Raw genomic sequence first — 56255 nt, 5'->3', positions numbered from 1 at the left:
GAGATCCAGTGTCTCATTGCTGTCGTCGTCGAAATGTACCTGCCGGATAATGCGCAGGCGGTTCTCCTGAGAACGCTTGGCTGCAGTCACACTCAGCGGATTGGCTGGTGGGAATGCCACCATAGAACCAAAGGTCGCCGAGCGTGCATTGGTCTGCGCGTATTTAAAGCCCTCGCGCAGCGTTCCCAACAGACCACCCCGGATACGTCCGGTTTGTGCGTCCTTACGCGTTGCGGACTCTAGCCGATTGGCGACGTATTCCAGCAGTAGACGCTGCGCGTTCTCGCGGGTGGTATCCGTTGCGTCCTGCGGCACAGCCTTGGCGTAGTTCTCTGGGTACTGGGTCTCCAGCCAGTGCAGCACGTCACCCGGAAACAGGCCGAGCCGTGCATCCCAGCCAGTGTCCTTCATGCCCGGTTCATAAATCCAGCCGTTAGCTTGTAAGGATTCGCAGATAGTTTCTTCAAAGCGTTCTTCACGCATGATGTCACGTTTAGGCATGAGATTCGTCCTTGCTAGTAGGGGAGGCAGGAATATCAATCTGACCGGTCACCGCCGCCGAAATAACCGCTGTACGGCGCTCTGCAAGCAAATCCCGCAATTCTCTAATGTCCTCCAACATCGAGTCAATCTCCGCGGTCTCACGGTCGATCTCGTCTGCGATACGGCACTGTTTGGCAAGAGGCGGAACTGGAATACGGAGCTGACTCAAGATTGTAGAAGTCATACTCGGCAGCGCGGTATCTGTGGAGTATTTCTCAAAGGGAATAGTTGTCGCCCATTTGTGGAGAAATGATGGAAGAACATCTCGGCTTAAAACCGTGTAGTACATGGTGTCTACTGTCCAGAACTTGCCATTGACCAATAAGGGTTTATCTAGTGTCCCTTTTCGACCAAAGAGCACCGATGGGCCATCAAAAAGAAAAGAATTTGCTCGTTTGAACACGCCACCAGAGCCATAAACTGGATAATCCCCGGACATGTCCTCAACTCCTTTGGTGTCTTGACCATTACGGAATTGAGCCACATAACCTAATTTCTGGTAGTTGCACCCAGATTCCCGCAAATTAGAGAAGACACTTTTGGCAATGTTTCGGCATCGTTCCTCCAGTAGCTGTTCCATGTCGTCCAAGTCGGCACGCATATCGTCGATCTCGACGGTCTCACGGTCGAGATAGCCAGCAATCGCTCGCTGTGTCGGCAGATCATCAATGGGTATCTCCATTGACTTTAGAGAGCGTACATCGAAACGAGAAAAGGCCGATGAATCAGGATCCCCGCTTCCCATGCCGCCCATGTCTCTTTTGATTACTTCTGCAGAGGGCTGTGCGTGGAGAAAATATTTTATGAATTGCGGGTCGGCAACTTCATTATTTACTTTAGCGACAAAATAGTCAGGACTGACTACACCGTGGCCGGGAGCCAGCCCAAGTGCTCCTTTATAAGCGTTGAAGCGGTTAAGGACAAGATCATTTCGGGAGACGATCTTATAATTTTCCAGTGACTTCGCTTGCATTGTTCGGTTTTCCAGTTCCGAAGAGGGGATAACTCCGAATCGCTGACTTACGCTGTATTTAGTGACTGGAGAGGAGGGAGATATTCCTAATCGCTCATTGGTTTCTGTGATCGCTACTTGTAGTCGCATTACTTCCTCACCTGTCCGAACTTATCCATAAGTCGGCCCATCACTTCGGCTACGTCGGCGTCGATTTCGGCTAGGGGGCGCACGGGTTCGGGCTTATAGAACACGCGCTTAAACGGGATCTCGTAGCCGGTGACGGCCTTGTCTGCGTCCCAGGTAATCTCGGGTGCGAATGGGAGCACTTCGCGCTGCATGTGCTCGTTGATGTCTTCGGTGAGTGGGACGCGTTCGGTCATGGTGAACGACGGGTCGAGCACAGGGTTGCCCTTGCGGTCTACTGCTGGTTCCGCGTCTGGGTCGTTGACGGCAATGACTTTAGAAATGGCATCGATAAGTGTAGCGGGCATTTTAATGCCGTATTCCTTGGCTGCGGTTTTAAGGGCGTCCGGCAGCTCGTTGTAGGAGGTGCCAGCTACCGCGCGCATTACGTCGGCGTGTTCGTTAACGGCCTGCCTGTGCTCCAGAACCTCTGCGATGGTTTCGTCGGTGACTTTCACGCTAAGGCGTGCCTGCTTGGTGACTTTAACGTCTCGGAAGCCCAAGTCGTCTGGCGTGAGAACTTTGGACATATCACTATCGGCGAAGGCGCTGTAGGTTTGCAGCACTTTGTTTCGGTCGGCTTCGCGCATCTCGCGGCGCTTGTCACCTAATCCCTTATCCGGGACAGACCAGCACTCGGAGGCATCAATAAGCTGTATATAGCCCTTGCGGTGGTCTTCCTTGTTTGTGTCAAGAATCCATACGTAGGTGGAAATGCCGGTGCCGTAGAACATGTTGGTGGGCAGCTGGATAATTGCGTCCACGAGGTCATTCTCTAGTAGCCACGCGCGGATCTGATCAGGGCCTGAACCTGGACCACCTGTAAACAGTGGCGAGCCGTTGGATACCACCGCGCCGCGTCCCCCAGAACCGTTCTCGCCTGCAGGCATGAGCTTGGAAGCAACATGGGCAAGGAACAGCATCTGGCCGTCACCCTTATTGGGCAGGCCATGGCTAAAGCGGGAACCAGGTATCTTGGCCTGCTCCTTGACTGACGACAGCTGCACCGACCAGTCGGAGCCGAACGGCGGGTTGGACAGGATGTACTCGAATTGCTCGCCCTCATAGAGGTCGGTCAGCAGAGTGTCACCGTGGCGAATCGCGTCCGGCTCACCGCCTTGAATAAGGAGGTCAGCTTTGCCAATGGCGTAGCCGGTGGGCATGAGTTCTTGGCCGGCGAGGTTAACTTCAATGTCAGGATTAAGCTCTTTTAACGCACGTGCTGCAACCAGCAGCATACCGCCCGTACCAGCGGTGGGATCGTAAACGGTACGTGAAGCGCCAGAAGAGGTAAGCCCAGCGTCATCGGAAGCGAACAGAATGTCTACCATGAGACGAATCGCATCGCGCGGGGTATAGAATGCACCTGCAGCTTTGCCTTTGGTATTGAATGCGCGGTACATGACGTTCTCGAAAAGGTCACCCATCTGTGCATCGGGAAGAGCTTCGAGAGACATGTCAATAGTGGAGAAGTGCTTGACCACTGGCCACAAACGGCCTGCTTGGTCGAGTGTTCGCATTTTGACTGAAAAGTCGAACGCATCCCAGATGTCCCGGACAGATTGTGAGAATGCGCCCACATAGTCCATCAATGAGTCGTAGACGTGGTCATCAGTTTCAGCGATGCGAGTGAGGTCCAGCCGCGAAGAGTTATAGAAAGAAAGCCCAAACTGGGACTGCACTTCCCAGTCCATATAGGCCTCACTGACCCCGTCTGCGTGCAATGAGCTGACCAGCTCAAGCACCTGGTCTTTGGTCGGTGCCAGAATGCATTCGAGGCGACGGAGAACTGTTAGCGGCAGGATGTAGTCGCCGTAATCTTCGGGTTCCACGATGGACCGAAGGTACTTATCAGCGGTATTCCAGACAACAGACTGGTTGAGGTTAGCGGTGCTCAATCTGGGAGGTCTTTCTAGCAAAGCGTGGGGCAGTACCTTTGTAACCTTAGTTCTCCGAAGCAAAGAAGTGGTGGAAGCTAGGCCACAGAATACAGTGGGACGAAAGGAGGTAATGCGGCCAGCAACGAACGCGCCTGAGCTCAGGCTATTATTAGCTGTATATACTTACGGGATGTTTCTAAATTTTCTTTCGAACGTGGTAACAGGCATATTTTCCGGAATAGTTGTTGCAGTTGCGCTTTGGTTCTTTAGTTCTTTGCGGAAGCCGACTCTAGAGCTCTTTTATGTCGGCCCACAGCGCGCCGTAATCAGAAATAATCGATTCCGTGCCGTGCTACTAGCAGGAGCCTGGGAAATTGGAAATGGAGAGGGTTTCTTCCGCCCCGATGGTTTTAGAGGTGGAAATGGAAGTTTCTATATACCGCGGTATGGGGAAATAATCGTAGGAACGTCTTACTTTGCTCCAGGGCAAACTGCGGACGCCGCGTATAAGCATGTTAAGAATACGCGGAAAGTAAGTAAGCAGATATCTCTAGAAGAAGAAAATAAGGTCGACGTTTCGCAAGTAGTAGTTTTCCCAGAACAATTTCCGAAGTGGAAACTTATTACGTTAAGTTTTAAATCAGGAATGTGATGGCGAATCTCTAGTACGTAAGGCTTCTTTTGATTAGCAGCACGGCAATCAAATTAGAATGCTAGTGGGCTCGTTATTCAAGGAGATAAACTTAATGCCTTGGGTAAAGCGAATGGCGAACTTTGTGAGAGGAGACGCCAGCTCCTTAGCTTGAGCTTGCACATGCATTTTGACTGGAAGCGGAGGTAGCCTGAGAACCATGAGAAGCTTGTGGAGGCATTTCCGGCCATTCGGCGTCTCCGCCTTGATAGCCATCGTGCTCGGGTTTCTGTTTAATGATCATCACTGGGCACTGATTCTAGTGGTCACAATTTTGCTCATAGGAGTCGTTCTATCCTTGGCGGATTATGCTTCCGGGCGGCGTCGAAAAAATGAGGATGAGCGATGAATCAGAAATTGCAGTTATCGTTGGCTATCGGATTCGTCGGCGTGGTTTTGGTTATCGCAGCGCCTATTTTAATTAGCACCGGAATTGATGCTGCCGATTCTGGGCAGCAATCAGGCAATGCTGTGGTTCCATTGCTTTTAGTGGGCATCGCAACCGTACTAGTGATCCTTGCGCCGGCCCGTTCCGATCCTGTATTTGAAAAGAAAAATGTAAAAGCCGAGCGCTAGAACCGCTAGTTTTCGGGGCCACACTCCTTGCGGGAATGCAGAGGACACGACGTTAAGCGCCTCCAATCAACCTACTGGTTGATTCAAGGTTCAACCGCCCCTGCGATTCAAAGCCAGAGAAGTCAGGGCAAGATATGTATTTAGAGAACTTGGTCCCCTCGGCTATCCAGTCACGGTGATGACTAGGAAGGAGTAATGACATGAAGGCTTTGTATAGGGCAGCGATTTTCTATCTCGTCTTGGGCTTGGTCGCCGGTTTGTTTTATCGGGAGTTTACGAAGCTACAAGATTTCCCGGAAGGCGAATATACGCAGCTAAGCGTGGCTCACACTCACTTGCTGGCATTAGGCTTTATGCTGTTCCTCATTTTCTTGGCGCTGGAAAAGGTCTTCGCACTGTCGCGGTACCGCCAGCTATTCAACTCATTTTTCTGGCTGTACAACGTGGGCGTTGTGCTAACCGTCGGCATGCAAATTTCGCACGGCATATTGACGGTGCTGGGCAAGGAATCCAATGAGATGATTTCGGGTATCGCTGGTTTGGGCCACATCTTCATCACGGTGGGGCTGACGGTCTTCCTCGTGAATTTGGGCCGGGCGATCAAGGAACCAGATGAGGGCAGCACCAAAGCTTCGGTGAACGCCTAACAATTAGCTAGTACAACGCACAAGAAAACGTCACGGTACCTACTCGCTGCGATTGGATTAACCTAGCGGTCCTTTCCGTCGGACTGGGTGTCATTGTCCTTGATGGCACGATCGTCGGCGTGGCATTGCCGTGGATCATCACTGACCTGCAGTTTAACCTGACGCAGGCGCAGTGGGTCAGCAGCCTCTATGCCGTGCTACTGGCGGCGCTGCTGCTGCGACGGGCAAGATTGCGGATACCTGGGGACGCAAGCGTGCCTTCCTCGCCGGCTTCACGATATTCGTGGCTGGCAGCGTATTGGCGGGATTTTCTACCTCCGCCGCCACGCTGATCTCCGCGCGAGCCGTGCAGGCAATCGGCGCCGCGTTCATCATACCGTCCACACTTTCCACGGTTAATGCCGTATTCCGCGGCAAATACCGCGCAGCAGCCTTTGGCGTGTGGGGCGCGGTGATTTCCGGGCCTGCAGCGGTCGGGCCGCTTGCCGGTGGTGCACTGACGGAATGGGTGTCCTGGTATTCGCGATTATCGAGGGCCCTGATCTAGGCTGGTGGGAATCCCAATCCTCATTCAGCATCTTCAGCTGAACGTGGTCAGAAAACGCGCCCATCTCACCGGTACCGGTGGCGCTGGCGATTTCGGCCGTGGGCTTCGCGCTCTCAGACATGGCAATCGGTGCATCCTTCTCCGGTGCGGCAGCCCGCCGCGTCGCGGCACGGTACGGGGCGCCTGGCAACGTGCTCATCGGGCTCGGCTTGGAAGCCGTCGGCGTCCTTATCCTCGTCCCGCTTATGGGGCCGGATACGAATGGTTGGATCATCGCCGCGCAGTGGTCGCTCGTCGCCGCCACCGCGTTCCTCGCGCTGAGCTTTGTTGGTGCACTTCGGGTGCGCCGTGCTGCGGGGGAGAAGGGTGCCGCCGCAAGCGATGCCGATCTCGGTGCTCGCGTTAATCGCGTCCCGAACTGATTTTCCACCCGCGTGCTGCTTTGCGTTGCTGCCAGAAGTGACGGTAGATACCGGGGACATCGGAAAGCTCAGCGTGGGTACCAAGTTGGCTGACATGCCCGTGTTCATCCAAGACTACGATTTGATCAGCAGATTTGATTGTATCCAGCTTATGGGCGATGACGATAAAAGTAGACTTCTCCCGTAGCTCGTCCATTGCGGCAAGGATATTTGCCTCATTTTCTGCATCGAGCGCGGAAGTTGCTTCATCAAAGAGGACAATCGGCGCTTGTTTGAGCAGCGCGCGAGCAACAGATACGCGCTGGCGTTCACCACCGGACAGAAGCCGTCCTCCTTCACCAACCGGAGTGTGCCACCCTAGCCGGTTGGCAATAGACGTCACGCCTGAAAGAGCAGCTGCGCGGAAGACTTCCTCATCGGAGGCATCGGGACGACCAACGCGGATATTTGCCATCAGCGAATCATCGAAGAGATAGACGTCCTGAAAGACCATGGATAATCTGGACATTAGCTGTTCGCTTCCAAGGTCGCGGATATCTACGCCGTCAACCATCACCGCCCCGGAATCTACATCCCAGAATCGCGAAATAAGGCGCGCAATTGTGGTCTTTCCGGAGCCAGAAGGACCGACAATGGCGGTAACGGTGCCCGGTTGGGCGTGGAAGGCGACATCGACCAATACCGGCTTATCTCCGTATCCAAACGTGACATTGCGCAGCTCAACACTGCCCGAACCGTCTCCTGTGCGCGGAGTAGTGGGTTCTGGCAGGGAAGGGGCATCGGTGATGAGCTCGGTTTCTGCGAGTGCGATACGGCCGACGTCTAAACCGACGAAAGAAGAGCCCAGCTGCTCAAGCGTGCGGGTAAACCTCAAGCTGATTCCGATGATCGCAATTGTTTCTAGTGGCGATAGGGCGCCTTCAACGGCAAGATCCGCGGAGACCATAATGAGAGCCACGATGAAAATCTGCACTACTACGCCGTTGAGTAGCAAAGCTAATGTGGATACCCATAGCTCGCGTATCCGTGCTTTATGATCGATTTCTAGTGCTTGCTCAAGTGGCGCAAACCCTTGTGATTTTCCCGCCGCGCGCAAGGCCGGCTGACGGTTAGCAAATTCTACGATGCGCTGGGAGAGCTCTTTACTCGGCCCGAGTGCGCGGTTCGATGCTTTCTCACGAATCCTCGCAGCCAACTGCATCACCGCCAGCGCCACTGGTGCGATGATTAGAAAGACCAATCCCAACCGCGGATTCCAGAAACACGCTCCTACTAACAAGGTGACAAGTGCCGCGCTATCGCGGTATATCGTGCCTTGAATGTGCGCAATGGTCTCGGCCGCCGCCATAAAGCGATCTGAGACGAGGCGAGATAGGCCGCCGGTATTAGCCGGTACGAACCAGCCGAGCGGTAGCGTTGCTAATTTATCGCCCACAGTCGTGTGCGCGGTTCGGATGAAATCCAAAGCCGTGTGGTAAGAGGCCATGGTTGCGAAAAAGCGTAGCGCAAAAGCTACGAGCGCAATTGCCAAAAGCGTCCACATCCATGGTGCGATCGTCGTATCCCCATCGAGTGCCTTTGTAAGTGGCACGAGCGTGAGAACGGCGAGGCCGTCAAGCACGCCAACGATAAGCGATAGACAAGCATGCCTTTTATTGAGCTTATGGCCTACAGGACTTTGCAGCTTTTTGACACTGCGAGTGAGTAGCGGATCACGAAGACGCGAACTAGCAGGTGTGGTGGCATTAGACATGAGAATTATCCTTCACAGGCTCGAGGCGGATTATTTGGTCTGCGCCTTGGATTGACTCCGGTTTGTGGGCGATGACCAAGACGGTCTTGCCTCTAACGAGTGTGGCCAGAGCCGCTTGAATTTCTGCTTCGCAGTCAGGATCCGTTGCCGCAGTAGCTTCATCCAGGATCAAGATTGGAGCATTGGTAATAATTGCCCGGGCAATAGAAATGCGTTGCTGTTGTCCACCGGATAAAGAGGTGTCCTCACCAACAACGGTGTCGATCCCAGCCGGTAAAGCGCGAATATCAGCAGCTATGTGCGCGGCCTCTGCTGCTTGCCAGATCTCTTCATCGCGAGCTTCTGGGCGTGCAAGGCGAATGTTTTCCCGAATACTCATGCGCAGTAAATGGGGATCTTGTAAGACGAAAGCCACAGTGCGGTACAAACTGTCGAAAGTGAGATCACGGATATCCACGTTATTGATAGTGATTGTGCCCGAATCTGGATCCTGGAAACGCGCCAGCATCGTTGCTGCTGTGGATTTGCCAGACCCGGAGGGGCCAATCAATGCCGTGACAGTGCCTGCGTTTAATTGCGCAGAAAAGTCTTGGAGGACTGGTGCGTCTGGGCCGTAACTAAAGCTGACATTGTGGTACTCCACTTCCATGTCTTGACTACTGGCATCGAGGCTCTTTGAGCCTTCTTTCACGTGGGAAATTGTCATGACTTCATCAAGGCGCAACGCTGCATTGCCAGCGAGCTGGTAAGACCACATCATTTGGCCGACGGTTTGAATTGTGCCTGGGATCACCAGCGCAATTAACGTTGTTGCGATGACTTCAGCAACCGTGACATAGCCACCGGCTATTAGCAGAGAACCGACTCCTACATTGATAAGGATGAGCACGGGAACCGCCACCACGGATTCTGAAATTGCGCTAACGCGAAGAAGCGGACGTACCCACTCGTAATAGAAGTCAGCGAATTGTTTAGCAGCTTCGCGGTACCGAGCGTGGGCTTTGCCAACGGTTCCAAAAGCCTTGACGACGGAAATACCTTCGGAGAACTCCACCGCAGTCGCAGAGACCTCACCTAGATAATTATCCATTTCCGCAGTTTTTGTGCCCATATCTTTCATTGAATACGCCTGGATTGCTAGGAAAATGGGCACAGTGGCAATAGAAAGTAGGCCAAGGCGCCAATCCAAGATAAAGGCATAAACCAGAAGCGCAAGAGGCGTAAAGATCGCGGCAACTTGATCTACAGGAGCGTGGGCTGTCAGGGTGTGCAGCGTTAACGTATCGTCCTCGACAGCTTTGCGGACTTTGCCGGAATTAGTCTGGCTAAACCACGAGAGTGGTGCTTTCGCAATAGCGGTAATAATTCGGCGCCGGTTAATCCCCACCAGCTTTGCATCAGCGAAGTGGGTGATTGTAAGGGCAAGGAAATAGAAGAATAGCTGGCCCAAAAATGCAGCAAGTAGCCATTTCACAATGGACGCGACGTCATCAGTATTGCCTTCGATTAGAGCATTTCCCAGTGCCACCAACGCGACGTAGGGTGCTACGGCGAGTACCGAGGATATAAGCGCGAGAAACTGTGCGAAGTAGATGGTTGTTTGCACTGGGGCCAGTAGCTTTTTTAGAGCGACCTGGCCGGCTTTCTGTTTTGCGCGAGCCTCTTCTTCCGGTGACGCACCGTGTGATTCTGGTGCGTGGGTTCCGCTTGATTCTGTGGAACTTTGTTTTATCTCAGACATTTCTTTCTCAATTCTTGTTGATGTCAGTCATATCGATGATTCTGGTGACTGATTCTTGGATGAATTCGTGGTCATGGGTGATAACGATGACCACTGCGCCGCTTGCTGCAAGAGAGCGAAGCAGCGCAGAGATGGATTGCAGTTGGCGCCAGCCCACCCCAGAGGTAGGTTCATCGAAGATGTATACCTCTGCTTGCTCGGCTTGGGCTGAAGCTATGGCTAAACGTTGCCGTTGCCCACCGGACAGAGACTGCGGATGCCGTTGGGCCATCTCTTCCAGATCGAGGCGATGGAGAATCTCGTTGACATCGATGTGGTCCCGCTTCTTTTTTGCCAGTCCGAGCGTGACCTCTTCTTCGGTGGTAGCAGCGAATAGCTGGCGGCCAACGTCCTGCATCACCATGTACGCGGTACGTCTGCGGGCAGCCGCTCCTACGCGTTTGCTGTTCAAACGGAGACTACCGCCGCGTTTGGGAGCAGCAAGACCACAAATGATCCTGGCGAGGGTGGTTTTGCCAACCCCGTTGGGCCCGATTAAGGCGGTGACTTCGCCGCTGAAGAAAAATGCGTGGTCAATGTTGAGCACCTCATGCGTGCCATAAGAAAAACGGATATTGCTTAACTCGAGTCCGCTCCGCTGGGGATCGGCGTTTTCGGGCGTGGGTGGTACCGGCACGCTCGCGGGCAGGGGAACGTGGTGTAAGCTGCGTAGCCCCAATTGTTTGCGTTCGGGTTCGTCTAAGGCATAAAACTCTTGCGCGTGGAAACTCCGCGTTATTTTTCCCTGAGTCAAGTAAATAACTTGGTCAGCGATATCTTTTAAGAAAAAGAGGCGATGATCAGCGATAATGATCGTTGTGCCTAATTCCTTCAAGCGGTCTAGTACGCGTGCGAGAATCTTGATGCTTTCCATGGAGAGGTTGGACGTGGGTTCATCGAGAAGCACGAGACTGCCCGGGGACACAAGCGCGCATGCGCATGCCACGGTTTGTAACTGTCCACCGGATAATTCTTTGAATCGCCGGCCCCGAAGCTCGTTAATGCCTAGTAGCTCGACCGCTGATTGAATCCTAGATTCAATTTCTGCGGGATCCATACCAAGGTTTTCTAGCCCGAAGGCTAATTCCGCATTGACGCTTTCAGTGAAAAACTGCGTCCGTGGATTCTGGAATACTGAGGCGCTGAACTCGATGGCGCGGGAGAGCGGTTCTTCCGCAGGGCTAAAAGCCTGGTCATCCTTTGTAATAGTGATGGTGCCTAGTAGCTCTCCTGGATTGAAATGGGGGATGAGTCCGTTGATCAACTTGAGTACCGTGGACTTTCCCGATCCGGAATCACCGGTAATCAGTAGGCACTGTCCTGGAGAGACAGAAAAAGACACATCAGATACACCTTGAATGCCTGGCCGAGCGCCCAATGGATATGTAAAGGAAACATTGTGGGCGTTTACACTGGTTGCGATACTGCGTTCGTTCATAAGCGGACCTCCGTGGGAAGCCAGGCAGAGGCAACAACGAGGCCCAACCCAGCTATTGCAGTGGCATCGACAAGCTTGAAGGAAAGGTTGGCGGTGGTGGTTGGGCGTGTGGGTCCTCCCAATCCGCGGACAAGAGCAGAGGCAGCGAGCTCATCACCAGCGCGGACGACGGCGCCTAACAAGGGGATGATCAGCATCGCGGACGATTGTGTGGGCTGTGTGAACCAGCTTTTCGCTCCAGGTTGGAGACCCCGAAGGACCATGGCATCGCGGATGGCTTTGGCTTCTGTCACGATGATCGGCAAAACGCGCAGGAATACCGCCGGTGGAATGGTGGCCCAGCCTGGTAAACGCAGGTCCCGCAGTGCTGAGGTCAACGTGGATGGTGTGAGAGTGAGCAAGCCGAATGCGCCGATGGACATGCTGATGACAAAACGGCTTAGCCACGAAAAAATTGCCGCCGAAAAAGCGAAAAATGTGGATCCAGGAAGCTGTAATAGGCCCAAATACCCTAGATAGGATAATGCAAAAGCGCACAGGCAAATAAGACCATAGTGTGGCTTTACTGTAGCTAGTGCGATGGAGCTGAAAGCGATAGAAATCAGCAGTGTCGGTAGGTGGCCGTGGCTGAGAGCTACCGCATTGATTACTAGAACAGAAAGCAGCACGGTCCGTGGATCGATCGAAGCTCGACGAAGCACGCCCTGTTTCTGCAGGCTCACAGGAGACCAGCGCTTTCAAAGTGTTTGCGGCTGACGCGAACTCCGACCTTTCCTCCGATAAAGCCGACGATGAGCGCACAAATGGCCAGTACTCCAATGGTCCATGGCTGGAAGATATCCGACATAGCATCGGCGTATTCTTGGCCCATTTGGTCTGCGATATCGACGTAGTATGAGTCCGTATCCATAATCAGCGGGATAAAAGGCAAAGAAACCCAGGCACAGAAGACGCCATAGGCAATAGGGAAGGACTTGGCAATCCCGAGGTGGCTTTTTGTGATAATCAAATCCGCGATAAACCCAAGAATTATGCTTCCCAGCAAGGTCCAGAAGTAGTGCCCGGTGAGCATGAATGCTAATCCGTTAATACCGCCGACAAGGGTGAAAGCGCCCATTTTGGGCGTGCGGGCGGCATAAAGCGCTAGCACGATTCCATTTGCGATTGCCGCGATGAACCAGCCAATGAACATGAATTGTGGTCCTGCGAATCCAACCATCCCGGTTACAAAAGTGATTACAAAGTAAAGTGCAGCAAAGATGCCAGCGTTGATGAGATCTCTAGTGTTTAAACGTGTCGTCGACCCACTGGATGAGCTTGTATTCCGTGCGGGCGTAGAGGACTGTTGGGTCATGGTAAACCTCGATTCATGAACAGTAAGGAAAGTAAGGCTTACCTAAAACGTATAATACTGTTTATAAGGTATTTCTAGCTAGATCTGAAGATTTACCCTTAATGGGGGCGAATGCAGATAAGCGATTTTTAGGGATCATAAAATAACTATTTATTGATATGAGGGAACCAAGGTGTACCGCTTCTGCATGCTTGGACCGAATGAAATCAGACAGCAAACGGATCGTTATCGGGATTGCTGTTGACGATGAGCTCAATATGATTGGTGACAGAGGATGCTGTTTCTTCACCGAAGAAGTGAGCAATGAATGCCACCGCCATATCAATTCCTGCCGCCACACCGGATGATGTCCAGAGATTGCCGTCGTGGACCCATCGAGCTTGCTTTTTCCATTCAATTTTCTGGCCGTGCGTTCTAACCCAGTCGAACGCGTTCTTATTTGTGGTAGCGCTGTGGTTTTCTAATAAGCCTGCGGCGGCGAGTAGCGCCGACCCAGTACAAACTGAAGTGATGATGTCCGCCGAGCCTGCAAGGGCAGCTAGCTGGCGGAGGAATTCTGGATCTTGAACAAGTGAGCGTGTACCGCGTCCTCCTGGTACAAGCAGAGTATCTCCAGAGAAAGTTTCAAAACGCATTGTCGGAACTATGCGTACCCCTTGAGCGCTGCTTACCGGACTGTCATGTTTTGACAGATAGTTGACTTCAAGGCCTGGTGTATTTGCGAGTACTTCTGCGGGGCCAAAAACATCGAGTAACTCGAACCCATCAAAAAGTACGATGCCAATGTTGTGCGGACGCGTCTGGCTCATGACTAAACCGTATCAAAACCAAATTCGACGCCTTAGAGTTTTGGTGCTTGGGTCAATAAGCAGAAGTGTGGAAAAATTTACCCCTCTGATGCAGGTCAGAGGGGGTACAAATTAGTGCCCCAGAGAAGATTCGAACTTCCGACACCGGCTTTAGGAGAGCCGTGCTCTATCCCCTGAGCTACTGGGGCGGGGATGTTGCTCATGCAACTCGGATCATCATAGCAGTGGGGCGCGAGTGCGCCCCAAAAGGCTGCATGCGCGGCTATTTGTATAGGTCCGGCCAGCAGCCTTAGCTATGAGGTTTAGGCGCCTGCCAGCTCTTCCTGCTTATTGCGCACGGAGGATGCGGGCGGGTTGGTCTCGTGGGTGCCGTCGGAGTACAAGACGGTGGGGATGATGCGGTTGCCGTCGTTGACGGACTTGATCCACTCGTTGATATCGTCGGCATTATCGCCTTCTACGTCCACGAGCTCGTATGGGGTTTCGGTGCGGTCCAAGTTCTTGATGAGCTTGGCGCAAAATGGGCACCAGTCGGCGTAGAAGATGGTGACATCGGCATTGGTTTCGGGTGCTTGTACAGTCATTAGGCTGCGTCCTTTCTATCGTAAGTTAAAAAGCGGTACTTCATGGGTAGCTCGCTGGCCGGCTGCTCGGGAAGCTCTAAATGCCCCGTGTCAGAGGTGAGCCAATCCGTGCTGTAGGCCAAGCCGAACGTATCGGGGATATCAGGGGCAAAGACAGCGTCAGTGCCATAGATATCGCCGATGTTTACGCCCATGAGAGTGACCTCGATGCGGTCCACCTGGTCCAAGGCGGCGGTGTAGATTTGGCCGCCGCCGATGACCCAGGCATCAGCAAGCGCGGGCATCGTTCTGCCCACCGTAGCACCAGTTGACCACGTGCCGGGCGCGCGCGAGGAGAGCACGTAATTCTCCCGGCCGGGCAGGGGGCGGAACTTGGGGTTGAGGGACTCCCAGGTCTTGCGGCCCATGATGACCGGCGCGCCCATGGTGACGTCCTTGAAGTGCTTGAGGTCCTCCGGCACGTGCCAGGGCATCTGCGCGCCATCGCCGATGATGCCGTCCAGGGACTGCGCCCAGATCGCGCCGAGCATTAGACCGACACCTGCGCCTTGATGGCCGGGTGCGGGTCGTAGCCTTGCACCTCAAAATCGGCGAAGTCATAGGAGAAGAGGTCCTTCGCCTTATTGAGTCTCAGCTGCGGGTACTCGCGCGGCTCGCGGGAAAGCTGCTCTTGGACTTGCTCCACGTGGTTGTTGTAGATGTGGCAATCGCCGCCGGTCCAGATGAGATCGCCCACCTTGAGGCCGGCCTGCTGGGCAAACATGTGGGTCAGCGCCGCATAAGAGGCGATATTGAAGGGCACGCCCAAGAACATATCCGCCGAGCGCTGGTAGACCTGTAGCGACAGCGTGTCATTGGCCACGTAGAGCTGGAAGAGCAGGTGGCAAGGCATAAGCGCCATCTGGTCGAGCTCAGATACATTCCACGCGGAGACCAGGTTGCGGCGCGAGTCCGGGTTATTCTGGAGGGTATCGAGCGCCTGCTGGATTTGGTCGATGTGGCTCCCATCCGGGGTGGGCCAGGAGCGCCACTGCACACCGTAGACCGGGCCCAAATCGCCATTCTCATCGGCCCACTCGTTCCAAATGCGCACGTTATTATCCTGCAGGAATTTCACATTGGAATCACCGCGCAGGAACCACAGCAGCTCGCCGATGATTCCGCGGAAGTAGACCTTCTTCGTGGTCAGCAGCGGGAAGGATTCCGCCAGGTTATAGCGCAGCTGTGCGCCGAAAATGGAGCGCGTGCCGGTGCCAGTGCGATCGCCTTTGGCCGTGCCTTCTTCGAGGACGCGGCGGAGGAGATCCTCATAAGGAGTCTCAATCATAGGCACCAGTTTAGAAGCCGCCATTCTCCTCGGCAAAGGCCGCGGCGTGCTCTAGAATCTCGTCTTTCAGCTCGGGGCGGCAGATGAGCAGATCGGGGATGAATGTGTCCTCGTTATTGAAGGTAATAGGGCTGCCATCGAGGCGGGAGCAGTGCAGGCCAGCTGCCATCGCAACGCCTACCGGAGCGGCCTGGTCCCATTCGTATTGGCCGCCGGCGTGAATATAACCGTCATAATCACCAAGCAACACGTGCATGGCCTTAGCACCGGCAGAGCCTATGCCCTCGGTCTCGTAGCCCATCTTGTCTGCGATATAGCCGGCCACCTTGGGCGGGCGATTGCGGGAGATGACGAATTTCTTGGACAGAGGGCCGTCGACGGCGCGCACATCGGAAGACTTGAAGGTCACGCCGTAGTCCGGCAAGCCCACCGCGGCGTGGACTGGGGTGCCGTCCTCAATGAGCGCGATGTGTACCGCCCAGTCCTGGCGGCCGGTGGCAAATTCCTTGGTGCCGTCAAGCGGGTCCACGATCCAAACGCGCTTCTTTTTTAGCCGGGCAAGATCATCGGAGGCTTCCTCAGAGAGCACGCCATCGCCGGGCCGGTGCTGTTCTAATACGCGGGCGATCCATTCTTGGGCGGCGTCATCGCCGGCATCGCCAAGCGAAAGGCCCCGCAGCAGGCCACCATTGCGCACGCCCTTTAAAATCTCGCCGCAGCCTTGGGCGAGCGAATTGGTCAGGCGGGAATCAGAAATCTCGACGGTCATGGTGCCCACATTACAACGGGGACTAGAGTGTGGTCATGCCAGAAAACATCCTCGAGCGCTTTCGCCCCCAAGTGGCGCAGTGGTTCCAGGACGTTTTTGCCGCTCCCACCGCGGTACAAGCCCAAGCCTGGGACAAGATTTCCCGCGGGGATCACGCACTGATGGTTGCTCCCACGGGTTCTGGTAAGACACTCGCGGCGTTTTTGTGGGCGTTGAATAACCTGGTGGAGCGCGAAGGACAACTGGTCCTGCCGGTAGGAAACGCCGCAGGCTCCGCCACCGGCGTGCGGGTGCTGTATGTCTCGCCGCTGAAAGCGCTGGGCGTGGATGTGGAAAATAACCTGCGGGCGCCGCTGACCGGCATTGCGCGCACCGCGGAAAAGCTGGGGCTGGAGGCGCCGAATATTTCCGTGGGCGTGCGTTCGGGCGATACGCCCTCGGCAGAGCGCTCCCGGCAGGTGCGCAAGCCGCCGGATATCCTCATTACCACCCCGGAATCGGCATATTTGATGCTGACGTCAAAGGCGGCGGGGATTTTGAAAACCGTCGATACCGTCATCATCGATGAAATCCACGCGCTGGCCGGCACCAAGCGTGGCGCGCACCTCGCCCTGACGCTGGAGCGACTGCAAGAGATTGCGGGCGATGTTCAGCGCATTGGGCTTTCTGCCACGGTGCGCCCGCTTTCGGCCGTCTCGGATTTCTTAGGCGGCAATCGCCCGGTGGAAATTGTGGCGCCGGAGGCCCACAAGAAGTGGGACCTGGACGTGCGCGTCCCGGTAGAGGATATGTCGGATCTTCCCACGCCGGAGGCGGGCTCGACCATCGGAGAGCTCACCGTCGATGATGCCATCGGCATTACCGGCGGGCCGGAAGGCAGCGGCGACGGCGGGGAAGAAGACACCGCGCTGCCCACCGCGAACTCCATCTGGCCGTTTATTACCCAGGATCTCTACGCGGACATCATGGCGCATCGCTCCACGCTGGTCTTTGTAAATTCGCGGCGCAGCGCCGAGCGCCTGACCAGCCGGCTTAATGAGCAATACGCGCAGGAATATGACCCGGATTCGCTCTCGCCGGAAACTCGGCGCGATCCTGCCCAGCTGATGGCGCATTCGCACGTTGCGGGCAAGGCGCCGGCGGTCATCGCGCGGGCCCACCACGGTTCGGTGTCCAAGGACGAGCGCGCCATGACGGAAACGATGTTGAAGGAAGGCACGCTGAAAGCCGTGGTGGCCACGAGCTCGCTGGAGCTGGGCATCGACATGGGCGCGGTGGATTTGGTAGTGCAGGTGGAATCGCCGCCCTCGGTGGCCTCGGGCCTACAGCGGGTGGGCCGCGCCGGGCACCATGTGGGCGCGGTCTCGCACGGCGCGTTTTATCCCAAGCACCGCGCGGACCTAGTGCAGTCCACGCTAACCGTTTCGCGCATGCGCGGCGGGATGATCGAGAAGATGCATACCCCGCGCAACCCGCTGGACGTGCTCGCGCAGCAGACCGTGGCGGCGGTGGCCGCCGCGGGCGAGGAGGGCTTAAGCGCGGATGATTGGTATGACATCGTCAAGCGCAGCCATCCCTACCGCGAGCTGGCCCGCGAGGTTTATGACTCCGTCATCGATCTGGTCAGTGGCGTCTACCCGTCCACGGATTTTGCGGAGCTGAAACCCCGCGTGGTCTATGACCGCGTCTCCGGCGTGATGACCCCGCGCCCGGGGGCGCAGCGCGTGGCCGTGACCAGCGGCGGCACCATCCCGGATAGAGGAATGTTCGGCGTATTCCTCTATAGCGGCGGCGAATCCGGTAAGGCCCCGCGCCGGGTGGGCGAGCTCGATGAAGAGATGGTCTATGAATCCCGCGTGGGCGATGTCTTTACCCTGGGCGCGACCAGCTGGCGCATCGAGGAGATCACTCGCGATCAGGTTCTGGTCACGCCCGCGCCGGGGCATACCGGCCGGCTGCCATTTTGGAATGGCGATGGCGCCGGGCGCCCCTATGAGCTGGGGCTGGCCTTGGGCGAGTACCGCCGCGAGGTAAATACGGACCCGGCCATTATCGCGGATGCTGATGAGAATGCCCGCAGCAATATCTTGTCCTACCTGCGCGAACAGCAGGAAGCCACCGGCATCATTCCGGATGAAAAAACGCTCGTGCTCGAGCGCTTCAAGGATGAGTTGGGGGACTGGCGCGTGGTGCTGCACACCCCCTTCGGCCGGCCGGTCAACTCCGCCTGGGCCCTGGCGGTGGGCGCGCGCGTGGGGGAGCGCACCGGCATGGACCCGCAGGCGGTGGCCGGCGATGATGGCATCGTGCTGCGCCTGCCTGAGGGCGAGGCCGATCCCGATGGCACGATTTTTTCCTTCGACGCCGACGATATTGCCGATGTCGTGGCCGAGCAGGTGGGCAATTCCGCCCTTTTTGCCTCCCGCTTCCGCGAATGCGCGGCCCGCGCGCTGCTTTTACCCCGCCGCAATCCCGGCAAGCGCGCCCCGCTGTGGCAGCAGCGCCAGCGCGCCGAGCAGCTTTTGGACGTCGCCCGCAAGTACCCGTCCTTTCCCATTATTTTGGAAACGGTGCGCGAGTGCGTCCAGGACGTCTACGACGTCCCGGCGCTGCAGGAGGTCATGCGCGATCTGGGGCACCGCCGCGTGCGCATCGCAGAGGTCACTACGGATCAGCCCTCGCCCTTTGCCTCATCGCTGCTGTTTAATTACACCGGCGCCTTCATGTACGAGGGCGATTCCCCGCTGGCGGAAAAGCGGGCGGCGGCCCTCGCCCTTGACCCGGCGCTTCTGGCCAAGCTGCTGGGCACGGTGGAGCTGCGCGAGCTCTTGGATCCCGCGATCATCGACGAGGTCCATACCCAGCTGCAGCGCACCGCACCCTCGCGCCGGGCGCGCACCACCGAAGAGGTCGCGGATCTCCTGCGCGTGCTCGGCCCCATCCCGGTTGAGGAGCTGGGCGAGCATACGGACGTTCCCCTAGCCGCCCTGGATAGCCTGGGCACGCGGATAATGCGGGTGCGCATCGGCGGGCGCGAGCACCTCGCCCAGTCCCAGGACGCGGCGCTGCTTCGCGATGCCCTCGGTGTCCCCATTCCTCCCGGCATCCCCGCCCAGGTAGCCACGCTTGCCGATGCCCTCCCACAGCTCATCAACCGCTGGGCGCGCACCCGCGGCCCGTTCGTGCTCGCGGACCTAACCGCTGCCTTCGGCATTTCCGTCTCCGCAGCACACACCACCCTGGCCGGCCTAGATTCGATTGTGGAGGGCCACTACCGGCAGGGCATAGAGGAGCAGGAGTATTGCGCCGCCGAGGTGCTAAAGACCATTCGCTCGCGCTCGCTCGCAGCCGCGCGCGCGGATACCGAGCCGGTCTCTGGCGCCGCCTTCGCCCGCTTCCTCCCAGAATGGCACGGTATTGCGCCCGCAGGGAAGCGGCCGGCACTCCGCGGTGCCGATGGCGTATTTTCCGCTATCGAGCAGCTCGCCGGGGTGCGCCTGCCGGCCTCTGCCTGGGAATCCATTATTTTGCCCGCCCGCGTGGGGGATTATTCGCCCCGCATGCTGGATGAGTTGACCGCCAATGGCGAGGTGATGATCGTCGGCGCCGGAAAGGCCGGGGCCGCCGACCCGTGGGTGATGCTGCTGCCTGCCGATTACGCCGCCCAGCTCGCCCCCGAAACCGATCCGGAGGGCGTGAGCATGTTGCAGCGGGCCATTATAAGCGTGCTGGAACGCGGCGGCGGCTTCCTCTTTTCCGATATCGCCGCCGAGGTCCCCGGTACCGCCGAAGAAACCCGCGAGGCCCTTTGGGGGCTGGTGGAAATAGGTCTGGCCAGCCCGGATTCCTTCGCCCCCATCCGCACGCGCTTATCGGCAGGCGGGCGTAGTACCTCCCGCACCGGTCGCGGCTCTACCGCCCACCGCTCCAAGCGGCGCCCCACGCGCTCGCGACTGCGCATGGGCCGCACCTCGTTCGCCCAGCCCCAGAACGCCACTGGCGGCGCCGGCCAGACCCCACCCGATATGCTCGGCCGCTGGTCGTTGGCGGTGCCCGCCGCCCAGGACGCCACCTCGCGCTCTGTGGCGCACGGCGAGGCCTGGCTGGATCGCTACGGCGTGGTCACCCGCGGCTCCGTGGTGGCAGAAGACGTCCTCGGCGGCTTCGCGCTGGCCTATAAGGTCCTGTCCGGCTTCGAGGAATCCGGCAAGGCCATGCGCGGCTATGTCATCGAGGACCTCGGCGCCGCGCAATTTTCCACCCCGGCTATTATCGATCGCCTCCGCGGCCTAGCGGATTCCCCCGATGTCACCGGCTGGCCGTCCGGCACCACCGATCCAGAGACCTTCGTGCTCGCCGCCGTGGATCCCGCCAACCCCTACGGTGCGGCGCTGCCTTGGCCGCAGCGCGACGAAGCCGATGGCAAAGCTACCGGCGGCCCCGCCCGCTCCGCCGGGGCACTGGTCGTGCTGTGCGATGGCCTCCCCATAGCCCACCTCACCCGCGGCGGCAAGACCTTGACCACGTTTATCGATGCGTTGCCCGATGGAATCGAGACCACCGACGTCTACGCCCGCCTCCTATCCGCGCTCACAGAACTCATCGCCGCCGGGCACATGTCGCCGCTGGTGATTGAAAAGTGCAATGGCAACCCCATCCACCACACCCCGGCCGCTAGCATCCTGCGCTCGCTGGGGGCCGGAATCACGCCGAAGGGCGTGCGCATTGCCAGGCGGGCCGCGCCGCCGGGGGTCCCGCGTCACGGGGCGCGGGACGGCTCACCGGAGGATTCGCGCGATGATTCGCGCGGCAGCCTGCGCGGTGGCCGGCGTGCCTCCGAAGCCATCGAGGAGCTCAGCTTCGACGATCCGCCTCCGCCACCCCGCAATTCCGGTGGCTTCCGCCCGCGCGGCGGATACCGCCGCTAGCGCTGCCTGCGCGTAGGTGTATTTTGGTGGGGCCACAGTGTCTGATGCCCGCGGAAGGAGGCCATTCTCATTCCCGAAGGCGATTCCGTCCTACAACTTTCGCGCCGGCTGCAGTTTATGACCGGGCGCGAGGTCACCGGCTGTTCCGTCCGCGTGCCGCAGCACGCCACCGTTAACCTCACCGGCACCATCTGCGAGCGCGTGTGGCCCTATGGCAAGCACCTCTTCATGCAATTCGACCAGACCATCGTGCACACCCACCTAAAGATGGAGGGCACCTGGGCCATCCACTACACCGGCGACCGTTGGCGCAAGCCCGGCCATAGCGCGCGCATCGTGCTGCAATTGGCTCATTCACCGCGCGATATTGAACTCGTGGGCCACTGGCTGGGTTTTGTCGATATCTTCGACGCGGATCAGTACTTTAGCCGCATCAACCACCTTGGCCCGGATATCTTGGATCCCGACTGGGATCGCGAGGAGGCGATGCGCCGCTTGCGCGCGCGACCCGAGCGCAGCATCGGCACGGCGCTTTTGGACCAGAAGGTCGTGGCAGGCATTGGCAATGAATACCGCGCCGAAATCTGCTTTCTCGCCGGCGTGCACCCAGCCACCCCGGTGGCAGAGGTGGATGTGGAACAGGTGCTGGACATCGGCAAGCGCATCATGTGGGCCAACCGGAACTCGCCCATCCGCGTGACCACCGGTGTGCGCCGCGCCGGGGAGACCACCTATGTCTTCGGGCGCAATCGCAAACGTTGTCGGCGCTGCGGCACCATCATCCAGAAGGATTCCCTGGGCGGTGTTGACCGCGGTGGGGATGAGGGCGAATTAGAGCGCATCATCTGGTTTTGCCCGCACTGCCAGCCGCTCTAAGGTTCCTTTACGCTTTTCGCGCTAAGCTGGCGGGCATGCGATCACTACTAAATCTTGTTTTTAATATCATCTGGTTACTCTCCGGTGGCATCGTTCTTGCGCTGGGCTACTTCCTCTTCGGCATCATCGCTTGCATCTTCATCGTGACGATTCCGGCGGGCGTGGCCTCGTTCCGCATGGGCCAGTTCGCCCTGTGGCCGTTCGGCCGCTCCGTGGTTGAGCCCCGCAAGGGCACCGGTGGAATGTCTTCCATCTCCAATGTCATCTGGTTCGTCATCGCTGGCCTGTGGCTATCCATCGGCCACATCGTTACCGCCGTCATCCAGGCGATTACCATCATCGGTATCCCCGTTGCCTGGGCCAACCTCAAGATGATTCCAGTGACCTGCTTCCCGTTCGGCCGCAAGGTTGTTAGCTCGAAGAACATCCCGTCCGGCTGGCAGCCCATGGTGAAGCTGTAAATTCACCAAGCCTGAGAGCGCCTAGCCCGAAGCGACATGTCGTTTCGCGGCTGGGCGCTTTAGTGATCTGTGGTGCTTAGGCACGAAAGTATCCACAACAACCGCGTTTGTCTGAATGTGAGGGCAGATTTTTCAAGAACGCGGTTGTTGTGGACACTTTTATGTGCCCGTGCCCTGGGGCATATGACCCGGGCGCGGCGCGGGCCGAAGCTAACGGTTGGCGCGGTACCAGCCGATGAGCTTGTCGGTGGACTGGTCGCCGGAATCTACCTCTTGGCTGCCGGAGACGGCAGGGGCTAGGTCGTTGGCCTGTTGCTTGCCCAGCTCCACGCCCCATTGGTCGAAGGAGTTGATATCCCAGATGGTGCCCTGGGTAAAGACGATGTGCTCGTAGAGCGCGATGAGCGCGCCCAGGGTGGAGGGAGTAAGTTCCTCGGCCATAATCGTGGTGGTGGGGCGGTTTCCCGGCATCACCTTGTGCGGCACGAGGCCTTTGTCAACGCCCTCGGCGGCGATTTCTTCGGCCGTCTTGCCAAAGGCCAGCACCTTGGTTTGGGCGAAGAAATTGCCCATGAGCAGGTCATGCATCGAGCCGGTGCCGTCCGCGGTGGGGAAGTCTTCCTTGGGGCGAGCAAAGCCGATGAAGTCCGCCGGGATGAGGCGGGTGCCCTGGTGCATGAGCTGGTAGAAGGCGTGCTGTCCGTTGGTACCCGGCTCGCCCCAGTAGATCTCGCCGGTATTTCCAGTGGTGACCGCGGTGCCATCGCGGCGCACGGACTTGCCGTTAGATTCCATGGTCAGCTGTTGCAGGTAGGCTGGGAAGCGGCCGAGGTCCTGCGAGTAGGGCAGGACAGCGTGGGTTTGGGCGCCAAAGAAATTGGTGTACCAGATGCCCAGCAGGCCCATGAGTATGGGCACATTGTGCTTCAGCGGGGTGGTGCGGAAGTGCTCATCCATGGCGTGGAAGCCTTCCAACAAGCGCATGAAGTCCATCGGGCCAATGGTGCACATCAGGGACAGGCCAATGGCGGAATCGAGGGAGTAGCGCCCGCCCACCCAATTCCAGAACGGGAACATATTGTCCGTGTCGATGCCGAATTTCTCCACCTGCTCCGCATTGGTAGATACGGCCACGAAGTGCTTAGCTACGGCGGATTCATCGCCACCGAATTGATCGATGAGCCAGCGGCGGGCCGCGTGCGCATTGGTCAGGGTTTCCTGCGTAGTAAAGGACTTGGAGGAAACGATAAAGAGGGTGGAGCCGGCATCGAGTCCGTCCAAGGTAGCGGCCATATCGGAAGGATCCACGTTGGAGACGAACTCCGCGGAAATGCCGGCTACCTCATAGGAGCGAAGGGCCTGTGCGGCCATGGCCGGGCCGAGGTCGGACCCGCCGATGCCGATATTGACCACCTTTTTAATGGTGTGGCCGGTATGCCCCAACCAAGAGCCGGAGCGCAAGGCGGTAGCGAAATCGCGCATGCGTCCCAAGACCTCGTGGACATCGGCGGCGACATCTTGGCCATCGACGTGCAAGTCATCTTCTACCGGCAACCGCAGGGCGGTGTGCAGCACGGCGCGATCTTCGGTGTTGTTGAGATGCTCGCCTGCAAACATGGCATCGCGGCGGCCTTCCACATCGGCGGTGCGGGCTACCTCGACCAGATGCTGGAGGACTTCGTCATCGATGAGGTTTTTGGATAAATCCACGTGCAGGCCGGCGGCGTCGAAGGTGTAGTTCTCCGCGCGGTTTGCGTCTGCGGCGAAGAGTTCGCGAAGGCGCATGTCCTGCTTTTCTTCATAAACCTTGACCAGGTCTTTCCACTGGGACGATGCGGTGATATCCATGGCAATTGGCCTTTCTGGCGACGAGCGCATTGGCAATGTGTACCCCTCCCACCGTAGTCGAGAATGAGTGCCAACGGCACCGCGAAGAGTGTGGCATTTAAAGGATGAGGGCGCCTATCCAGCCGGCGATAAGTAGTGGGATATTGAAGTGGATAAAGGTCGGGATGACGGAGTCACGGATGTGATCGTGTTGGCCATCGGCGCCGAGGCCGGCGGTGGGGCCGAGGGTGGAATCGGAGGCGGGGGAGCCGGCATCGCCAAGCGCGCCTGCCGTACCAATGAGCGCCACCGTGGCGGCGGGGCTAAAGCCGAGCGAGGCGCACAGGGGAACGTAGATTACGGAGATAATGGGCAGGGTGGAAAAGGACGAGCCAATGCCCATGGTGACCACCAGGCCGACTAAGAGCATGGCGCCTGCGGAGAGGAACTTATTGGTGCCAAAGAGGTTGGCGGTGGCATCGACAAGCGGACCGACTTCCTTCGTCGCCGTCATGACGGAGGCAAAGCCCTGCGCGGTGATCATGATAAAGCCGATAAGCGCCATCATTTTCATGCCGTTGGTAAAAACGTCATCGGCGTGCTTCCAATCCACCGCGCCGGAAATGAGCAAGATGCCCAGGCCGGTCAAAGCACCGACGAGCAGGCCATCGGATTCGAAATCGAGCGCCTGCATGATGATTTGCACGGCGAAGGTGGCGATAATCGCCAGGATGGAGACCCAGATTTTATACCGCGAGGGCGTTTCCTGGTGCTCTTCGGCGGCAATGGGACGATCCTCGTACTCGCGCGGTGCGCGGTAACTGATAAAGATGGCGATGAGCAGGCCGGCGAGCATGCCCAGGGCGGGGATGGCCATGACCTGCATAATATTGATATTGGAGGTATCCAGGCCGGCCTCTTCGATATTAAAGAGCAAAATATCGTTCAAATAAATGGACCCGAAGCCCACCGGAATGAACATGTAGGTGGTGATAAGGCCGAAGGTCAGGCACGTGGTGATAAGGCGTCGATCCAGCTTGAGCTTATTCATCACCGCCAATAGCGGCGGGACGAGTAGCGGGATGAAGGCGATGTGGACGGGGATGAGGTTCTGGCTCATCACGGCCATGGCGATAAGGCCAATAACGAGCATCCACTTGGTGGTGGCCGCGGCCTTGGGATCTAATTCGCCGGTGCCGCCGAGCTTGGCGATGAGAAAGTTGGCCAGGATCTGCGGCAGTCCAGCGGAGGCAACACCCATCGCGAAGGCACCCAAGAGGGCATAGCTCAGGGCAATCTTGGCGCCGCCGCCGAGCCCATTCTGGAAGGCGAGCATGGTGGCATCCAGGCCCATGCCGGATAGCAGGCCGCCGACGATCGCGCCGATGAAAAGCGCCACCACCACGTGCACGCGCAAGAGGGCGAGCGCGAGCATGACGATGACGGCGATGAGTACTGCGTTCATGCCCCGAAAGCGTACTGCATAGTATGGGTTAGTCCGTAATTAATCCGAGGGTTGAAAGGGTGGCCTTACCCCAGGCGTCCGCGGCCCATGCGCAGCAAAGCAGAGGCGATGGTGGGGCCTTCCTCGCCAAGCTCCGCGCGGAATTCATTGAGGATGGCGATCTCGCGGGTGTGTACCAAGCGCGTGCCGCCGGAGCTCATGCGGGTGCGGCCCACCGCGCGGGAGACCTCGGTGCGGCGCTTGACCGCATCCAAGATGATCTGATCCAGGCGGTTGATTTCCTCGCGATACTGCTGGATTTCCGCATCAGATAGGGGATCATTCGTGCCGGTGGGCATGCGGATATCCAAGCCATTGTTAACGATGGATTCATTATCTTCAGCGGTCATGGTCCCTTATTGTGCCACTTCGCCGTGTCATCGTGCTACTTGGTCAGGGTTTTGGAAAGCGCAGTGTATGCCGCAAATACCGGCCATGTCCGGTGGGGCTAGTAGGTTGGTAGGCATTATGACGAATAACTCTCCATTTAGCCCTTCTTCCACCCCGCGCGAACCCGCATCCGGCACTACCTCCCGCGGCGGCTTTTCCCCTAGCCAGCCCGAACAGCAGAACCCTTTTGGCAGCACGCCCAGGCCCGCGGAATCCGATCCTTTAACCCAAGGCCTGAACCCGCAGCAATTAGAGGCGGTCACCCATACCGACAGGCCCCTGCTGATCGTTGCCGGCGCGGGTTCCGGCAAGACCGCGGTGCTTACCCGCCGCATCGCGTACCTCATGCGCCACCGCGGGGTAAACCCGTGGGAAATTCTCGCCATTACCTTTACCAATAAGGCCGCCGCGGAGATGAAGGAGCGCGTGGGCTCCTTAGTGGGTTCGGTAGCCGAGCGCATGTGGGTGTCCACCTTCCACTCCATCTGCGTGCGCATCCTGCGCCAGAACGCGCAGCTCGTGCCGGGCCTTAATACCAACTTCACCATTTATGATGGCGACGATGCCCGCCGGCTTTTATCCATGATTGCCAAGGACATGCAGCTGGATCTGAAGAAATACACCCCGCGCGTGCTGGCAAACCAGATCTCTAACCACAAAAACGAGCTCGTGGGCCCGGTCGAGGCGGCCGACAAAGCGCAGCAGACCAAGAACCCCTTTGAAACCACCGTGGCGGATGTCTACGCCGAGTACCAGCGCCGCCTGCGCGCGGCCAATGCGGTGGACTTCGACGATCTTATTGGGGAAGTAGTGCGCATTTTCACCGAGCACAAGCAGGTGGTGGAGTTTTATCGCCGACGGTTTAAGCACGTGCTTATTGATGAGTACCAGGACACCAACCACGCCCAGTACGCGCTGGTAGCGGCGCTCGTGGGCAAGGGCGAGCTAGGTCCCGATGCCCCAGAGCTGTGCGTGGTGGGCGATTCCGATCAGTCCATTTATGCCTTCCGCGGCGCCACCATCCGCAATATCGAGGAATTCGAGCGCGACTACCCGCAGGCGCACACCATCTTATTGGAGCAAAACTACCGCTCCACGCAGACCATCTTGAACGCGGCCAATGCCGTGATTGCGAAAAACGAGAACCGTCGGGAGAAAAACCTGTGGACCGCGCATGGCGATGGCGAATCCATCGTGGGGTATGTGGCGGATAATGAGCACGATGAAGCCCGCTTTATCGCCGCGGAGATTGATGCGCTGGCGGATAAGGGCCATAGTTACTCCGATATCGCCGTGATGTACCGGACGAATAATGCCTCCCGCGCGCTGGAGGATATCTTCATTCGATCCGGCATCCCCTATAAGGTCGTTGGCGGAACGCGCTTTTACGAACGCCGCGAAATCCGCGATATGGTGGCCTACCTGCGCATTATGGATAACCCGGACGATACGGTGAGCCTGCGCCGCATCATCAACGTCCCCAAGCGCGCCATTGGCGATAAGGCCCAGGGCCAGATTGCCCTGCACGCGGAAAACCAGGGGATAAGCTTTGGCAAGGCGCTTGCCGATGTCCCCCGGGGCGACGTCCCCGGTCTTGGCACCCGCGCCGTAAATGCCGTTACCAAATTCAATGACATGATGGACAGCATCCGCGCACAAATCCCAGGCATGCGCGATGAGGTGACCGGCCAGCCCGATTTGGGCGAACTGCTCACCGCCATCCTGGATGCCACCGGCTACAAGGCGGAGTTAGAAAATTCCAACGATCCGCAGGACGGCGCGCGTCTTGATAACCTCAATGAGCTGGTCTCCGTGGCCCGCGAATTTACCTCGGAGGCCGCCAACCAGATGGCCGCCGCTGGTGCGGATGCCGTCGATCCCAATGAGCTTTTAGAAGAAGGCGAAGCCGCGCCGGGCTCGTTGCAAGCCTTTTTGGAGAAGGTCTCCCTAGTCGCGGATGCGGATCAGATTCCGGATTCTGAGACCGGGGTAGTAACCATGATGACCCTGCATACGGCGAAGGGCTTGGAGTTTCCCGTCGTCTTTGTCGCCGGTTGGGAGGACGGCCAATTCCCGCACATGCGCTCGCTGGGTAACCCGAAGGAATTGAGCGAAGAGCGCCGCCTGGCGTATGTGGGTATCACTCGCGCCCGCGAAAAGTTGTACCTCACGCGCGCCATCTTGCGCTCTGCGTGGGGCAATCCGGTAACCAATCCCGCCAGTCGCTTCCTCGCCGAGATCCCAGAGGATCTCATCGACTGGCGGCGAGAGGATTCCGATAGTGACCTCACCGGTTCCTGGGGAGCCGATGACTATCAGTATGGCCGGAGCTATCGCCGCGGTTCTAGCGGCGGCTATTCCGGTGGTGGGGGTGCTGGGTTTGGCCAGCGCGCTACGTCTTCCCCTTCGCAACGCACTCGCCAGCCTGCAGCTAATTCCATGCCGAAGAATAAGAACCTCAACCTTGCGGTAGGAGACCGTGTCAACCACGCGAAGTACGGGCTCGGAACCGTGATTGAAACGGCCGGTTCCGGTGCCCGCGCCACGGTGACCGTGGACTTTGGTTCCTCCGGCAAGGTGCGGCTCATGCTCATCGGCGGCGTGCCGATGGAAAAGCTCTAGACCGAAATCCCGCGTTCGTCGAACCAGCCCACTGGGTCAACGGCTGCGCCGCCGCCTGGGTGAATTTCGAAGTGCAGGTGCGGGCCGGTGGAGTGGCCCTCACTGCCGATATCCGCAATGTGGTCGCCGGCCGAAACGTGGTCGCCCACGTTGACGCGCAGCGAGTTGGCGGGCATGTGGCCGTAGACAGAGATGCTGCCATCGACGTGCTGGATGCGAATCCAGTTGCCAAAGCCTTGTGCCGGGCCGGAGTTAATGACTGTGCCGTCCATGACGGAGTGGATTGGGGTGCCGACTGGGTTAGCGACGTCGATGCCGTTGTGCATCGCGCCCCAGCGCATACCGAAGCCCGAGGTTAAGGTGCCGGAGGTGGGGAAGACCACCGTATTACCAGCGGCGTCCTTGCCACGCTCAGGGGTGAGCCCGGAGCGGTCTCCCTCGGGAGTGAAGGCTTCTCCCAGACCAGGAACGGAGGAGGGGTCTAAGACGATGTTGACCCCGCCGGAGTCATTCTGGCTAAGTTTCGGGGTGGCATCGCCGTTGAGTACACCAACGGCGGTATTCGCGAGGCCGACGGCGGCGTCGATAACGCCCGCGTTATCAACGTTGGTGGCTTGGGGCTCAGAGGAGCCATTCGAAACGTCCACGCTGGCCACTGGATCAGCAGCAAAAGCGGAGGTGCCGGTAGCAAAAACGGTGCCAAGCGTGATGATGCTTAGCGCTACATTCCTGCGTGCGCGGTTCATGCGCTTCATAAGTTTAAGTCCTTTTCATGGCTGTGCATGGTCTCGAGGCGAGCAAACCTTGAAGGTTTGGCGTCTTTCAACTGCCCTGTGCGACACGCCGAGGGAATGGAAATACCCCATTTGGCGTTCGCTTGTGGCAACGAGTTAAAAGTTAGCCTGCCCATGGGTGTTGCGCAATCTGGAAAACTGCTGGTAGAAACCATGATTGTTCGAAAAGTTTCGAACATTCCAGCTTGTTGCGTGTGTTACGAAAGTGGCTAAAGTTGCGGGTTTGAAGTACTGGTTTAAGCTCTGGGGGTGGCTAGTGGGGGTGGCCGGCTGAGCTTGTCGGTGTCGGGGTAGAAAACTGCCATTCACCTGCGACAAGGCCCTGTACTGGACTCGGCTGAAAGCGTTTTGAGCCCCTGTCGGGCAGGGGCCTCTCGAACGGCACTAGAAGGGGAGCTGGCTGCTGAATTTCTGCAGTAGCTGTTGAATTTGTGGCCCGAAAGCGTTGGCCGCACCGATTCCTATACCGATGGCCAGTGCACCCGCAATGGCACCGATGATCCCCCAGAACTGCGGCTTGGAAGAGAGGGAATCATCAACCGGTGCTTGGTGATCCGCAGCGTCTTCAGCGTCAATAAGGTGGGCTTGAGAGTGATCTGAGGTGGAGCCTAAGGGCAGGCACTCGGCCAGTTCCTCGATGGTATAAAACGTTGAGTTAACGGCAATAGGCTCACAGCCATCGTGGAATGGGATTTCCTTTTCGTTGTAGAGCATCCGCACGAGGGTCTCGCCGCGATCATTTTGGAATGCGTCCCATTGGATATTCGCGCCCATCGGTGAGACAGAATCACCACGCCATGCGGAGTTATCCCAGCTGTATAAATCATCTTCCGGGACACCTTGCTCGGACCCTGGCAGCTTCAGTAGCGCGGCAAGCGGGATGATGGTCTCGGCGTGACCGAAGCGATAATTAGCCGCTACGTCGCCGCCAGCAGCGCGGTCCTGAACGTTTCTAATCATCTCTTCAAGCAGTGGTTCATAGTTGTCGTAGGCAACCGTCTGCCCCTTGATAGTCGGGCCTTTCTCATAGAAGTCTTCTACGTCAAGCAGGTACGCGAAGGTTGGTCCGCTGGTATCGTCCATGTACTTATCAAAGATCCAGCCCTCCGCTGGGGCCTTTTCCTCATGCTCTAGAGCTGGAGCGATGATGTAAAGGTTGTAGAACTGTAAGGCAGCATCGACGATGCCCTCAACGGATTTATCGTCCTTTTCTCGGGCGGAAAAGTGCACGGAACCATCTGCTAAACCGTCGATAAACTCTGGCGCAAAAATCTTAGCCAGCAAGCTGCGTGCAGCCTGCTGCGACTCTGGCTTGGCGTAGGCCTGCTGTACTTTTTCCTGTAAGGCCTGAGAGTCCTTCCACTCTGTATAGCGCTCATAGGATGCAGCTTTTTTTATCCTTGTGTGCGTACATCAAGTCAGGGCGTGCGGCGATGTTAACGTGGCCATCTGTCATTTCATCGCCCAACTGCTCGGCCAGTGCCGGGGATTGTTCCAGTAGACCTTCCCCGAAATTCCACCCAGAGTCATTGGCACGGTCCTCTCCTGAGGAAGTAAAGCTCACCTTGAGGTCATCGTTAGCAATCGATCCCAGTAGTTCCGCATTGCGCTGTGCATTGCGCTTGCCGATGCCCCTGAGCTCTTCTCGTCCCACTTCCGTTAGATTTCCATAACCGGCCTCTTGGCCAGGGCCACCGGATAGCTCTCGGTTTACCGCTATCATGGCCTCTACTTGCGGGATGAGCTTTGTACCGAGCTCGGTGAGCTGATCGCGTTGTTGGGCATACTCCAGCATCTGCTGCGCGAGGTCATCGTATTTAAAGCTTGATAGCCCGCGGGATCCGTGGCGATCTACCGTTGAGGTGTAAATCTGGTGAAACCCACTGGGGGCTTGGGCGTAGCTTGAGCCCTGTGGTTGGTAATGCTGCTTGGTGGAGTAGTAGGTAGCACTTTCGGAAGCTAGAGCTGGTGCGGGTGCGAGGGCACAGCTAAGGGCGGTGAAGAGGGAGAGAGTGCGTGTACGCATATAAAGGTATTCCTTGCTGGAGAGCTTGATAAAAAGACAGCTGACAGCTTAAGGGCCGCATCTTGCGGCCACATGGCATATAGGTAAATTGCAGGAATACTTTTCGGCGCTTTGCGGTGTGTTGGCGGATTCGGGTCCCAGACCCTGCAGCCGCAACGCTGCGTTGAATGATTGTGATTGCGAGCTAGCGGAGGTGCCGAGGCGGAAGGCATAGTTAAAGCGCCGCAGAGGATATCTGCGGCGCTTTAACAAGAAGGAAAGAAGGCTCTTAGAGCTGAATGCCTCGCTCGGCCAGCCATGCCTGTGGGTCAACGGCGTCACCGGAGTTCGGGTGAACCTCGAAGTGGAGGTGGGAACCGGTGGAGAAGCCCATGGACCCCATGCCGGCGATCTTCTGGCCTGCGTGCACGTGCTCGCCCACGGCAACGTCGAGGGTCTGCATGTGGCCGTAGACGGTCATGGTGCCGTCATCGTGGAGGATACGAATCCACTGGCCGTAGCCGGAGGCTGGGCCGGAATCGATAACGGTGCCGTCCATGATGGAGAGGATGGGGGTTCCAATGGCATTGGCGATGTCAACACCCGAGTGGAACGAACCCCAGCGCGGGCCGAAGCCAGAGGTGAAGGCGCCTTCAGCGGGGCGAGCAATGGAAGGGGCGCGAGCGGCAAGGTCCTCGGCGGCGCGGTCAGCGGAAGCTTGGATGGACTTGCTCAGCTGGTCAACCAAGTTGGTGACCGGCTTTGCCTCAGCCACGTTGAGGATCTGTGGTGCAGCATCGGAGGAGCCTTCTGGGGCGTTGTTAACCTCGGAAGTATCAGCGGCAAGCTTGTAGTCAACAGACTGCGTCTTGGTGGTGGTAGCCGCAGTGTTGTCGGACTCAACGTTAGCGGCAGCTGCGCCGCCTACGCCGGCGGTGGACACGGCACCGGCTGCAACGGTCATGACAGCGATACGACCCTTGGTGGTCTGCGAGGTGACAATCTTGCGATGGCGACCGGCGCCACGCTGAACTTTGCTTCGCATTAAATCTTCTTTCGTGTCTTTCACAATCTTCAAAAAGAGCGTTACAGCGTCTTTAGGTTAGTTACGAGATTGTGACCTTCTTGTTACCAACGAGATGTAACAGTAGCGTCTCAAAAAGATAACAGCAAGCCAAAAGTGAATTTTTTCTCGCGCCGGTTTGGAATAAGCCTACATGCAGGCAACTTCTGGAGAATTTTACGCATAGTGCGATATAAATCTCTCAAAGCCAAACCCTCGCGGTAGCCCCGAGGCTGTAATAGTGCACCTGAGGGGCCGGTTGCGGAAGCGTCCCAGTGTGAAATTACTGTGACCAGTGGGGAATAAGGGGGAAAACTTTATTCCATATATATGTCTACAGTAGTTACTGAAGAAGTCCACGGTGATTTTGGAGGCGCCTCGTCGCGCCACCCCGCTACCGCGCGCAAAAGGTGGCAAAGTGGACGCCGATGAACAAAAACACCAGCCCCCAATCTCGGTCAACGCCTCGCCCGCGTAGCCAGGCGCGGGGCCGGACAGTGCAGACAGAGCGCGCCCCTCGTGCACCGCACGCCACCGCGACGCAGAAGCCACATAATTCTGCAGAACGCGTCGCTCGCAAAGCCGGGTCGAAGGCGAAGGCCCGTCGCACGCCGGCCCCGCTGACGAAGGCCGGGCGCATCCGCCAATTATTCATGTCGGCGGCGCTGCCGAATATTATTGTTGTCCTTATTATTGTGGCGCTCGCATTCGGCACGCTTTTGCTTTTCGGCTCACCGCTCGCGTGGCTGCCCACCATCGTGGCGGAAGCGTGGATGGTCTTTAACCTCGCGCCGGTATCTGCGGCCGGGGTGGATCTGTCGTTCCTCCCAGCCTTGCCCGCGCTTATCCTCGCCACGGTGGTGGCGGTGCGCGTGCGTGCCGCGGTAAAACACAAAGTCAGCGTGAAGGACCTGGCTATTCTTGTCGCCTGTGTGGTTGGCGTGCCAGTGGTACTGACCTGCATCGCCTGGGTGATGCTGTGGGATGCCGGCAAGGTCTTCGATGTATCCCCGCCGAACCTCGCTGCTGCGCTTGCCCGGGTCATCGTGGTGCACCTAGCGGCGATGGCGGCCGGCATGGGTACCCGCCTGTGGCGCGCCTTGGCCAAGCGCTATGGTGCCCCGCCGCTGCTTGTTGATGCCGCCCTTATCGCCTTGCGCTATCTCGCCTACCTCGCCATTGGCGCGACCGTGGTCTTCGTGCTCGTCTTCATCGTGAACTTCTCGCGCCAAGGGGAGACGATGGATGAATATCCGTCCATCTCTGGGCTGGGCGTTTTCACCCTCATCCTGTTGAGCTTGCTGTATATTCCCAACGCCATCGTCAGCACCGGGGCAGTGCTTGTTGGTTCGGAGTTTTCGGCGGGGGAGGCACAGGTCAGCCTCTTTAGCACCCACCTTGTTCCGCTGCCGCCGCTGCCTATTACCGGTGGCATCCCGGCATCCTCGCCCGGCTGGGCGGTCGTCTTCATGGTGGTTCCCCTCATCGCGGCGACGATGTCCCTGTATAAAAAACGCCCGTCCTTCCAGAAGGTGCTCGCGGCCACGGTGGCTACCGCGGTCATCATGTTTTTCGCGTGCTATCTGGTTAGCGGCACGCTTGGCTACTACGGTCACACCGGCCCGCACCTGTGGACCGCTGCTGGCCTCGCCGCGCTGTGGATCGCCGTCGTGGGCTTGGCCGTTGCGGCAGCCTTTGCGCTTATGAACTGGCGGGATACCCGCGCAGCTGAAGCGGAGTCGTCGGCGGCGGAGGCCTCCGAAGAGGATTCAGAAGATGCTGCAGAGTCGGCAGAAGATACCGCTTCCGAGGGCACCGCTGACGCAGAGCAGTCTGATGCAGACAAGGCCGAAACCGACGAGGCTGACGGCGACGATGCTGATGCCGATCCGAACGAGATCGAAACGGACGAGGACGAGGATAATTCGGAATCTGGCGACGGTGAGGGCTCCGAGTCAGCAGCGAATGACGCGGACGACGCAGCCGACGACGAAGACGCTGCCGCAGAATCCACGGCAACCGCAGACAACGCCGACGAGGTCATCGAAGGGGAGGTCGTCGAAGACAGCGACGACGGCGATGACGCGGAGAGTACCGCGGGAGATGGTGAGGACGAGGGGGCATCGGCAAGCGGCGAGCGTGAAGCGGCAGCCCCGGCCGAGGATGCAGACCCCGAGATCTTGGAGGGCGAACTCGTGGAAGAATCCGAAGAGAGCGACACAGGCGCGGCAGAAGGCGGCGAAGCAGCACAATCGGAAGCGGCAGATTCTACTGAAAGCGGTAGGAGGGACTAGGCTATAGCGCGTGACTTCACCGATGCCACCACGCGCTACTGCTGCCACTGATCGCCTACGAGTTGTTGTGCTTGTCTCTGGGACGGGCTCGCTTTTGCAAGCCATCTTGGATGCCCAGGATGAGCGCTACCGTGTGGTGAAAGTGGTGGCGGATAAACCATGTCGAGGTATTGAACGCGCCCGAGAACGCGATATCGATACCGAGATCGTGGAAATGGGCGCGGACCGTGCCGAATGGAATACATGTCTGGCTGATGCAGTAGATGCTGCGCAGCCAGACATTGTTGTTTCCGCAGGCTTTATGAAGATTTTGGGGGAAGGGTTCCTCCGCCGCTTCGAAGGCCGCACCATCAATACCCACCCGGCGTTATTGCCTGCGTTTAAGGGCGCGCACGGGGTGCGCGATGCGTTGGAGTATGGCGTGAAGGTCACAGGCTCTACCGTCCATTTCGTGGACGCGGGCGTGGATACCGGCTCCATCATTGCGCAGCGGCCGGTGGCCGTGCGGGCAGACGATGATGAAGGAAGTCTCCACGAACGCATTAAGAAGGTAGAGCGCGAACTCATCGTCGACGTGCTGCGCGCGGCGCAGCCCCGCGGCGAGGAACTTTTTATTCAACTCGCAGACTAAGACTTTTCGAAAGGCTTAATCCTCCTCATGAGCGAAGACCGCAAGCAGGTAAAACGCGCACTCATTAGCGTGTACGACAAGACGGGGCTGGAGGATCTGGCCCGCGCACTCGATAAGGCGGGCGTAGAGATCGTCTCTACCGGCTCCACCGCCAAGAAGATTGCTGACCTGGGAATCGAGGTCACCCCGGTAGAAAAGCTCACCGGTTTCCCCGAGTGCCTGGAAGGCCGTGTGAAGACGCTCCACCCGCGCGTGCACGCCGGGATCCTGGCCGATACCCGCAAGGAAGACCACCTGGCGCAGCTCAACGAGCTTGAGGTAGAGCCCTTCCAGCTCGTCGTGGTCAACCTGTATCCCTTCCAGGAAACGGTAGCCTCCGGCGCGGACTTCGATGGATGCGTGGAGCAGATCGACATCGGTGGACCGTCCATGGTGCGCGCGGCCGCCAAGAATCACCCGTCCGTTGCCGTGGTCGTGGATCCGGCGCGCTATGGCGAGGTGACCCAGGCCGTTGAGGAGGGTGGATTTAGCCTTGACCAGCGCCGTGGGCTCGCCCGCGATGCCTTCCTTCACACCGCTAACTACGATGCGGCGGTCTCCGCATGGTTCGTGGGCCAGCTCAGCGATGGCGAGGAGACCACCTCGCTGCGCTACGGCGAGAATTCCCACCAGGCCGCCACCGTCACCCGGATTGGCACCAAGGGTCTGGCCAATGCCCAGCAGCTCAACGGCAAGGAAATGAGCTACAACAACTACCAGGACGCCGACGCTGCGTGGCGCGCGGCCTGGGACCACGAGCGCCCCTGTGTGGCGATTATCAAGCACACCAACCCCTGTGGCATCGCCGTATCGGACGAGTCCATCGCTGCGGCCCACCGCGCGGCGCACGCCTGCGACCCGATGTCCGCATTCGGCGGGGTTATTGCCGTCAACCGCGAGGTCAGCGTAGAGATGGCCGAGCAGGTCAAGGGCATTTTCACCGAGGTTATCGTCGCACCCGCCTATGAAGATAAGGCGCTGGAGATTCTGCAGTCCAAGAAGAACCTGCGCGTTCTTTTGGCCGAGCCAGAGGAACAAGGCGAGGAGCGCAAGTACATCTCCGGCGGTGTGCTGCGCCAAGAGCCGGATACTTACCAGGCCGAGGGTGATAAGCCCGAAAACTGGACCCTGGCAGCGGGCGAGGCCCTGAGCGACGAGGACTTGGCCCAGCTCGAATTCGCCTGGCGCACGGTGCGCGCGGTCAAGTCCAATGCCATTTTGCTGGCTAAGGACAACGCGACCGTCGGCGTGGGCATGGGCCAAGTTAACCGCGTGGATTCCGCCAAGCTTGCGGTCGAGCGCGCCAATACGCTTGCTGATGCCACCAACCGCACCCAAGGCTCCTTCGCCGCCTCCGATGCCTTCTTCCCCTTCGCCGACGGCTTGCAAGTGCTTCTCGATGCCGGCGTCAAAGCCGTTGTCCAGCCCGGCGGCTCCATCCGCGATGAAGAAGTTATCGAGGCAGCTAAGGCCGCTGGTGTTACGATGTATCTCACCGGAACGCGCCACTTCGCGCACTAGCGATAGCGCCTGACACCTAAGGATTCTGATCATGCTCGCACCAACCCACACCGCACCGAGGCGTACCGCCCCGAGGCGCATGGCGCTCGGCGGCCTAGTTATGGCCGGGGCGCTGTGCCTTAGCGCGTGCGGGCAGGGCGAGCAGGAGACGGAATCAGAGCCGGACATCGCCAAGCAGGAAACGTCGCGCTCTACGGAGAGCGCAGCGGATAGGGCGGATAGCCCTCGCGATGCCGCAGAGAAGGCCGAGGCTACGCCGGCCGATGCCCAGCCAGATGCCCCAGCCGATGCCAATGCTGGAGCCGGAGCTGGTGACGGTGAGTTGGCGTCGGCCGGCGACCTGCAGCGCGAACTCGACCGCATCGCCGCCAACTACGGGAATGTAGGCATCGCGGTATCGGATGGCAACACCACCGTTGCCGCCGGGCGCACCGCGCCCGAAACCGCCTGGTCCACCTCCAAGGTGCCGGTGCTCATCGCCGCCCATCGCGCAGGGCTTATCGGCCCGGATGTGGTGACATCTGCGATTACCTATTCCAATAATGAAGCGGCGCAATCCGCCTGGGACGCACTCGGCGGCGGCGCACAAGCCGCCCAGGCCGCGCAACAGGTATTAGCTGAGGCCGGCGATACCACCACCCAGGTACAAAGCCAGGTCACCCGCCCGGAATTTAGCGCCTTCGGGCAAACGCAGTGGAGCGTGGGCGACCAAGCCGCGTTCATGGCGAAGCTGCGCTGCGTCAACGGTGCCGAGCCCATCCTCACCGCGATGTCTACTCCCGACCCCGCCCAAAGCTATGGCCTGCGCAACCTAGAGGGTGCCGCCCTTAAAGGTGGCTGGGGCCCAGATACCGCGGGCGGCTATGATGTGCGGCAGATGGGTCTTGCCACCATCGGCGGCCGAGAGGTGGCGGTAGCGCTCATCGCCTCGGCCCCCGATGGTCAATACGCCTCCGCCCAACCAATACTTTCGGGCATGGCGCTCGATCTTTCCAAGGCCGATATTGCCTGGCCCACCCCAGCTTGTTAGCCCCACTTCCGGCTTATGAGAAAGGACTTATCATGCCGCACTTTCAATTAACTTTTCGTGTGCGTTGGGGATTGCACCTCGGCGTAGTAGCGACCGCGGGCATCGTTTTAAGCGCCTGTAGCAGTAGCACGGATGGGAATCAGCCCGACTTTTCCGGCGATGGCGGTATGACCACCGTCGAAAGCACGACGGAGACTTCCACCGAAGAAACCTCGACGGCAACAAAGTCCCCGGAAACCCAAGACAAAGAACCACCCGTGGTCACGGTGACCGAGACCGAACAAGAACAGGCACAGCCGCCGAAGACCACTAATGGCGGCGGAGGCGACTTCATCGACGGCCTGGGTGAATACGGCTGGACCGATATTAATACCTACGCCGATTGTCACCGTTTTGAGCGCGTCGTCTTCGCCGGTAAAGGCCCAGACGGGCGGGCCATTGTCTGCGAAAACACGGGAGGAACGCTGACCTACCGGTCCACCATCTTCGGCGGCGAATTTACCGGATCCATCATTGGCCAAGACGGCGGTAACTACTACGTGGATGCCTCGCCCTCGACCATCGTTGTAACCCCCAGCGGGATTAGCGTGCGCGAGGGCGGCGGGTTGGCCGCAACGGCGGACTTTACCGATTCCTGGCAACGTTAACCACTGGTTAGTGGTTAACGATTCCACAAGGAAGTGGTTAGCGAGACTTTTTCTTCTTGCGGTCTGCAGCAGCCGCCGCAGCCGCAGAGATCGAGTCATTGCGGTTCTTTAGTAACTCCAGCGTCATGGCTTCCGCGTTCTCGGGGACGGTGGCGCCGAGGACTGCAAGGGCGGCATCGGCAAGCATGGCAGCGGTCTCCGGAACCGACTGGGCCGCTGCATAGGGAGGCGTGCCATCATTGGGGCGCATCTCGATGACAGATAGTGCGATGTGGAAAGGCAATTCGATACGCGGGTCCGCGTCTCCCACAATGGCAGCGGCGGTGGTACGGAAGTGGCTCTGCAGCCGTTCGCGAGAGCTGTGGTACTCCGAAAACTCCGGCGAATTGGCCACCGGCAACTGGTACAACCGGCCGACGTTCCAACCACTGGTGAGCAAAAGGCGCGATTCCGCGGCGACCAAGGACCACAGGCGCTGCTCCGGCTCGGCATCAGAATCCACCAGCTCATCGGCTAGCTCCAGCGAAGGCTCAATGGTGGAATTAAGCAGCGCGAGGAAAATCTCCGTCTTGGAGGGAAAGTGGTAGTACAGCGATGCCTGACGTATGCCCACCGCGTCCGCGATTTGGTGAGTCGACGTTGTGGCAAAGCCCTGGGTGGTAAATAACTCTGAGGAGGCGTCCAAAATCTCTTCCCGGGCGCTATTGCCTCTGCGGCGGGGGCTATGTTTACGCGGCCTACCGACGTTTCCTGACATGCGGCGGACGCCTCCTTTCTCTCAGCAGAAAATGCTTTTACTCAACAACTCTACAGCCCTGTAGCCCGCTGGCGCGGACCGCATGCGTGGCAGAAGAACTTTGTGGCGATTCTAATTCGCGCCATCCGCGGTGCGTCGGGAGATGGACTCGAAGGTCGCAGACACCATGCGGCAGGCCGTTCCGTAGGCCGTGCGCTCCAGCGGTGGCAGGTCTTGCAGAATGGATTCGCGGCCGTGCACATTATCGAACCAGCGCCGCATTTCTACCGAATAGCCCGTGCGCCATGCAAGGTCCAAGGTCTCTGTGTCCTCTGTTGTGAGCATCCCGCGCTCTTGGCCAATGGCGAGGCGATCGACCGTGGGGCGCGGTCCCGGTGCCGCCCAGCGCGCAATCGCGGCGATGGGGGATAACAGCATGGACTTGATATCCACGGCCGCGCTGCGATCGGGCAAACCGCCAACGCGCTGCAGAAGCGGCGGGCGCTGGGCCAAGGCCTCCTCCAATAAGGCCTGCTCGCCGCCGCGGCCTAAAGGCAGGCCGGCATCGACGCGCGCTGCCATGGAATCGGCTGCTTGATGTACCTCTAGCCCGACATCGCGAAAAACGGACTCCAAATCGCCGTCTTCTCCCATCCACTCGATGGACATGCTGGGCAGCTGATCACCGCGCGCGGCCGCGCCGGTTAACCGGATATCCGCGTCCACGCCCGGTGCGCGCACGATATCTGTCAGCAGCCGCGAAAACCAATTGGCTAATTCAATCTCATCGTCCTGGTGTGCTACCGCATTGCGCAAGACATCTTGTGCCTCCGCCAATAAGCCGCGAGCGGTTGCCCGGGACTGGCAATGGGGAGCAAGCTCCGAAAGATCGAGAAGGGATTGATGCAGGGCCATACAGTCACTGCCTTTCACTCATTGCAAAGCGGTGCGCATCTAAAAGTTGTGCGGCGCAGGATTGCTATAAATGTAACACTTATGCAATAGCACAGTAGCGCTTGGGGGAGCGTGCGGCGGGTGCGTCGCGTCCGGGACTGGAGGCGTGCGTGGAGGAGCTGTGCGGGTGGTGTTGCCGCGAGGTGGAGCGCGCTTGCGGTGTAGCGCTCGAAAAGACCCCAAAACGACTTTCGCCGCCTCACCTCGAAAGGTAGGCGGCGAAAGTTTATGGTTCTTTTACCGTGTCACACTTGCCAGCGGCAAAAGTGCGCTGTTGATACCCAGCTACTGTTTAGCGGGTGGTGAACGGCAGGAGAGCCATTTCGCGTGCGTTCTTGACTGCGGTAGCAACCTGACGCTGCTGCTGCGGGGTCAAGCCGGTGACGCGACGGGAACGGATCTTGTGGCGATCCGAGATGAATAGACGCAGAGTCTTGGTGTCCTTGTAGTCCACCTTCTCAATGCCCTCAGCCTTCAAAGGGTTCTTCTTCGGGCGACGGCTCTGCTCCATACGGAACTTCTTTTGGTTATTGCGCTTATTAGCCATTGTGCAATTACCCCTTTACCAGCTGGACTTGCGAACGCCCGGCAGCTCACCACGGTGAGCCATGCCGCGCATACGGACACGGGACAGGCCGAACTTGCGGAGGTAACCGCGCGGACGGCCATCGGCTGCGTCGCGGTTACGAACGCGGGCTGGGGAAGCGTCACGGGGCTGGCGGTTCAGCTCGAACTGAGCCTCCAAACGCTCCTCATCCGGGGTGTTCGGGTTCTTGATGATCTTCTTGAGCTCAGCGCGACGCTCCGCGTAGCGGGCGACGATTTCCTTGCGCTGCTCGTTCTTAGCGATCTTGGACTTCTTAGCCATGAATTATCGCTCCTCGCGGAATTCGACGTGCTTGCGGGCGATCGGATCGAACTTCTTCAGGGAGATGCGATCCGGGTTATTGCGCTTGTTCTTACGGGTCACGTAGGTGTAACCGGTGCCCGCAGTGGACTTCAGCTTGATGATTGGGCGAATATCGTTACGTGCCATACTTAAATCTTCTCCCCACGTGCGCGGATCTTGGCAACAACGGACTCGATGCCGTCGCGGTCAATGATCTTCATACCCTTGGTGGAAACATTCAGAGTAATGGTACGGCCCTCAGAGGGCAGGTAGTAGCGACGACGCTGCACGTTGGGGTTCCAACGGCGCGAAGTGCGGCGGTGCGAGTGCGAGACCTGCTTGCCGAATTCCGGCTTGCGGCCCGTTACCTGGCAAATAGCCGACATGGGTCTTCTTTCTCCTAGCCGCCCACATCGTGGCTATAAACGACTACGTGCCGACTGCCGTGTGAGGGTGGCAGTGCTCAAAAAGTGAGGTGTGAGCAGGTGCGGCATCGTCGTCAAAAACCAGTAGACGGGGCGTAATACGTATATTTTGACAACAGCAAGAGCAAATCTTACAGCCTTACTCACGATATACCTAATCGCTGCCGCGATAGCCTAGCGCATAAAGCCGTCGTCTTTGCGTCGATAATCAAGCAGCACTGCCTAACGCATTGGGGAAGTTCGAAAGCTTACTATAACGAGTGGGGCGTAGATGTGCGCCTGTGGCGACTGTGGTTGCCGCAGGTGAGCAATTTCGTATATATGACGGTGGAATGTAGGATAATTCAGGTTATCGGTCGGCGCGCTTAGTGCCGCCGGGCGAGCTGTAACTGTACATCCCAACTCGGGCACGATCCGTACCGTCATTATTCAGTGTGCGGAACCGACCCGTAGTCCAACCCTGAGGGAATATCTATGAAGAAAGACATCCACCCGGATTATCACCCAGTGGTCTTCCGCGATGCTGGTACCGGTCACTCCTTTTTGACCAAGTCCACCGCTACCTCTTCTCGCACCGTTGAGTGGGAAGACGGCAACGAGTACCCGCTCATCGTCGTTGACGTTACTGCTGAGTCCCACCCGTTCTGGACTGGTGCACAGCGCGTTATGGATACCGCTGGCCGTGTCGAGCGCTTCAACCAGCGCTTCGGTGCCATGGCTCGCCGCAAGAAGAAGAACGCGTAAGGAGAAGAAGAGAAAATGGCAACTCCTAAGTTTAAGAAGTCCCGTGCGAACACCCACGCACGTCGTTCCCAGTGGAAGGCTGACAACGTCGCCCTCCAGGAAGTCACCATCGATGGTCAGACCGTGCGCATCCCGCGCCGTCTGGTCAAGGCCGCTAAGCTCGGCCTGGTTGACGTAGAGCAGTTCTAAGCCTGCTTTCAATCCCACCCCCTCCCGGTTGCTTATTAGCGACTGCGAGGGGGTTGTGATGTTTTAGGCCCGGGAAAGGGATATTAAAAAGCGCCTTCCGGCCTGGGCGGCGCCAAGCGATGGGGGAGACTTGGGCTGTGCCAGTGCTGTCTACTCTTCGGGTCTTAAAGACCAAGGAAATCCACTTCAAGTTAAGGCCAGGCTAATCCTAAAATTAATATAAAAGCGCACTAACCCGATGGTGGATCAGTTTTTCTCTGCGATTGTGCTCGTGGCGGTTCGCGCCCCAGCATGAAAGGTGCGTAGTGCGGCGATTGTGAAGGCGTGTACGAGCGTGAAGGGGGTGATGTGTGCGGCGAGTTTGGGCAGCTTATTGTCTACAGTAACTTCACAGGAACTTCTAGTACGTTGGCAGAGTAGTTTAAGTTGTGACTAAGCGAAGCGAGGCATAGTGTTCCTATGAACATGAGGAATGATGACAACCGCGGCAATAATGGTCAGTCGCACGGTGTCCCGCAGGAACCCTACGGCATGAACAATGGGCAGGCGCCGTATAACCAGCCGCGCGGTGGGCAGCAGAATTCTGGATCCGCATATTCCAACGGAACCTATTCCCAGGGCTGGAACCAGCCGCGCATCAACGAGCAGGATGCACAAGCTTCCGCATACGGGCAGCACACCCCGCCCAGCAATCGCCTCTTTGGTGGCGCTCAGCCGAGTGCTACCCGGGGGCAGGATGAAACATCCAGCTTCTCTAGTCAGCAGGGCGATGATTCCCAGCAAGGGCCTGTGAACAACCAACCCGGCCAGCCGCCCGTGCCTGGGGTAACGCCTTTGCCGCCGCAGCCTAAGGAGAAAAAGAAGATCGGACTTGGCGCCGCGACCGCAATCGCAGCGGTAGCGGCAATTGCAGCAGGCTCCATTACCGGTGTGGTCGTGGGTAAGAACCAGTCCAGCAGCGGTACGTCCGTGGTTAACGAGGCTCTTCACAGCCAACCGGCCGCCAATAGCATGGGTAAGGAACCAGAGGAAGGTTCGGTGGAAGCGGTTTCCTCCAAGGTTTTGCCGGCCGTGGTATCCATTCAGACCGCTACTCGGACCTCGGCTGCGGAAGGCTCTGGCTCGATCATTTCTCCCGATGGTTACGTGTTGACCAACCACCACGTCATCGCCGGTGCGGAACAGGGTGGCATCATGCAGGTGACCTTGAACGATGGTAGCAAGCACGAAGCCGATCTCGTGGCTTCCGATGCCAATACGGATGTCGCCGTCATCAAGATCAAGGACGTGCAAGACCTGCCGCACCTCCAATTCGGCGACTCGGATGCGGTAGCGGTTGGCCAAGAGGTAGTCGCCGTCGGTTCGCCGCTTGGACTCAATGCCACGGTGACTTCTGGCATCGTATCCGCAAAGAACCGTCCGGTGCGTGCGTCCCAGGAGGGTGGCGAGTCTTCGCTTATCGATGCCATCCAGACTGACGCCGCCGTTAACCCCGGCAATTCCGGCGGTCCTTTGGTGGATATGGACGGCAATATCGTTGGTATGAACTCGATGATTGCCTCGTTGTCTGATAAAGCCACGGGCGAGGGCGGCTCTATCGGCCTCGGGTTTGCCATCCCTTCCAACTTTGCTAAGCGGATGGCGGATGAGCTCATCAATAAAGGACAGGTAACTCACCCCACCTTGGGGGTTAAGGTCTTGGCGCGCGATGACGGAAATGGCGCGCGCATTGCCGAGGTCGAGCCGGGGAGCCCGGCGGAACAAGCAGGTTTGAAGCAGGGAGATATCGTCACCCGCGTCAATGACCGGCTGATTGAAAACGCCGATGCGCTTATCGCTGCCGCGCGTTCCCAAGACTTCGGTGCGACCGTCACCTTGGAAGTATCCGATGGAAATTCGGATGATACTCGTCAGGTAGAGGTAACCCTGACGGGCGAGTAGATTAAAACGCAGCCCGCGCCGTGTCCGCATTGCGCCCCGACGTTTCTTTGAAGGAGAAAAATGGCAGACTCCCAGCAAGACTTGACCGACTCCACTAGGTTGGAGAATTCGGCTTCCACAGACGCTTTGCGGGATGTGGCGGAGCCGGATGACGCCTACCTCTTGGCCAGCGAGAAGGAGGACCGGGTGGCGGCGCCGCGCCGCGCGCTCGTCGTGATCGTCACGGATCACCCCGGCGAAAATTCAGATAGCACCGCCAAACTGGTTACTGAGCTTTTGGCAGAGGCGAATTTCCGCATCGATGGTTCGGTGGTCGTGCGTTCGAAGAAATCCAAGATCCGGCAAGCCATCGAAACTGGCGTCGTCGGCGGTGTGGATCTCGTGCTCACCGTCGGAGGAACCGGAGTAGGCCCGCGCGATAAGACCCCGGAAGCTACTACTGGGGCCATCGACAAGATGGTGCCGGGCGTGGCCCAGGCCTTGCGCTCTTCTGGTCAGGCTTGCGGCGCGGTCGATGCGTGTGCATCCCGCGGCATTTCGGGCGTTTCTGGTTCCACCGTCGTGGTCAACCTCGCACCATCGCGCGCTGCCGTGCGCGACGGCATGGCCACGTTGACCCCGCTGGTCCACCACCTTGTGGATCAATTGCAAGAATCCAGCGTGCAATAACGCGAAGGAAAGAGGGGAGATACTGCCATGACCTCTCAACCACGCCGCCAGCGCAGGCGTGTATTCAGGCAGTCAGATGCGCCGGAATATGACCGCAGCGCGGATCGCCCGGTAGAGCAGGAATTAGCTAGTGGAGAAGGTGCCGATGCACAGCGCATCGTCACTCTCGATGATGCCGCGGCAGAAGGCGACGGAGCTCAAGCAGCCGAGCGCGGCGAAGAGTTTTACCGCGAGAACCAGCCGCCGCACCACGGCGGGTAGCCCGCGCATCCTATTCGCGAGCTTGGAAATGCTAATGCAGTCTTAACAAAAGCCCGTGTCCTCCCTCATTGCGAAGGTGGGCACGGGCTCAGCTGTGTCTTTAGCAAGGATTAGTCGTCGTGGCGGCTGTGCTTGCCCTCAGAAGCAGTGGAGTTATCGGTGTTCTCGGCTGCAGTAGCATCCCTAAGCGCCTTATCTGCGGTGGTGACAGCATCAGCGTTCTGCGCCTGCAGAAGATCGCGGATTTCTGCCAAGAGTTCTTCCGAGGTTGGTGCCGGGGCCTCTGGGTCCACACCCTGGCGGCGCTTAGCAGCTTCAGTGAGCTTGTTCAGCGGCATGACAATGAGGAAGTAGACCACTGCGGCGATGATCAGGAAGTTAATCGCGGCGGTAATGACGGCGCCAAAGTCTACGAGGGTGGACTTATTATCGGTGATTTGGAAGCCCAAGCCATCGACCTCGGCGGAGCCGAGGGAGTTAATGATCGGCTGGATGATGGAATCCGTCACGGAAGTGACGATCGCCGTGAATGCGGAACCGATGATGACTGCGGTGGCAAGTTCGACCACGTTGCCGCGCATAATGAAGTCTTTAAAGCCCTTAAGCATGGGAGAAGACGAACCTTTCTGGGGGTAGGTAAGGATGGGTGTGAACCATGAGCAAGCAGGGAGTTTAGTTCAAGCTAAAAGTATTGACAACTCGGAGGGGCGGAGGCGGCACTAATGTTGCCTTGTTAACTAATGCACACCGGTTGCGATATAGGTATTCAGTGTTAGTGTGAAAGTAGAATGTAAAAATATTGTTTGTAAAAATAACAGTATTCTAATGCGTGGGCAGAAGGGATCCCAGCATGAATATCGCACTCGCTCTATTTGCCTTGGCAGTTACCATTGGTGCAGGCTACTTCCTTGTTAAAGGTCATAAGCCAGTCATTATTTTATTGCTTGCCGGGTTTATTCTCATTGCAGTTTCCACTGCGGCCAAAGCTGGCTACGGAGTTTTAGATGAGGAAGACTCCACCGGCTCCCGGTGGTTGGACATCATCGGCATATTCGAACAAGTTGCTGGTAGCCAATTAACAGGCGTCGGCCTCATTATTATGGCGGCCGGTGGCTTCTCAGCATATATGAATAAGATCGGCGCCTCGCAGGCACTGGTTGAGGTGCTAGCCGCTCCAATCGCAAAGTTCAAGCACCCCTACATCACGCTAATTCTCACGTATTTCCTCGGCGTGGTGCTTTTTATGTTTATCCCCAGCGCTGCCGGGCTCGCTATTTTGCTTCTAGTGCTATTGCTGCCAGTGTTGAAGGCAGTAGGGGTTAGCCCCGCCGCAGCAGGCGCGGTCATCGTGTCAGCCTCCGCGTTGCCAATGGGGCCGGCATCGGGAACTTCGGTGCTGTCGGCGCGAACCATTGATTTATCCCCAGTCGTCTACTTCGTCCAGTATCAGCTGATCGTGGCCATTCCCACTGCCATTGCAATTGCGATAACTCACTACTTCGTGCAGCAGCATTACGATAAGCGGGAGTTGGAAGAGTACAAGGAAACCGACACCATGGGCGATGGTTCTGGTGAGGCTGGCCCGAAGTGGTACGGGGTATTTCTCGCACTGCCCATTATCTTGTTGGTGATCTTTAGCCCCTTGGTTAATGACAGCATCGAGCTAACCACGGTTGGAGCATTCGTAATCGTCTGGCTCATAGCCTTGCTGTGCGAAATCATTCGCCACCGTTCTTTTTCCACCGCGACCGAACAAGCCACATCCTTTTTTACGGGCATGGGAAAGATGTTCGGTGGCATCGTCGCATTGATTATCGCGGCACAAATCTTTGCCACCGGTTTAACGGCCACAGGCGCCATTTCCATGCTGATCGATGGAGGACAGCAACTCGGTGCAGGCGCAATCGTCATCACCCTCCTATTCACCTTGATTGTGGGTTTGGTGACGTTCCTGACCGGTTCCGGTGTCGGCGCATTTTCTTCCTTTGCCAGCTTGGTGCCAGATGTCAGCCGCGGACTCGGCGCTTCGGCAGCGGCAGTGATTACCCCAATGGAATTTGCCAGCGGCTTGTTTCGCGCGGTGTCTCCGGTCTCCGGAGTAATCATTTCCGTTGCTGGTGGCGTGGGAATTTCTACCACCGAGCTTATTCGCCGCACGCTGCTTCCAATGGGAGTTGGCTTCGTCGTGATGATCGTATCCAGCCTGGTCTTGCTCTAAGCACGTTCTGGGATTACAACCTAAACCTCTAAGAAGAAGGAATTTATCATGGGAATCGGCGCACTGAACTCGTCTTTTCAGAAGAAGGGCTATGTCACAGCGGACATGGAAGCCCACTGGGAAGAAGCACAACTTATCCGGAAAATTTTCGCTGTTGAAGCGGCAATGGCGCGGACGCAGGGACACATGGGAATTATCCCGCAGGAGGCTGCCGAGGCGATCTCAGATAATGCAGTCGCCAGTGATGAGCTGATAGAAAAGGCCCAAAGCGGCGGGGTTGGCAATCCTTCGGTTGCTGTCCTCGATGCATTGCGGGACGCGATTCCGGAAGACCAGCGTGGTTGGGTCCATTTCGGGGCGACCACTCAAGATATTTTGGATACCGCGCGGGCCCTGCAGATCAAAGCAGCTACCGACCTGATACTGGAACGCCTGAACGCCGTTATCGCTGCTACCGCCAACCTCGCTCACGAGCACGCCCGAACGTTAATGGTCGCGCGTACCAATGGACAGTATGCACTGCCGACGACACTGGGTACACGCTTTGCGCGGTGGAACGCGGAGCTGCGCCGGAGCCGGGAACGCTTGGAAGCGATGCGAGAGCGCACGGAACAGATTCAATTTACCGGTGCTGTAGGCACGCTGGCGTCCTTTGGAGAACAAGGACCTGAGTTAAGTCGGCGCCTTGCCAAAGAATTGGAACTGGTTTATCAACCGGTTTCCTGGCATGCGAGCTCGGATACGATGACAGAGCTTGCGTCGACCGTGGCTACCTTGGGGCAAAGTTTGGCCAAGATTGCAGAGGATCTCTTTGCTATGCAGCAATCCGATCTGGTCGAGGCCCGCGAGGACATGGATGCGCATACCTCTGGATCGTCTACCATGCCGCAAAAACTCAATCCCTTTGCCACAATGAAAATTTCCGTGGGAGCCAGCATGGCTTGTGGCATGGCGGCAAACATGCTGACGCAAGCACCGGCCACCTTTGAACGCGACCACCGCCAATCCGAGATCCACCGCAACCTGATTCCACAAATCTTTGTTGCCGTCGATGGAGCGTTGGAAAAGCTGGACCAGCTCTTTCCTCGTTTGCGTTTTGATGCCCAGGCATTAGAGGACAACGTAAAAAGCGCGGGTGTTTCGTTGATGACTGAGGGAATCATGATGGAGCTGGCACCGCATATTGGTCACAGCGCCGCACACGATGTTCTTCAGGAATTCGCCCGAGACAATAGAGAGAACGGCACCTGCCTGGAAGAGTTTTGCGCAGCCCACCCGAAGCTCGCGGGCCTTACGGAAAAGCTGGACCTTGAGTCCCTGACAAATCCAGCTAATTACATCGGCCAAGCTGTTGAAATCGCGGAATCGGCGCAGGAATAAATACCACCAGTACGCAAAAGGTTCAGGCGGTCGTTAAGTAGCAGAATCTGCCTCATTAACGGCATGGGGTTGAGCGCGATCGCCGACGATAACCACGGTCAGCGGTTGGTTTAAAGAGGCGGCGGCCACGTCATTGGCGTGTTCATTAGGCAGTGCGAGCAAGACGGTGGCAGAAGAAATCTCGCCCTCTGCGGTAGTGGTGGATACGACCCGGGCGCCGGAGGCAATGACGCGGGCGGTAACGGGTTCTGAATTGGTGGCATCGCTTGCCGTGACGATATCGACGGTATCGCCGTGGTGCAGGTGGGGGATGATGTCTGGATCGGCAAGTTTGACTGGGATCATGCGGCCGGAGCCGCCTCCCTTAGAATCGGCAGATCCCGAGTTCGCGACGAGGCTAGACACCAATTCTTGGCCGAGGAGCCGCTGGCTGGTGACGACCTCGCCCTTGCCCGCGGCGGCGGTGATGATGCGGCCGGCGAGATCGGAGGGGGCATCGGCAAGCGCGCTGCTAGGAATGGAGGAAGAAGGCAGGCGCTCGAGCGAGACATCGGCGGCGGAAAGCTCCGCGCCGGCGGGTAAATCGCGGCTAAAGACCAGTACCTGCGGCAGTTCCTTCGCGCGAGAGACTGCGGAGGCCAGCGCGGCGATTAGCAGTGCCAACGCGATGGCGCGGCGCACGAGCACGCCGCGGCGGTGGCCAGGGGTGCGCAGGGTGCGGAAGAACTGTGAGATTCGCGGGGACGGGGAATAAGCCATGCACAATTAGACTGCGCTACCGCCTGTGTGGTTCCCCATTTAAGAAGGAAAGCGGTGGATTCCTGCGGCGGTAACCACGGCCTCAACGCGGCGATCGTGGGCCGCGGCTGGAATGGAGTCGAGGAATTCAGTGGGATAGACCATGGCGAGTACCGCGGGGTGGTTGCGCGGCACCAGGGAAAGCGCGCGGTCGTAGTATCCGCCGCCCTTACCCAAGCGGTTTCCGGCGGCATCGATGGCCATGGCGGGAGCCAAAATCAGATCGCAACCGCACAGCACGCGGCTATCAAAGCGCGGGCCGGCGGGTTCGGAAATGCCCAGCTGGCCAGGCTGCATGCTGTGCGCGCCCTTGTATTCTGCCCAGTTTAAAACGCCGTTGTCGCAGGTGATAGGCAATAATACGCGGTCGACGCGGCGGGAAAGCCAGGGGATGAAGTCCGCCCCGCCAGGCTCCGTGCCCAACGGCCAATAGGCGGCAACGCTCGAAATGCCGGCAAGCTCAGGTTCTAGCTGCTCGCGCAGGGCAGCGGACCATTCCGTGCGCTTCTCGGCGGTGAGGCCGCGGCGCGCGCGAAGCAGGCGGGTGCGCAGTTGCTCTTTGATATCGCTGGAAGAAGGCATAAATAAATAATAGCGTCCGTGGCGTAGCGCTACACAGGAAAATAGTGCGCCGTTGTACCCTAAGATTCATGGCTAATGAACGCGAAGATTCCGCCACCGGAATCACCACGGTTGTAGTTCCAGCGGCTGGCATGGGCACCCGCTTTCTGCCCGCCACGAAAACCGTCCCCAAAGAATTGCTGCCCGTTGTGGATACTCCCGGCATCGAATTGATTGCTGAGGAGGCAGCCTCTGTGGGCGCGCGCAGGCTTGCGGTCATTACCGCACCCGAAAAACAAGAAGTAATGCGCCATTTTGCGGAATTTCCGGATCTGGTAGAAACCCTAGATTCCCGCGGCAAGGATGAGCAGGTAGCTAAGGTCAACCGCGCCCACCAGCTCATTGAGCCCATCGCGGTGGAGCAAGAAAAGCCCTTGGGCTTGGGCCACGCCGTGGGGCTGGCGGAAGAAGTCTTGGCAGATGACGAGGACTCCTTTGCCGTCATGCTGCCGGATGACATCGTGTTGCCGGCCACCGTCATGGCGGATATGGCGCGCGTTCGCGCCGAGCTCGGCGGTAGCGTGCTGTGTGCCTTTGCGGTGCCGCAGGAGCAGACGTTTAACTACGGCGTATTCGACGTAGAAGATACTGACGTGCCGGGCGTGAAAAAGGTTATCGGCATGGTAGAAAAGCCGGACCCGGAGGACGCGCCGTCCAACCTGGTGGCTACCGGGCGCTACCTGTTGGACCGGAAGATCTTTGATGCGCTGCGCCGGATCGAACCGGGCAAGGGTGGCGAATTGCAGCTGACCGATGCCATCGAGCTGCTCATTGAGGAAGGCGAGCCCGTCCACGTGGTGGTCCACGAGGGCAAGCGCCACGATTTGGGTAACCCCGGTGGCTATATCCCGGCCAACGTGGACTTTGGTCTGCGCGATGAAAAATACGGCCCAGCGCTGTATAAAGCTATTAAACAAATTATGTCCGATTTCGAGGCGGAGCAAGGCCTGAACTAACTATCTTGCCGTGCGCACGTGCGTTGAGGGCAGCAAGGTAAAAGGGCAAGAAGAAAGGGCGGGCAGAGACCGTATGCGTTCAGTTGATGACCAGTTGGCGCTGGTTACTGATGCGGCGACGACCCCGGAGCCGGTGCGGATGAGCATTTCTAATGCGCTGGGGTTAATGTGCGCCGAGCAGGTGCAGGCCTATCAGCCTCTACCGGGCTTTCCCCAGGCAGCCATCGATGGGTACGCAGTTCGCGCGGTTGATATCGGCGGCGAGCGAGGGCTGAAGGTGCGCCGCCCGAAGAATCAGGACCAGGAAAGCAGCGAAGGGGAGGGGTCTGCCGAGCAGGCCGAGGACGCCGCCGCGCAGCCCGCCCAACCCGAGGTCGAGCGTTCCTTGCCCGTCGTCGGTGAGGTTCCGGCCGGTTCGAAGCAGCCGCTGCGCCTGCAGCCCAAGCAGGCCGTGCGGGTCTATACGGGCGCGCCCTTGCCCACGCTTGCCGATGCCGTCCTGCCCCTCGAGTGGACCGACCGCGGCCGCAAGCGCATCACGGCGCACCGGACGGTGCGCTCGGGCGATTTCGTCCGCCGCGTGGGCGACGATATCCAGCCCGGCGATGTCGCCGTATCCTCTGGCACCGTCCTTGGCCCGGCGCAGATTGGCCTGCTGGCCGCCGTGGGGCGCTCCAAGGTGCTGGTTTATCCGCAGCCCCGCGTGACCATCGTGTCCTTCGGTCGCGAGCTCGTCGATGTGGACAAGGAACCGGGCCTGGGCCAAGTCTTTGACGTGAACTCCTACTCCTTGGCCGCTGCCGCAAAAGAAGCGGGGGCGGACGTGGTCCGCGTGGGCATTGCCGAAGGCGAACCCCGCCGCATCCGGGAAGTGCTAGAAACCCACATCACGCGCAGCGAGGCGCTCGTCATCACCGGTGCCGTTGGTGGTGCCGGTGCCGAACAGATCCGGGAGATCCTGGCAGAAATCGGCGATATCGATACTTCCCGCGTGGCCATGCACCCAGGATCCGTGCAAGGCTTTGGGCTGGTAGGAGATGAGCGCATCCCTACGTTCCTCCTTCCCTCGAACCCGGTATCGTCGCTGGTTATTTTCGAAATTTACATTCGCCCCTTGATTCGCCTGGCCCTGGGCAAGCGCAATGCCCACCGCCGGGTGGTCCGGGCCCGCGCACTGAACCACATTGATTCCCGCCCAGGGCGCCGTGGTTTCATCCGTGCCCGCTTGATGCGCGATGCCGAAACCGCCGATTACCTGGTCGAGGGTCTTGGAGGTGCGACCGGCGCGCCAGCCCACCTTCTGGCAGGACTCTCTGAGGCCAATGCAATGATTCGAGTGCCAGAGGAAGTCACCGAGATCCGCCCGGGCGATGTTGTTGACGTCTTATTCCTCACCCAGCGCAGCTAATGCTTGACCCCTTCGGTACCGCCGCAGCCAAGCTGCGCCATCCAGTCACCGGGCCGACCGATGATCTGCACCCCGGTTGGCCGGAGGCGACGCCGACGGTGCAGCTTCCTCCCTCGGGGGCGCTGCCGTCTGGTGGGCGGTTGCGGCTGCGCCCCTTGCTGCGCTCGGATGGTCCCGAGTGGCGGCGCCAGCGCATTGAGGACGAAGCTTTGCTCCGGCCGGTGGAGCCGACCCAAGCGACCACTTGGGCAGAGGCCCACAGCTCGCAGGCCTGGTGGAATTACCTCATTTTTCTGCGCAACTCCGCGCGCGATGCGCAGGTGATCCCCCTGGCTATCGAGCTCGAGGGAAAGTTTGCCGGCCAGGTAACGCTCGGCAATATTCAACACGGCAGTATTCGAGATTGTTGGATCGGCTATTGGGTTTATTCCGCTGTGCAGGGCGCTGGCGTTGCCACCGCGGCCACCGCCCTGGGCGTGGATCACGCCTTTGGGCGGGTAGGCCTGCACCGAGTGACCGCCACTTACCTGGAACAAAACCCCGCCTCCGGGCGCGTGCTAGGTGCCAACGGCTTTCGCTCCGAGGGGTATTTGCGCCGCAACCTGCATATAGATGGCGCCTGGCGGGATCACCATTTCGTGGCCTTAGTCAAGGAAGACTTCTCATCCACGGCGGTTGAGCGGCTGCACCAAGCTAGGCGTTTGGTGTGAAAATCATCCCTAAATCCAAGTAATGCTTTCTCAATTTTCACATAAGTAACAACATTGTAATTTACAGCTTCTGTGACCCCTAAAGTGCGGTTTTGGTGATTAGAGTGGAGTAATCATCTGCACCCCAAGGGAAGGTCCTTAAGTCGTGTCCACAGCTGTGCCAGTTATTGCAATCATCGTGGTGTGGCTCTTCGTGCTCGCGCCGTGGCTATTGGGCAGGAGCAATCGCCCGATGAGCCATACCGGCGAGGCCTTTGAGGATACCCGCGTGCTCTTTTCCGGCGATTCCGGCAATGTCGCCGGCCGCCGCCGCCCGCGCTTGCGGGCCGATGATGTCCACCGCAGCGGCTCGGATGAAGACCACGACTACGAGGTTGTATCCGCTGCCGCTGAGGACCCGGACAGCGAGGCAGACGTCGATGACGTGCTGATCGATGACGAAGCAGAGGACCGCGCTTCCCGAGCGCAGTCGCGGACCATTGCTGGCGCGGCCCGCCGCGCCCGAGCGCAACCCTTTGGCGTAGGTGGCCGTGCATACCGCTCCGCCGACGAGGACGAGGCTGACGCGCGCGACGAGCAGGTCACCCAGGCAGAGGGGCAGGCAGAGACCATCGAGGGTGAAGTCATTGAGGAATCCGCGGCTCCGGCCGCTGCCGCTGAATCAAATGGTTCCACCGCTGACGCCGATGGCGCGCGCACGGCCACCGCTTCCGATGATGCGGATGCGGACGCAGACGATGCCGATGATGTCTTGCTCGAAGATGATGAGCGCGTTGGCGAAGAAGGTGGTGCAAAGCGCAAGCGCCGCCGCAGGAATGTGGCTGCCGATTCCACCGAGTCCTTCACCGCGCCGGCGACCGAAGACATTGCCGAGGACGCGTACGACTACGACGAGACCTATACTTCCCCGGTAGACCTGATGTACCCAGGTGCGGTCGATCCCGCCCCAGTTATCGATGCCGAAGAAACGGACACCGCAGAGACCGATTCGGAAGAGGCAGACAACGACGGTGCAGCCGAGGAATCGGCCGGAGCCGATGAGTACGGTGCCCAGGGCTCCGAGGACGCGGCGCTGAATACAGACCTTTCTGAGGACGAGGTAGCTTTTGCTCAGCGCCGCCTTGGCCGCGGTGGATGGGACCCAGTGGCGGATAAGGAGAAGTCCGCTACGCGCTACCAGCGCCGCCAGCGCACGCTCATTGGCCTAGCCATCGCCGTGGTCCTCACCGTGGCCTTGGGGATTGTGGCCGGTGGATGGACCTGGTGGCTGGCAGGCATCGTCGGTGTCCTGACCGGCACCTATTTGGTGGCGCTGCGCGCGCAAGTCCGCCAAGAACAAGCACTGTTGCGCCGCCGGGTAAAGCACCTGCGGCGGGCGCGGTTGGGCGTTCACAATACCGATGATGAGGCGCTAAAGATCCCCCGCAACCTGCGCCGGCCGGGTGCGGTCGTCGTCGAAATCGACGATGAAAGCCCCGACTTTGAGCACCTTCCCTTAAGCTACAGCGATGATGAAGACGGTGACTTTGATGGCCCGCACGCCGGGCCCGATGGGGTAGGGCGCCGCGATGACCTGGCCGCTCGCCGCGCGGGTTAATTAGACAGCTTCTCCCTCGCTTCCGGGGAGTTTTTCGGTTTCTTCCGGCCATACGCCGGAGGTAGCCCGGCGGTGGGAGCCCAAGAGGTGGGTATCGACCATGCCGATGGCCTCCATGAGGGCAAAGCAGGTCACCGGCCCTACGAACTTAAAACCGGCCTTCTTCAATTCACGCGACATGGCCTGCGACTCGGGGCTCTTCTTCGGGATATCCTCCATAACCTCGGGGTAGGTATTTTCTGCAGGCTGAAAGCTCCAAATGAAATCCGCTAGGCCGCCGTTTTCGCGCAGTTTAATGGTGGCCTTCGCGTTATTGATGGTGGCGCGGATCTTGGTCTCGTTGCGGATAATGGAGGCATCGGCAAGCAAGTGCTCCACCTCGGCCTCGCCGAATTCCGCAACCTTGTCCGGATCAAAGTGGCAAAAGGCCTCGCGGAAGGCGGGGCGCTTTTTTAATACCACGGCCCAGGACAGCCCAGACTGGAAGGACTCCAAGCTCAAGCGCTCAAATAGCCCGTCCTCGTCCCTAATGGGAAGGCCCCATTCGGTGTCGTAATAATCCGTTAGCAGCGACGACGTCACGGCCCACGGCGTGCGGGCTACCCCGTGCGCGTCATAGGCCAGCGGGGTGCGTTCTTCGGTAGTGGTTTCAGTGTCCATGGGAGGTTCTCCTGTTGGTATGTAGTGCCTATTTTCCTTGTCTTTCCCATTGAAGCAGCGATTGCGGATGAGGCGCAGCGCGTACCTCGCTAGATGGTGAAATTGCGAGCTCAGCGGGTGGAGCGGTGGCGTCTTCGCGTTGGGGTAGGCATTCGATGTAGTCTATTGACCATGAATAGACCTGCCGTTCGCGATGCCGCATTGCTGCT

56 protein-coding genes and 1 tRNA gene (2 of these 57 cut by a window edge) are annotated in these 56255 nt (G+C 58.6%); 26 read left to right on the top strand and 31 right to left on the bottom strand.

Translation table 11 applies throughout. The annotated features are described in order from the left end of the window. The 3 genes in view from QP908_RS05570 to QP908_RS05560 are tightly spaced (each overlapping or abutting the next) and all read right to left on the bottom strand, a layout consistent with a single transcriptional unit that may run on beyond the window. Positions 1-501 carry the start of a type I restriction endonuclease subunit R gene (locus QP908_RS05570; protein WP_284771833.1) on the bottom strand. Its footprint begins 2586 nt before the window's first position, so the window shows 501 of its 3087 coding nt (coding positions 1-501); it begins with the start codon at positions 499-501; its stop codon lies off the left edge, out of view. Continuing rightward, entirely contained in the window at positions 494-1645 is a 1152-nt protein-coding gene (locus QP908_RS05565) for a restriction endonuclease subunit S (protein WP_284771832.1), read from the bottom strand. The genes QP908_RS05570 and QP908_RS05565 overlap by 8 nt, the downstream gene beginning before the upstream one ends. Continuing rightward, positions 1645-3579, bottom strand: coding sequence for a type I restriction-modification system subunit M (locus QP908_RS05560; RefSeq protein WP_284771831.1), 1935 nt, complete (start codon positions 3577-3579; stop codon positions 1645-1647). Before QP908_RS05560 ends, QP908_RS05565 begins: the two co-directional genes overlap by 1 nt. 112 nt (positions 3580-3691) lie before the next feature. Here QP908_RS05560 and QP908_RS05555 point away from each other — a divergent pair, with 112 nt between their 5' ends. From QP908_RS05555 to QP908_RS05535, 5 genes are all read left to right on the top strand, one after another. Further along, positions 3692-4213, top strand: a complete 522-nt coding sequence (locus tag QP908_RS05555; protein WP_284771830.1) for a hypothetical protein — start codon at positions 3692-3694, stop codon at positions 4211-4213. Positions 4214-4597: 384 nt separating this feature from the next. Then, positions 4598-4828: a hypothetical protein gene (locus tag QP908_RS05550; RefSeq protein ID WP_284771829.1), complete on the top strand. Its 231-nt coding sequence runs from the start codon at positions 4598-4600 to the stop codon at positions 4826-4828. 200 nt (positions 4829-5028) lie between these two features. Further along, positions 5029-5475: a DUF2871 domain-containing protein gene (locus tag QP908_RS05545; protein WP_284771828.1), complete on the top strand. Its 447-nt coding sequence runs from the start codon at positions 5029-5031 to the stop codon at positions 5473-5475. A 172-nt stretch (positions 5476-5647) separates the two neighbouring features. Beyond that, positions 5648-6022 (top strand): MFS transporter, encoded by a 375-nt coding sequence (locus QP908_RS05540; RefSeq protein WP_284771827.1) that lies wholly within the window; start codon positions 5648-5650, stop codon positions 6020-6022. 119 nt (positions 6023-6141) lie between these two features. Then, a complete protein-coding gene (locus tag QP908_RS05535) occupies positions 6142-6444 on the top strand; it encodes a hypothetical protein (protein ID WP_284771826.1) in 303 nt (100 codons plus the stop codon). Here the strand turns inward: QP908_RS05535 and QP908_RS05530 are convergent. From QP908_RS05530 to QP908_RS05480, 11 genes are all read right to left on the bottom strand, one after another. Continuing rightward, the gene (locus QP908_RS05530; protein WP_350338374.1) at positions 6425-8197 is read right to left on the bottom strand and encodes an ABC transporter ATP-binding protein; all 1773 of its coding nucleotides are present in this window, start codon (positions 8195-8197) and stop codon (positions 6425-6427) included. The two genes, QP908_RS05535 and QP908_RS05530, sit on opposite strands and share 20 nt — an antisense overlap. Further along, on the bottom strand, positions 8190-9938 hold the full coding sequence (locus tag QP908_RS05525; protein WP_284771824.1) for an ABC transporter ATP-binding protein: 1749 nt from the start codon (positions 9936-9938) through the stop codon (positions 8190-8192). Before QP908_RS05525 ends, QP908_RS05530 begins: the two co-directional genes overlap by 8 nt. A gap of 7 nt (positions 9939-9945) precedes the next feature. Further along, positions 9946-11415, bottom strand: a complete 1470-nt coding sequence (locus tag QP908_RS05520; RefSeq protein WP_284771823.1) for an ABC transporter ATP-binding protein — start codon at positions 11413-11415, stop codon at positions 9946-9948. After that, the gene (locus QP908_RS05515) at positions 11412-12083 is read right to left on the bottom strand and encodes an energy-coupling factor transporter transmembrane component T family protein (protein WP_284771849.1); all 672 of its coding nucleotides are present in this window, start codon (positions 12081-12083) and stop codon (positions 11412-11414) included. The genes QP908_RS05520 and QP908_RS05515 overlap by 4 nt, the downstream gene beginning before the upstream one ends. 50 nt (positions 12084-12133) lie before the next feature. Next, positions 12134-12769 (bottom strand): MptD family putative ECF transporter S component, encoded by a 636-nt coding sequence (locus QP908_RS05510; protein ID WP_284771822.1) that lies wholly within the window; start codon positions 12767-12769, stop codon positions 12134-12136. A gap of 206 nt (positions 12770-12975) precedes the next feature. Then, a complete protein-coding gene (locus QP908_RS05505; RefSeq protein ID WP_284771821.1) occupies positions 12976-13578 on the bottom strand; it encodes a DJ-1/PfpI family protein in 603 nt (200 codons plus the stop codon). Positions 13579-13693: 115 nt separating this feature from the next. After that, positions 13694-13766 (bottom strand) — tRNA-Arg (locus QP908_RS05500). Between the two features lie 114 nt (positions 13767-13880). After that, a complete protein-coding gene (locus QP908_RS05495) occupies positions 13881-14162 on the bottom strand; it encodes a glutaredoxin domain-containing protein (protein WP_005279878.1) in 282 nt (93 codons plus the stop codon). Then, positions 14162-14692 (bottom strand): dihydrofolate reductase, encoded by a 531-nt coding sequence (locus QP908_RS05490; RefSeq protein ID WP_284771820.1) that lies wholly within the window; start codon positions 14690-14692, stop codon positions 14162-14164. The genes QP908_RS05495 and QP908_RS05490 overlap by 1 nt, the downstream gene beginning before the upstream one ends. After that, positions 14692-15498 (bottom strand): thymidylate synthase, encoded by an 807-nt coding sequence (locus QP908_RS05485; protein ID WP_284771848.1) that lies wholly within the window; start codon positions 15496-15498, stop codon positions 14692-14694. Before QP908_RS05485 ends, QP908_RS05490 begins: the two co-directional genes overlap by 1 nt. Position 15499: 1 nt before the next feature. Further along, positions 15500-16258 (bottom strand): 3'(2'),5'-bisphosphate nucleotidase CysQ, encoded by a 759-nt coding sequence (locus QP908_RS05480; protein ID WP_284771819.1) that lies wholly within the window; start codon positions 16256-16258, stop codon positions 15500-15502. 35 nt (positions 16259-16293) lie between these two features. On the opposite strand from QP908_RS05480, the gene QP908_RS05475 reads away from it, so the two are divergent. From QP908_RS05475 to QP908_RS05465, 3 genes are all read left to right on the top strand, one after another. Continuing rightward, the gene (locus tag QP908_RS05475; protein ID WP_284771818.1) at positions 16294-21186 is read left to right on the top strand and encodes an ATP-dependent helicase; all 4893 of its coding nucleotides are present in this window, start codon (positions 16294-16296) and stop codon (positions 21184-21186) included. 69 nt (positions 21187-21255) lie between these two features. Beyond that, positions 21256-22062 (top strand): DNA-formamidopyrimidine glycosylase family protein, encoded by an 807-nt coding sequence (locus QP908_RS05470; protein ID WP_284771847.1) that lies wholly within the window; start codon positions 21256-21258, stop codon positions 22060-22062. A gap of 35 nt (positions 22063-22097) precedes the next feature. Continuing rightward, complete coding sequence (locus tag QP908_RS05465) at positions 22098-22523, top strand: YccF domain-containing protein (protein WP_284771817.1); 426 nt, start codon at positions 22098-22100, stop codon at positions 22521-22523. Between the two features lie 210 nt (positions 22524-22733). Here the strand turns inward: QP908_RS05465 and pgi are convergent, their stop codons facing one another. The 3 genes from pgi to QP908_RS05450 form a co-directional block, all read right to left on the bottom strand. Beyond that, entirely contained in the window at positions 22734-24371 is a 1638-nt protein-coding gene (gene pgi, locus QP908_RS05460) for a glucose-6-phosphate isomerase (protein WP_284771816.1), read from the bottom strand. A 97-nt stretch (positions 24372-24468) separates the two neighbouring features. Further along, positions 24469-25815, bottom strand: coding sequence for a Na+/H+ antiporter family protein (locus QP908_RS05455; protein ID WP_284771815.1), 1347 nt, complete (start codon positions 25813-25815; stop codon positions 24469-24471). Positions 25816-25880: 65 nt separating this feature from the next. After that, complete coding sequence (locus QP908_RS05450) at positions 25881-26204, bottom strand: chorismate mutase (protein ID WP_284771814.1); 324 nt, start codon at positions 26202-26204, stop codon at positions 25881-25883. A 118-nt stretch (positions 26205-26322) separates the two neighbouring features. Between QP908_RS05450 and pcrA the strand changes: the two genes are divergently transcribed. After that, positions 26323-28866 carry a DNA helicase PcrA gene (gene pcrA, locus QP908_RS05445; protein WP_284771813.1) on the top strand — a complete coding sequence of 848 codons (2544 nt, stop codon included), beginning with the start codon at positions 26323-26325 and terminating at the stop codon, positions 28864-28866. Here the strand turns inward: pcrA and QP908_RS05440 are convergent. The 4 genes from QP908_RS05440 to QP908_RS05425 form a co-directional block, all read right to left on the bottom strand. Next, positions 28863-29621 carry a M23 family metallopeptidase gene (locus QP908_RS05440; RefSeq protein WP_284771812.1) on the bottom strand — a complete coding sequence of 253 codons (759 nt, stop codon included), beginning with the start codon at positions 29619-29621 and terminating at the stop codon, positions 28863-28865. The genes pcrA and QP908_RS05440 overlap by 4 nt on opposite strands. 423 nt (positions 29622-30044) lie before the next feature. After that, complete coding sequence (locus tag QP908_RS05435) at positions 30045-30944, bottom strand: histidine-type phosphatase (RefSeq protein WP_284771811.1); 900 nt, start codon at positions 30942-30944, stop codon at positions 30045-30047. A gap of 91 nt (positions 30945-31035) precedes the next feature. Next, positions 31036-31686, bottom strand: coding sequence for a histidine-type phosphatase (locus QP908_RS05430; RefSeq protein WP_284771810.1), 651 nt, complete (start codon positions 31684-31686; stop codon positions 31036-31038). Between the two features lie 268 nt (positions 31687-31954). Further along, positions 31955-32710 (bottom strand): M23 family metallopeptidase, encoded by a 756-nt coding sequence (locus QP908_RS05425; protein WP_239269199.1) that lies wholly within the window; start codon positions 32708-32710, stop codon positions 31955-31957. 515 nt (positions 32711-33225) lie between these two features. On the opposite strand from QP908_RS05425, the gene QP908_RS05420 reads away from it, so the two are divergent. The 5 genes from QP908_RS05420 to QP908_RS05400 are packed head-to-tail and all read left to right on the top strand — an operon-like array spanning position 33226 to position 38890. After that, positions 33226-35022 carry a cell division protein PerM gene (locus QP908_RS05420; protein ID WP_284771809.1) on the top strand — a complete coding sequence of 599 codons (1797 nt, stop codon included), beginning with the start codon at positions 33226-33228 and terminating at the stop codon, positions 35020-35022. Positions 35023-35044: 22 nt separating this feature from the next. Then, complete coding sequence (gene purN / locus QP908_RS05415; RefSeq protein ID WP_239269241.1) at positions 35045-35653, top strand: phosphoribosylglycinamide formyltransferase; 609 nt, start codon at positions 35045-35047, stop codon at positions 35651-35653. 27 nt (positions 35654-35680) lie between these two features. Continuing rightward, a complete protein-coding gene (gene purH / locus QP908_RS05410; protein ID WP_284771808.1) occupies positions 35681-37213 on the top strand; it encodes a bifunctional phosphoribosylaminoimidazolecarboxamide formyltransferase/IMP cyclohydrolase in 1533 nt (510 codons plus the stop codon). 31 nt (positions 37214-37244) lie between these two features. After that, positions 37245-38243, top strand: coding sequence for a hypothetical protein (locus QP908_RS05405; RefSeq protein WP_239269196.1), 999 nt, complete (start codon positions 37245-37247; stop codon positions 38241-38243). Positions 38244-38275: 32 nt separating this feature from the next. Further along, positions 38276-38890 carry a hypothetical protein gene (locus tag QP908_RS05400; protein WP_239269195.1) on the top strand — a complete coding sequence of 205 codons (615 nt, stop codon included), beginning with the start codon at positions 38276-38278 and terminating at the stop codon, positions 38888-38890. A 37-nt stretch (positions 38891-38927) separates the two neighbouring features. Here QP908_RS05400 and QP908_RS05395 read toward each other — a convergent pair whose 3' ends face one another. The 6 genes from QP908_RS05395 to rpmB all read right to left on the bottom strand — a co-directional run bounded on the left by QP908_RS05395 (position 38928) and on the right by rpmB (position 41855). Continuing rightward, the gene (locus tag QP908_RS05395) at positions 38928-39647 is read right to left on the bottom strand and encodes a TetR/AcrR family transcriptional regulator (protein WP_239269194.1); all 720 of its coding nucleotides are present in this window, start codon (positions 39645-39647) and stop codon (positions 38928-38930) included. A gap of 111 nt (positions 39648-39758) precedes the next feature. Next, on the bottom strand, positions 39759-40541 hold the full coding sequence (locus QP908_RS05390) for a putative nucleotidyltransferase substrate binding domain-containing protein (RefSeq protein WP_239269193.1): 783 nt from the start codon (positions 40539-40541) through the stop codon (positions 39759-39761). A 331-nt stretch (positions 40542-40872) separates the two neighbouring features. Continuing rightward, positions 40873-41127 carry a 30S ribosomal protein S18 gene (rpsR, locus tag QP908_RS05385; RefSeq protein WP_005279904.1) on the bottom strand — a complete coding sequence of 85 codons (255 nt, stop codon included), beginning with the start codon at positions 41125-41127 and terminating at the stop codon, positions 40873-40875. Positions 41128-41142: 15 nt separating this feature from the next. Next, positions 41143-41448, bottom strand: a complete 306-nt coding sequence (rpsN, locus tag QP908_RS05380; protein ID WP_005279906.1) for a 30S ribosomal protein S14 — start codon at positions 41446-41448, stop codon at positions 41143-41145. 3 nt (positions 41449-41451) lie between these two features. After that, complete coding sequence (gene rpmG / locus QP908_RS05375; protein ID WP_023025964.1) at positions 41452-41616, bottom strand: 50S ribosomal protein L33; 165 nt, start codon at positions 41614-41616, stop codon at positions 41452-41454. Between the two features lie 2 nt (positions 41617-41618). After that, on the bottom strand, positions 41619-41855 hold the full coding sequence (gene rpmB / locus QP908_RS05370; protein WP_005279911.1) for a 50S ribosomal protein L28: 237 nt from the start codon (positions 41853-41855) through the stop codon (positions 41619-41621). A 513-nt stretch (positions 41856-42368) separates the two neighbouring features. On the opposite strand from rpmB, the gene QP908_RS05365 reads away from it, so the two are divergent. The 5 genes from QP908_RS05365 (at position 42369) to QP908_RS05345 (ending at position 45698) form a co-directional block, all read left to right on the top strand. Then, complete coding sequence (locus QP908_RS05365; protein WP_005279912.1) at positions 42369-42638, top strand: type B 50S ribosomal protein L31; 270 nt, start codon at positions 42369-42371, stop codon at positions 42636-42638. Positions 42639-42653: 15 nt separating this feature from the next. Continuing rightward, complete coding sequence (rpmF, locus tag QP908_RS05360; RefSeq protein WP_005279913.1) at positions 42654-42827, top strand: 50S ribosomal protein L32; 174 nt, start codon at positions 42654-42656, stop codon at positions 42825-42827. Between the two features lie 459 nt (positions 42828-43286). Then, positions 43287-44768, top strand: a complete 1482-nt coding sequence (locus QP908_RS05355; protein ID WP_239269192.1) for a S1C family serine protease — start codon at positions 43287-43289, stop codon at positions 44766-44768. A 60-nt stretch (positions 44769-44828) separates the two neighbouring features. Then, positions 44829-45437 (top strand): MogA/MoaB family molybdenum cofactor biosynthesis protein, encoded by a 609-nt coding sequence (locus QP908_RS05350; protein ID WP_284771807.1) that lies wholly within the window; start codon positions 44829-44831, stop codon positions 45435-45437. 27 nt (positions 45438-45464) lie between these two features. Further along, positions 45465-45698, top strand: a complete 234-nt coding sequence (locus QP908_RS05345; RefSeq protein WP_239269190.1) for a hypothetical protein — start codon at positions 45465-45467, stop codon at positions 45696-45698. A gap of 110 nt (positions 45699-45808) precedes the next feature. Here the strand turns inward: QP908_RS05345 and mscL are convergent, their stop codons facing one another. After that, complete coding sequence (gene mscL / locus QP908_RS05340; RefSeq protein ID WP_239269189.1) at positions 45809-46306, bottom strand: large-conductance mechanosensitive channel protein MscL; 498 nt, start codon at positions 46304-46306, stop codon at positions 45809-45811. Positions 46307-46548: 242 nt separating this feature from the next. Here mscL and dcuC point away from each other — a divergent pair, with 242 nt between their 5' ends. Together dcuC and QP908_RS05330 are read left to right on the top strand one after the other, a co-directional pair. Continuing rightward, positions 46549-47916 carry a C4-dicarboxylate transporter DcuC gene (gene dcuC, locus QP908_RS05335; RefSeq protein WP_239269188.1) on the top strand — a complete coding sequence of 456 codons (1368 nt, stop codon included), beginning with the start codon at positions 46549-46551 and terminating at the stop codon, positions 47914-47916. 48 nt (positions 47917-47964) lie between these two features. Further along, a complete protein-coding gene (locus QP908_RS05330; RefSeq protein WP_284771806.1) occupies positions 47965-49296 on the top strand; it encodes a lyase family protein in 1332 nt (443 codons plus the stop codon). A 33-nt stretch (positions 49297-49329) separates the two neighbouring features. Here the strand turns inward: QP908_RS05330 and QP908_RS05325 are convergent, their stop codons facing one another. After that, on the bottom strand, positions 49330-50055 hold the full coding sequence (locus QP908_RS05325; protein ID WP_239269186.1) for an SAF domain-containing protein: 726 nt from the start codon (positions 50053-50055) through the stop codon (positions 49330-49332). A gap of 39 nt (positions 50056-50094) precedes the next feature. After that, the gene (locus tag QP908_RS05320) at positions 50095-50676 is read right to left on the bottom strand and encodes a 5-formyltetrahydrofolate cyclo-ligase (RefSeq protein WP_239275449.1); all 582 of its coding nucleotides are present in this window, start codon (positions 50674-50676) and stop codon (positions 50095-50097) included. A gap of 68 nt (positions 50677-50744) precedes the next feature. Between QP908_RS05320 and QP908_RS05315 the strand changes: the two genes are divergently transcribed. The 4 genes from QP908_RS05315 to sepX all read left to right on the top strand — a co-directional run bounded on the left by QP908_RS05315 (position 50745) and on the right by sepX (position 55386). Beyond that, a complete protein-coding gene (locus QP908_RS05315) occupies positions 50745-51671 on the top strand; it encodes a UTP--glucose-1-phosphate uridylyltransferase (RefSeq protein ID WP_239269184.1) in 927 nt (308 codons plus the stop codon). A 73-nt stretch (positions 51672-51744) separates the two neighbouring features. Further along, complete coding sequence (glp, locus tag QP908_RS05310) at positions 51745-53079, top strand: molybdotransferase-like divisome protein Glp (protein ID WP_239269183.1); 1335 nt, start codon at positions 51745-51747, stop codon at positions 53077-53079. After that, complete coding sequence (locus tag QP908_RS05305) at positions 53079-53789, top strand: GNAT family N-acetyltransferase (protein WP_239269182.1); 711 nt, start codon at positions 53079-53081, stop codon at positions 53787-53789. The genes glp and QP908_RS05305 overlap by 1 nt, the downstream gene beginning before the upstream one ends. A 145-nt stretch (positions 53790-53934) precedes the next feature. Then, positions 53935-55386, top strand: coding sequence for a divisome protein SepX/GlpR (gene sepX, locus QP908_RS05300; RefSeq protein ID WP_239269181.1), 1452 nt, complete (start codon positions 53935-53937; stop codon positions 55384-55386). On the opposite strand, the gene QP908_RS05295 is transcribed toward sepX, so the two are convergent. Beyond that, positions 55387-56046, bottom strand: a complete 660-nt coding sequence (locus QP908_RS05295; protein ID WP_239269180.1) for a DNA-3-methyladenine glycosylase I — start codon at positions 56044-56046, stop codon at positions 55387-55389. Positions 56047-56217: 171 nt separating this feature from the next. Between QP908_RS05295 and QP908_RS05290 the strand changes: the two genes are divergently transcribed. Continuing rightward, on the top strand, positions 56218-56255 hold the 5' portion of the coding sequence (locus QP908_RS05290; RefSeq protein WP_239269179.1) for a DoxX family protein. The gene runs 376 nt beyond the window's last position; the window shows 38 of its 414 coding nt (coding positions 1-38); the start codon lies at positions 56218-56220; its stop codon lies beyond the right edge, outside the window.

Source organism: Corynebacterium sp. MSK204, assembly GCF_030229885.1.
In the GTDB taxonomy this organism is placed as follows: domain Bacteria; phylum Actinomycetota; class Actinomycetes; order Mycobacteriales; family Mycobacteriaceae; genus Corynebacterium.
The sequence above is the reverse complement of the archived record's forward strand: the minus strand, read 5'-3'. Positions and strand labels throughout refer to the sequence as shown.

What these genes read in the sequence shown, in the direction of transcription:
- QP908_RS05565 (WP_284771832.1), bottom strand. Translation starts at nt 1,645, where the DNA reads ATGCGACTACAAGTAGCGATCACAGAAACCAATGAGCGATTAGGAATA.
- QP908_RS05555 (WP_284771830.1), top strand. Translation starts at nt 3,692, where the DNA reads ATGCGGCCAGCAACGAACGCGCCTGAGCTCAGGCTATTATTAGCTGTA.
- QP908_RS05550 (WP_284771829.1), top strand. Translation starts at nt 4,598, where the DNA reads ATGAATCAGAAATTGCAGTTATCGTTGGCTATCGGATTCGTCGGCGTG.
- QP908_RS05545 (WP_284771828.1), top strand. Translation starts at nt 5,029, where the DNA reads ATGAAGGCTTTGTATAGGGCAGCGATTTTCTATCTCGTCTTGGGCTTG.
- QP908_RS05535 (WP_284771826.1), top strand. Translation starts at nt 6,142, where the DNA reads ATGGCAATCGGTGCATCCTTCTCCGGTGCGGCAGCCCGCCGCGTCGCG.
- QP908_RS05530 (WP_350338374.1), bottom strand. Translation starts at nt 8,197, where the DNA reads ATGTCTAATGCCACCACACCTGCTAGTTCGCGTCTTCGTGATCCGCTA.
- QP908_RS05525 (WP_284771824.1), bottom strand. Translation starts at nt 9,938, where the DNA reads ATGTCTGAGATAAAACAAAGTTCCACAGAATCAAGCGGAACCCACGCA.
- QP908_RS05520 (WP_284771823.1), bottom strand. Translation starts at nt 11,415, where the DNA reads ATGAACGAACGCAGTATCGCAACCAGTGTAAACGCCCACAATGTTTCC.
- QP908_RS05510 (WP_284771822.1), bottom strand. Translation starts at nt 12,769, where the DNA reads ATGACCCAACAGTCCTCTACGCCCGCACGGAATACAAGCTCATCCAGT.
- QP908_RS05505 (WP_284771821.1), bottom strand. Translation starts at nt 13,578, where the DNA reads ATGAGCCAGACGCGTCCGCACAACATTGGCATCGTACTTTTTGATGGG.
- QP908_RS05495 (WP_005279878.1), bottom strand. Translation starts at nt 14,162, where the DNA reads ATGACTGTACAAGCACCCGAAACCAATGCCGATGTCACCATCTTCTAC.
- QP908_RS05490 (WP_284771820.1), bottom strand. Translation starts at nt 14,692, where the DNA reads ATGCTCGGCGCGATCTGGGCGCAGTCCCTGGACGGCATCATCGGCGAT.
- QP908_RS05480 (WP_284771819.1), bottom strand. Translation starts at nt 16,258, where the DNA reads ATGACCGTCGAGATTTCTGATTCCCGCCTGACCAATTCGCTCGCCCAA.
- QP908_RS05475 (WP_284771818.1), top strand. Translation starts at nt 16,294, where the DNA reads ATGCCAGAAAACATCCTCGAGCGCTTTCGCCCCCAAGTGGCGCAGTGG.
- QP908_RS05465 (WP_284771817.1), top strand. Translation starts at nt 22,098, where the DNA reads ATGCGATCACTACTAAATCTTGTTTTTAATATCATCTGGTTACTCTCC.
- pgi (WP_284771816.1), bottom strand. Translation starts at nt 24,371, where the DNA reads ATGGATATCACCGCATCGTCCCAGTGGAAAGACCTGGTCAAGGTTTAT.
- QP908_RS05455 (WP_284771815.1), bottom strand. Translation starts at nt 25,815, where the DNA reads ATGAACGCAGTACTCATCGCCGTCATCGTCATGCTCGCGCTCGCCCTC.
- QP908_RS05450 (WP_284771814.1), bottom strand. Translation starts at nt 26,204, where the DNA reads ATGACCGCTGAAGATAATGAATCCATCGTTAACAATGGCTTGGATATC.
- pcrA (WP_284771813.1), top strand. Translation starts at nt 26,323, where the DNA reads ATGACGAATAACTCTCCATTTAGCCCTTCTTCCACCCCGCGCGAACCC.
- QP908_RS05440 (WP_284771812.1), bottom strand. Translation starts at nt 29,621, where the DNA reads ATGAAGCGCATGAACCGCGCACGCAGGAATGTAGCGCTAAGCATCATC.
- QP908_RS05430 (WP_284771810.1), bottom strand. Translation starts at nt 31,686, where the DNA reads ATGCGTACACGCACTCTCTCCCTCTTCACCGCCCTTAGCTGTGCCCTC.
- QP908_RS05425 (WP_239269199.1), bottom strand. Translation starts at nt 32,710, where the DNA reads ATGCGAAGCAAAGTTCAGCGTGGCGCCGGTCGCCATCGCAAGATTGTC.
- purN (WP_239269241.1), top strand. Translation starts at nt 35,045, where the DNA reads ATGCCACCACGCGCTACTGCTGCCACTGATCGCCTACGAGTTGTTGTG.
- purH (WP_284771808.1), top strand. Translation starts at nt 35,681, where the DNA reads ATGAGCGAAGACCGCAAGCAGGTAAAACGCGCACTCATTAGCGTGTAC.
- QP908_RS05405 (WP_239269196.1), top strand. Translation starts at nt 37,245, where the DNA reads ATGCTCGCACCAACCCACACCGCACCGAGGCGTACCGCCCCGAGGCGC.
- QP908_RS05400 (WP_239269195.1), top strand. Translation starts at nt 38,276, where the DNA reads ATGCCGCACTTTCAATTAACTTTTCGTGTGCGTTGGGGATTGCACCTC.
- QP908_RS05395 (WP_239269194.1), bottom strand. Translation starts at nt 39,647, where the DNA reads ATGTCAGGAAACGTCGGTAGGCCGCGTAAACATAGCCCCCGCCGCAGA.
- QP908_RS05390 (WP_239269193.1), bottom strand. Translation starts at nt 40,541, where the DNA reads ATGGCCCTGCATCAATCCCTTCTCGATCTTTCGGAGCTTGCTCCCCAT.
- rpsR (WP_005279904.1), bottom strand. Translation starts at nt 41,127, where the DNA reads ATGGCTAATAAGCGCAATAACCAAAAGAAGTTCCGTATGGAGCAGAGC.
- rpsN (WP_005279906.1), bottom strand. Translation starts at nt 41,448, where the DNA reads ATGGCTAAGAAGTCCAAGATCGCTAAGAACGAGCAGCGCAAGGAAATC.
- rpmG (WP_023025964.1), bottom strand. Translation starts at nt 41,616, where the DNA reads ATGGCACGTAACGATATTCGCCCAATCATCAAGCTGAAGTCCACTGCG.
- rpmB (WP_005279911.1), bottom strand. Translation starts at nt 41,855, where the DNA reads ATGTCGGCTATTTGCCAGGTAACGGGCCGCAAGCCGGAATTCGGCAAG.
- QP908_RS05365 (WP_005279912.1), top strand. Translation starts at nt 42,369, where the DNA reads ATGAAGAAAGACATCCACCCGGATTATCACCCAGTGGTCTTCCGCGAT.
- rpmF (WP_005279913.1), top strand. Translation starts at nt 42,654, where the DNA reads ATGGCAACTCCTAAGTTTAAGAAGTCCCGTGCGAACACCCACGCACGT.
- QP908_RS05355 (WP_239269192.1), top strand. Translation starts at nt 43,287, where the DNA reads ATGAACATGAGGAATGATGACAACCGCGGCAATAATGGTCAGTCGCAC.
- QP908_RS05350 (WP_284771807.1), top strand. Translation starts at nt 44,829, where the DNA reads ATGGCAGACTCCCAGCAAGACTTGACCGACTCCACTAGGTTGGAGAAT.
- QP908_RS05345 (WP_239269190.1), top strand. Translation starts at nt 45,465, where the DNA reads ATGACCTCTCAACCACGCCGCCAGCGCAGGCGTGTATTCAGGCAGTCA.
- mscL (WP_239269189.1), bottom strand. Translation starts at nt 46,306, where the DNA reads ATGCTTAAGGGCTTTAAAGACTTCATTATGCGCGGCAACGTGGTCGAA.
- dcuC (WP_239269188.1), top strand. Translation starts at nt 46,549, where the DNA reads ATGAATATCGCACTCGCTCTATTTGCCTTGGCAGTTACCATTGGTGCA.
- QP908_RS05330 (WP_284771806.1), top strand. Translation starts at nt 47,965, where the DNA reads ATGGGAATCGGCGCACTGAACTCGTCTTTTCAGAAGAAGGGCTATGTC.
- QP908_RS05325 (WP_239269186.1), bottom strand. Translation starts at nt 50,055, where the DNA reads ATGGCTTATTCCCCGTCCCCGCGAATCTCACAGTTCTTCCGCACCCTG.
- QP908_RS05320 (WP_239275449.1), bottom strand. Translation starts at nt 50,676, where the DNA reads ATGCCTTCTTCCAGCGATATCAAAGAGCAACTGCGCACCCGCCTGCTT.
- QP908_RS05315 (WP_239269184.1), top strand. Translation starts at nt 50,745, where the DNA reads ATGGCTAATGAACGCGAAGATTCCGCCACCGGAATCACCACGGTTGTA.
- glp (WP_239269183.1), top strand. Translation starts at nt 51,745, where the DNA reads ATGCGTTCAGTTGATGACCAGTTGGCGCTGGTTACTGATGCGGCGACG.
- QP908_RS05305 (WP_239269182.1), top strand. Translation starts at nt 53,079, where the DNA reads ATGCTTGACCCCTTCGGTACCGCCGCAGCCAAGCTGCGCCATCCAGTC.
- QP908_RS05295 (WP_239269180.1), bottom strand. Translation starts at nt 56,046, where the DNA reads ATGGACACTGAAACCACTACCGAAGAACGCACCCCGCTGGCCTATGAC.